The sequence below is a fragment of the Marinomonas sp. UCMA 3892 genome (assembly GCF_012726345.1).
In the GTDB taxonomy this organism is placed as follows: Bacteria; Pseudomonadota; Gammaproteobacteria; order Pseudomonadales; family Marinomonadaceae; genus Marinomonas.
This window is the reverse complement of the sequence record NZ_PTXN01000005.1, coordinates 288358-335084: the sequence shown is the minus strand read 5'-3', so window position 1 is coordinate 335084 and position 46727 is coordinate 288358. Positions and strand designations below refer to the sequence as shown.

Below are 46727 nucleotides of genomic sequence, written 5' to 3'. Positions count from 1 at the left end.
CCTCACACCAACACACGCCTTGGCTCACACCTCGAACGCATGCTTCCAATTCAAGACCGGATTGGATGCCAGGCTTCCCCAGTTACTGCACTGACGCCCTGTTAACAATGCCACCCTCAAACACAGCCTAGGTCTGACTGAGTATCGGGCTTTGCGCTATTTTGCACGCTTACCCACCTAAACTGCCGAAGCAGGTTCACTTGCGTTGTGTACTGTTAACTTCCTATCGCTTCCTTCAGACCCTGCCGTTGGCCAGCAACGCCCTTGCGATTCGGATTCTCTTCCCCCCAGTCGGGGTGAGACAGGTTTCTTACAACCTGACGGGTTTGCCAGCTTCGCTGGGCAAACAAAAAAACGGGCTAACACTCAATGTGTCAGCCCGTTTTTTTACAACCTCAAACCGCTTTAACTTAGCAGACTTTAGTTAGCCAGTTATGTTTGTCTTCAGCCTTGCCCCACTGAATATCATTCAATGCTTGGCGTAATTTCTGAGCAATCGGACCGGGTTCACCAGTACCTACTTTGTACTCTTTATCGTTATGGATAAAAGTACCAACAGACGTTAATACCGCCGCTGTACCAGACAACACGGCTTCCACTTCAGGCTTAGCGGCACGCTCTAGTAACTCAGCAACCGTCAAATCACGCTCACTTACCGTCATACCTAGATCTTTCGCAAGCGTTAAGATAGAAGAACGAGTCACACCGTGAAGGAAAGATGAATCCAAACCTTTGGTAATAATTTCATTGCCATCAATCAACAAGAAGTTAGCCGCGCCGGTTTCTTGTACATCGCCATTTGGACAGAACAAAATTTGGTCTGCTTGCACTTCCGCTTTCGCCTTCATCATAGGACCCAAAGCACTGGCGTAGTTACCACCACTTTTGATCATCCCCATGTGTGGCGCACAACGCATACCAGTTTCATCTAACAGAATACGCAACGCCTTAGCGCCACCAGTGAAATAATCACCCACTGGAGACAACAACACATACAACATAGACGTTGCTGTTGGTGCAGCTGCTTTACCCACTGCAGCTTCCGTACCGATGTGAGTTGGGCGAATGTACATAGACCCTGGCGGCTCAGGTACATCAGTAGCGAATTCAGCAACCGCATCAACAATCATTTTAGATACTTGTGCTTCATCAATGGCAGGCAAAGATAATAAACGGCTGCTTTGCGCCAAACGTTTAATATTTTGATCCATACGGAATACATGCACACTGCCATCGGCATGACGAAACGCCTTCAAACCTTCAAAACAAGTACTTGAGTAATGCAATACGTGGGCACCAGGATGCAACTGAATGCTGTCCGATGCGACAATACTTGCATCACTCCATTGATTATTTTCGAATGTTGCCAATGCCATTTTAGGCATAAACACGCTACCAAAAGCCGCCATTATTGTTTCCTATAAAGTTAAATGATTACAAACAACACCAGTGATCGACACTGATATTATGTGAACTCTAGACTTTGCCTCTCGCCCAATCCCACGATAGTAAAACGGAAACCAGCACGAAGAAAGCAAATCGTAAACCACGGATCAAACAGAATGTGTATTTCCAGTATATTTGCTAATTTGAACCAGAAAATAGACTGACAGAAGAGTGATGAGACGTGACAAAGATATTACCTTCTCGATAAGAAGCGCTCAATAACCCAAACTAAAAATCCCTAAGAAGCCGCCAAAATAACTTTATCGCCACCATTATTTTTTGCTTGATACATAGCATGATCAGCAGACTGCACCAAATCCAATGGCTCTTTACCGTTTTCAGGGTAACTAGCAATACCAATGCTGGCAGAAACAGACAATGTAGAGCCTTCAACAACAAAAACTTCAGATAAAGCAGCACGGATTTTTTCAGCGACCAAGGCCGCACTTTCCGCATTATTCACTTTATTTAAAATAATTAAAAACTCATCGCCGCCCAGACGTCCAACCGTGTCTGACTTACGAACACAACCACCTAGCCTTTTAGCTATTAGTTGTAACAATAAATCACCTACTGCATGGCCATAGCCATCGTTAATATCTTTAAAACCATCAATATCAATAAACAAAACCGATAAACCGACTTGCTCACGCTCCGCCAATGTTAGCGACGCCTGCAAACGATCTAACAACAAAGTACGATTCGGTAAATCCGTCAAATCATCGTGACCCGCAGCGTAAAGCAGCTGAGCCTCCATTTCCTTGCGCTCGGTAATATCATGAGCAACTGCGATTCGCACCTGGTGCTCTTCCGACCACCTAGCCGACCACAGCACATTTACCACCTTGCCATCTTTACGTACCCAACGGTTCTCGAAGCGCGGCAGAATCTGACCACTAACAACTGACTCAGCGATACCTAGCGTTTTCTCCCTATCATCCGGATAAACCATATTTACCATAGGCTTGCCAATCACTTCATGGGGCGCATAACCAAACATATCCTCAAAAGCCGCACTAACAAAAACGAAACTTCCATTGCGATCAACAACACAAACAGAATCGAGCATCAGCTCCATTACATCGGCAAGGCTAATGGCTAGCTCATTGTTTTTCATAAAACATTGCACCTAAAGATAAAAAAATCAGCGTCATTCATCGATTGTAGAAGACAACTAATCAAAGCGCTCTCATATAAGCACTAATTATCTACGGAGTTTGAATACAAAATCCATGGTTATTACATAACGTAACGAGATTAACCAAGATTAAGAGAATTGAAAAAAATAAACTGCGTAGCCCATCGTCGTGACATTCACCACAACCGTCAACCAAAACACTAGCAAAAAATGCCATTTCTTTGTCTTATGACGAAACACCTTCTGCCCCAACAGAGCGCCGAACCAACCGCCAAACAAAGACAGTAGATGCAGAGTAGATTCCCGAATTCTCTGCTTTCCATGCTTAGCCGCAGACTTATCAACCCCATAAAAACAAAACGTAATCAAACTTAAAATGCCATACACAGAAAACACATAAATCATTTCAACTCACTTTATCTAGCGAACTACCAACCCAAATTTAGGTTTATACAAACCTTCCAAAACAATGCGTAACTCTACACAAAACTTCATAGTTTTATCCCTTTAAATAACGTCATCAAAGAGTAAAAGAAAGGGAACAAAGCAATCACAGGTGAACTCTATGGCACATCCTAAGTCCGATTAAGTAACTCATAAATTAATAGGAGATCCTCAACCATGAATATCAACTCACTGTTAAACAGCATTATGGGCTCTACAGGCTCAGGAATTAACAAAGCCGTCTCAAAAGCAAAATCTGGCTCCATGCCAGGTGGATTAATAGGTGGTGCTGCCGCAGGCGGATTAGCGGCCATGCTATTAACAAACAAAAAAGCCCGTAAAATGGGTGGCAAAGCCATCAAATATGGCGGTCTAGCGGCCGTAGGCGGCATGGCTTACAAAGCATGGCGGGATCACCAAGCCAACCAAACAACAACGCAATCATCTCACCTTGATGCGAATCAGAGCTTCGATTCCTCTCCCATGCCTACCGCTCCTGCTGGTAGCATCTTCGACCTTGCAGAAGAGCAACCCAATCAACAAACTAACAACACTCACGTCGTGCTGATAAAAGCCATGATCAGCGCTGCCAAAGCAGACGGTCATATAGATGCAAGCGAACGCGCTCGCATCGAAGAAGAGATCAGTAACCTTGGTATCAGCACAGAAGAACAAAAACTTCTCATAGAACAACTAAGAGCAAATAGCGACCCTATTGCCATTGCGCGTCTATCAGACAATGAAGCCCTGTCAGCCGAAATCTACCTTGTCTCCATGCTCGCCATCGATATCGACACAGAGGAAGAACGACGCTACCTAGAGCGACTAGGCGATGCTCTACGTTTACCCAACGACCTGCGTCAAAAGATCGCACACGAAGTGAAACACGCACAAACTCAGTAACCCTACAGACCAAGCAACTCAAACAAACAAGAAATAAAAAAGGCGCTCTATCATTATTATAGAGCGCCTTCCAATTCATAACCTACTAGGCTACTAGGCTACTTATTAAGTTTGTCGCGAATGCTTTCCATACGCTTGCGATTCACCCCAAAGTCGGAATGCCCAACGCGAGAGGCAGAACGAATATCAACCATCACCTCCCCATCTTGTTCTTTGGCAAACAAAAACTCCACATCATCGACAAAACGAAACACCGCCGATGTAAACTCAGCATGGATGTAATTCTCTTCATTCACCACAACCTTAGTACGCTTCGAAGAATCCAGCACTGTCATCACCTTGTCATGGGCAGACGCAATAGACGCTTTCAACACAATAGGCTCAATGTAATGCTTATCATCGGCAGCAGCCTGACTGCTCACACAATTTGGCGAACTAGGGCACGCCGCTAACTTTCCATTAGAAACACCTAAATTCGGCATATGGCTTGAACACCCCTGCAATAAAATAAACACCAATAAGTATAAAAGTTTTCTAGTAAACATGCTCAATCCTAATAACTTTAGCCAGAGACTAACAGCTTGCAACAACCAACAGCTCATCTCGAATCATAGATAACAAAAAGGTTTCCCGTTCAATCGACATACCTTTTTTATCACTGTTTTTAATGGTATCCAAATTATGCTTAATGGCATCGTGGACATTAATCCACACTGGCTTCATACCATTTTTGACTTCGTAATCTTCCAGGCTGGTCTCGCCTAATTGCTCATCAATCTCACACGTATAGCAATAAGACTTCATCTGCATGATCTCAAAACCATCCCTATTCCAAGGCCGAAACTCTTCATACAGACCGAACGCCTGGACATTGCGAATATTCCGCGCCCCCGTCTCTTCTGTTAACTCACGGATCAAACCTTCCACCTGATTTTCCCCTTCATCAATGCCACCACCCGGCAAGGTGTAATCGTCATAACGCTGGGTATACAGCATCAAAATATCCTCGCCTTTCAAAATAATCCCACGGGCAGCAAGACGTAAAAAAGAAGATTGATCGACAGACTCGAGACTTGGATGGATAGAGGATTTTAGTAAACGCATAGATTGGGACACTTAGTGATTTTAGATGAGCTGGATAATAACGATTGGTGGGGAAGTGAGCAAATTGGGTGCCATTCAAACACTTTGGATCTTCAAGTATATTTGTTACTTCTCAATGACTTTTAGCTACAAGTTTATTCCGCCCTGCTGGGCGTGTAACTTTTGCCCTCTGTTTAATTCAGAAAAGTACAAAAGTAACCAAAAGGTCTCTTCTCGGGCTATCGCCCAAACGTCTCATTCACTTTGCTTAACATCACGTCTAGCAACACGACTTTTATCGTAAGGCATAGATTGGTTATGCTGCTTGAGAGAATCTTTCCGTTAATGACTCGGAAACTCCATAGAGTCGCGCAACTTCGTCGCGTCGAAGGGGATTCATCAATTTATCAGGTTCTATTCAAACGCTTTTAATTCCCTACCTTTATTCCGCCCTGCTGGGCGTGTAACTTTTGCCAATCGATGCAAAAATGCCAAGCGTTGAGAATCCATCTTAAATACTTTGCCAGCTTACTTTTCACACAAATCGCACGATTTAATTAGATTGATCATTTCATGCGACTATCTATAATATTACTGTAGTTCCAAATTTGGAGATTGAATATGCACACATTAACAGCAAATGATGCTAAGCGTAATTTTGGTGAACTTCTGCTAAGCGCCCAACGTGAGCCAGTTAAAATTAGCAAAAACAGCAAAGATGCCGTAGTGGTAATGTCTATCAGAGACTATGAAGAACTAGAAGCAATGAAAACTGACTACCTTAAACATTGTTTCGAGTCAGCTAAACAAGACTTGGCGCAAGGCAACGTGGTTGATGGTAAAGACTTCCTAAGCGCCTTGTAACCCATTATGCACAAGACAAAATACAAACTGAGTAAATTGGCTCAGACCCATTTACAAAAAATCAAAAGCTATAAACACACGTTACTAACTGGGTTTCAAATGCTAGCCGACAATCCAAACGTAGGCCGTCGTTGCGATGAAATTTATCCAAACAGTTTTTACTTTCCTGTTGGCAAACACACAGCTTACTTTACAAAAGAAGACGGTTTTATTTTGGTTGTGGCTGTACTCGCTCAATCACAACGCCCACAAAACCACTTGTAGTTAAGTCATTAAACCCTGCTTGGCAAGGGCTTAGCCCCTTCCCCTTTTGTCTTCCAAGGGTAAAGTTAGGGTGGATTTGTTCTCTCGTCGAGCTATCGCCCAAACGTATCACTTACATAGTTCTATTCGTTGCCTATCGATTAAAAAGCTGCTCTACCGTTTTCATTGGTAAGAACATACGAACACGCCCATTATGCTCGCACAGTAATTCAAAGCCGAACTTCGTATAGAAGACTTGAGCGGAATCTGTCAGACAGTCCACCACAATGGCGTACGCCCTCATGTGATGATTCACTACCCACAAATACTTCAGAGCACGAATTAGACTCACTTTTCCGAGTCCTGAACCATGAAACTCTTTGTGCACCGCTAATTGAGCTAAAAGAAAAACGGGGATAGGATACCTAGGAAGTTTATTAGCGAGTTTTGTTGGCAGTGTTTCTCGGCTGATAGAACTCGGGGCAACACTATAAAACGCACAAATAGCGTATTTTTGATTCAACAGTGGCTGAGCACTAGGTAAAACCATCGTTCGGCTAATACCCGCTTGCATATGCTTTGCTGCTTGAGTTTTGATAAATGTATTGAGCTCTTGCTCACCACAGTCAAATGAGTTGCGGTCATGCGTTGTTTTACTAAGTTCTACAAACTCTTTACCCCAACTCACCTGATAGCACTCTCATCTGTCAATTTGGCCGCATCCAACAACGCTTGATTAGGTGCTTTTGCTTTATCACACGCCACCATAAACTCATCAAAGACACTGTCTTTAACGACAAGGCTTTCATGCTCTTCAATAACATGAGTAGCATCTTCATCCATAAGCCTCACCACATATTCAGTGAGACTTTTTAGACCCAGTAATGCCGTCGCCTTTTCCGCTTTTGCCTTAATCTCTTCATCAAGACGGATATCTAAACGTGCCGTTGCCATAACCCCTCCTACGTACGGATGTATTCCGTAATTTTAGGGATTGTAGTGCAAATTTAAAACACACTCAACTTGTACGGATATTTGACGGAAAACAAGAGTTAATCCCTTCCCTTTTTAGGAGGTTAGGATGGGGTTAATTTCTTCTTCGGGCTATCGCCCAAACGTCTCATTCACTTTGCTTAACATCACGTCTAGCAACACGACTTTTATCGTAAGGTATAGATTAGTCTTGCTGTTCGAGAGAGCCTTTCCGTTAATGACTCAGAAACTCCATAGAGTCGCGCAACTTCGTCGCGTCGAAGGGGGTAACGCCCACATAAAAGGCGGCGCGATAGCGCCGTCCAGCGTAACGAAGTGAAGCGATTTTTGATGTGCTTGTTAGGCGCGATAGCCAATGCTTGCCAGAGCCTCAAATATTAGATCCGCTTCTTGTTGCATACCCATCTGCTGTAAGGCTTTTGCAAAATGGGGCCACGGTGGGAAAATTGCCATAAATGGATTTGAATCTGGGCCTGTGTACATACCACCGCCCGGGCCAGTATATAGACCACCACCAGGACCTGAGTATAAGCCCCCACCGGGACCTGTATAGCAACCACCACCAGGACCTGTATAAGCGCCGCCTCCTGGCCCCGTGTATAAACCACCACCCGGCCCTGTGTAGGCACCGCCACCAGGACCCGAATACATACCACCGCCCGGTCCAGTGTAAGCACCACCACCCGGCCCGGTATACATACCACCATCAGGTCCGGTATATGCGCCTCCACCTGGACCGGTATACATATTTCTAACCCACATTGTTGCTTCACTCATAAAAATTCCCTCTAGATTTGTGTACGCCTAACGTCGCCAACAGCGGCCGAGCGTAGCGAGGTCCAGCCAGCTTTGCTGGCGATGCTGCTTGGCTTTGTTGGCGGTTCATAGCTCCGGAAATTCCGTTACAAATTCAGATAAATAGGTAGCACCTTCATTAGCTGGAAATATATTTGTCACAGTTTCTCTTGCCGCTACGAGCTGCACGGGAAACCCCACTGTTTTGTCATTCAAGTTAATTCTTTTCAATGACTCTACAACCCACTTATCAAACATCAGTTTTTGATCGGAATTCTTTAATTCAATAATCACTTCTGTTGCGCACTCTTTTACTAACTGTGTATTGGTGCCGGCAAAATAAGGCTGACCTACATTTTGCACCCAAAACGGTTCGAAATTGTTACTACTGCTTAGAGAGCAAATGAACCCTTTGCCATCATCGTCTCTACCCGCCAGAATGCAAGTTAGAGGTATTTTATGCCCTGGAGCTTGAACAAAGGAAAGATTAAACTCGCGTAAAAATATTTCTTTGGCCTTCTGAATAATTACATCAAGAGAAGGCTTTCTCGCCTCAACAAATTCGATCAACTGATTACGAGCATTATGCCCAATTGTTCCTAGCCCCCCTGTAGCAATTACAACATCCTCTTTAAGATTTTCAATTTTTCTTACTGGGGTGCTTAACTGCTGTCCAGAATCAACATCCGTACGAGTTGAGTCCGCAGCTAAAAAAGCTCCATCAGGAAGACAAAAGCCAATAATTGCAGTCATATACCACCTCTTCCGATTCGCCTAACAATTAAGGGTTATACGGCAGCGTAGCTGCGGCTATAACCCACTGTTGAACGGCTGCGTTGTCTATATAGGGGATTTGCTTTTTTCATGGTGGGACTTCCCTGTTATATAACTCGCTCAATACCAACGTCTGTCTGGACTATGCCGCTTCAGATCGTCTTTGATCGCTGCTATGTTGATTCTTTATTTGCTCTTTTGTAGCGCGATTTGACCCGCGAAGCAAGCGATTCCCTCAGGCCTTATGACCTGATCCGCTTTATACACTGATCTCACCGTATGCTAACGCTAACTTCCATTGTCCCATGACTGCAGGATGCGAAGCCGTTTTGTCACTTTACTCTCAGATACATCGCCAAGATAAGTAACTGTACGTTCTCCACAAGCAGGGCATGAACATCCTGATTCAGCCGTCTTTTCACTGCCTCCATTAGCTTTCGGTTCGTACCTGCCTAACTGCTTATCTACCCGCTTCTTCACTTTGGCTCTTATTGCATTAGACAAACAGCCATAATGCCGGATGCGCATCAACCCCCTTGGTAATACATGGAGTAAAAAACGTCTTACCAGTTCTTGTGGCTTGAGTGTTAAAAGAGACTGCTTGCCGGAACGATAGTCTCGATATTGAAGACTGATTTTGTCGTTGTTCCACACTTGGAAACGATTATTAGATAAGGCAATACGATGGCTATAGCGCGCTAAATAAGTCACCAAGGTTGAGCGATATTCAAGCGCCGATTTGCAATAGACAACCCAAGGCTTTTGCATCAAAACATTCAGTAGCCGGCTCACTTCCATTTGCGATAACGCTGGTAGTAACCCTTCTCTAAAAGCTGCTCTTAGTTGACTAACCATGGCACCTCTAAAACGATTTGATAACAGTTTCACCGGAAGAAAATAGTTTTTCTTCAGACTATGCCAGCCTTGATCTCTATACACTCCAGAGGGAACCAAGGCATGAAGGTGAACATGGCGCACCAATGTTTGACCCCATGTATGCAAGACTGCCGTCATACCTGCCCGTCCATTGTGTTTTCGTTGGCTTAACTCATTCAACGCACGCCATGCAGTGTGAAATAAGGCGTCATAAATGACTCGATCGTGTTTGGCTATCCAAGCGTTTAGCTCATGAGGTAGCGTAAAAACTAAGTGAAAATATGGCACCGGCAAACATCGCTCCTCCTGCTTCAATAGCCATTGTTCGCTTGCTTTCTTTTGGCACTGGGGACAATGCCTATCTCGACAGCTATGATGCCAAAACCAATGATGACCACAGCCATGACATTGATACTTTCCTGTCCCCATTCGCTCGGTTCGACAGTCTGCTATATGATGTAGAACTTGCCATTGTCTCGCATTGGCATGTATCTGATGTTGTTCGTGACAATAATGAATCACGCTCGCTAGGCTTACCCCATTCATGATGGCCACCAGTCGGATAGCAATAAATCTTCACTATCCCGTCTCTTTAGATCCATCATCGCGACCCATTGCAGATAACGAAAAGTGGTTTGAATCTGCTTATGGCCTAATAAGGCTTGCAGCCTTGGTAAAGGCATTCCAGCTAACAGTTGATGACAAGCAAACGCATGACGCAAACTATGAAAACGAATGCATTTTTGGATCCCTGCTCGCTTAGCAGCTTCCTTAGTTTCTAATCGTAGGTATTTGCTATGCAGAGGACGGTGCTTATCCAATCCATAAACCACCACATCACAAGGTTCGTAACGTTGCCAATAGCGACCTAGCACCTGTTGCAAGCTTTGTGGAAACAGAACATAGCGATCTTGCTGCCCCTTCCCTTGCCTTACTTTGATGCAGTGATGGGTAAGGTCTAAATCATTGACTCGCAGCTCATTAACCTCACTTATTCTCATCCCTGTCGTATATGCCAACACCATGGCGACATACACTTTTGGATGCTGACAGCATCTGATCATCGCTTGCACTTCATCTGGATAGAGCAAGTCTGGGATTTTCTGAGATTTATTAGGATGAGGAAGTGATACCGATGGCATCGTTTTGTTCGCGACTTTTCGGTATAGAAAGTTCAGAGCATGTAACGCTTGACGGCAACTTGACCAGCTCCATCCTCGTTCTCTTATTAGATACAGCAAATATTGTTGGATATCGGTTTGGTTAAGCCGATCAGGAGGCATACGAAAATAGCGTGCAACTTCTGTTAATTGATATAAATAAGCTCTTTGCGTAGACACAGAAAAACCTTCTAGGGTCATCTGATCTATCACCTGTTTGCGTAAAGGTGTCATGACTTAATTCTCCATTGTTGATTGGAAGATTAAGTTTGGTTATAAATGAGGGAATTAGGGAAACTAAGAAAAGGCCCGCGAAGCGGCTTAGTTCAACATTTTGTTAATGCGCATGCGCGTTTACACAGATTGGAAACCTTCTCAATATTACTATAAGTCACTGACTCTAAAACCATAAATAGAGGTATCAACAAAAGTTAAAACAGGAAAAACGAGCATGCGTGTTTTTCCTTTTATCCACAGCGCGTTATTTCTACACTGTAGATTCTTATTCATTGATATTAGAGGACTTTCTTACTTACCTCCAGCACAAAACGCGCACAACCGGTTTATTTAAAATGGTTAAACGAGCAATAAAGCGTTCATCACAAAAATAGACTGTATATCCACCCATGAATTGTGTTTTAAATTCCATCCACAAATAAAATTGGTTTCAGACAATGAAAGCTTCACTTTCAACGGCGGATCACGGTCGTACCTCCCTCATCCGCCCTACAAAAACCAGCATCACACATGAAGCCAGTTCGACGCGACGAAGTTGCGCGACTTTATGGAGTTTCAGGGTCAGTTAAAAATACCTTTCCCTACACCAGCAAAACCAATCTATGCCTTACGGTAAAAATCGTCCTGCTAGACCAATCTTAAACAAAGTGAATGAGACGTTTGGGCGATAGCCCGATAGAGCGACCTTTTGGTAACTTATATATCGATAGACAAAAGTTACCCTCTCAGCTTTTTCCTGAATTAAAAAGCGGAATAAAGGTTGGGAATATAAGGCGTTTGAATGGAATCTAAATTCCGAAGAAGTCAGTTCGACGCGACGAAGTTGCGCGACCCTATGGAGTTTCAGGGTCAGTTAAAAATACCCCCTCCCTCCACCAGCAAAAACAATCTATGCCTTACGATAAAAGTCGTCTTGCTGAACCAATATTAAACAAAACGAATGAGACGTTTGGGCGATAGCCCGATAAAGAGACCTTTTGGTTACTTTTGTGGATCTGGACAAAAGTTACCCGCTCAGCAGAGCGGAACCAAGCTTGCAAACTAGGAAACATTGAGAAGTAACTATTTGAATTGATAAAAACAAAAAAGAGGCCAAAGCCTCTTTCCTATTGAACGTAAGAAAAACCAATTTGCAATTAAAAACTAATTCTCGCCGGAAATCCGGCTACCAACCGCTGAGGTCTGGTCTTTATACTTAGCATTATCACGCTTGTTATAAGGACGCTCCGCTGACCCCGACATGGTTTCAAAGTTGATGGCACCGATTGTCATGCCCGGGCTTAGGGCAATGGGCAGTTTGCCGCCGTTAAGGAATTCTAGAACTATGCCGCCGCTCCAACCTGGGTCGATGCGATGTGCGGTTACATGAACCATTAAACCAAGGCGCGCTAAGGAAGAGCGACCATCGAGCCAACCGACTAGGTTATCAGGTAAAGTGACTGATTCCTTGGTGACACCTAGTACCAACTCCCCTGGATGAATAAAGAAAGGCTTGCCGTCGTCGACCAGTATTTCTTCACTCATGACAGATTCGATAACCTTGCTAAGGTCAGCTTTTGAGCTGCTTAGGTCAAGGTAAGGCGCAGGGTGACCTTGAAAGACGCGAAACGAATTCCCCAACCGTAAATCAACAGATACGCCACTGATGACGCTGTTGTCGGGGCGAGGCTCGATAACGATAGAACCTTCGTCTAGGGCTTTTATAATATCTCGGTCACACAAACGCATTTCTTTTCCTCAATCGTCGCTCATGCCAATGATTGGCATAGCTGTTTGTTCATTTTGTTGGGATGCAAGGGTAGCACCAAGCTTGCGTGCAATCGACTGATAAATGCCTGCGGTATCACTTTCTGGTGCATTTACCACGATTGGTCGGCCAGCATCGCTTTGTTCGCGGATCGCTAGGCTTAATGGCAGTTTACCCAACACATTGACGTTATATTCTTTTGCTAGGCTCGCGCCGCCTTCATCCCCAAATATGGCTTCATGATGGCCGCAATTGGAGCAAATATGCGTCGACATGTTTTCTACTACACCCAATACAGGGATATTGACCTTGTTGAACATTTCTATACCACGACGAGCATCCAATAAAGCAATGTCTTGCGGTGTGGTCACAACAACAGAACCGGCAACAGGCACTTTTTGCGCAAGAGTAAGTTGAATATCACCAGTGCCTGGTGGCATGTCTATGAAGAGGTAATCAAGATTATCCCAATCGGTTTGCGTTAGAATCTGCATCAAGGCGCCTGTCACCATAGGCCCACGCCATGCAAGAGGAGTGTCTTTGGTGGTTAGAAACGCCATCGACATCACCTGCACACCAAACGCAGTTGGTGGCACGAAAAATTTGTCTTCGCGGACTTGTGGACGAGTACCTTCTTCAAACCCAAGCAACATACCTTGGCTAGGGCCGTAGATGTCCGCATCCAGAATACCAACACGAGCGCCCTCTTTTGCCATAGCTAGCGCTAGGTTAACGGTAGTAGTGGATTTCCCCACACCACCTTTACCAGACGCCACGGCGATGATATTTTTCACGCCTTTCATTCCTGGAATGCTGCCTTGTGTGGCTTGGCTTTTGACTTGAAAATCGATATCTAACACCAAATTACGGGCATCCGCCATTAGGTCTTTTATTTTGGCTTCTAGTTGAGCTTGTTGTTTTTGCGCAGGATAGCCGAGCGTTAAAGTGACATGAACTCGGCTATCATCCGCAACAACATTCCAAACAGCACCATAAGGTTGACCGCTGTTGTCGTCGATTAGAGTTTCTAAAGTCGCCTGTAATTGGGCATCAGTTAGCATAGGGGATCCTTGTAAGACGGAAAATAAAGACACCGTCGCTCGTGACATCGGTCAACGATCTCTTAAAGAATGTTTAGTTTAAAACCTTGTGCCAAGTTTGGGGGCAAATTACAGAAAAGCAAGACTTAGAAAGAAGACTAGCGCTTGCACATGCGGGATTGGGACTTATAATGTCGCTTTTCTTAGACTATCTATCCTTTAGACGCTTTATTTATTCGTCATCTGCGCCTAATTATTGATAGAATACTAGACCTTTTTTAATCCAGCAGGCTTATCAAAAATGGCACAAACGCAACGCAAAATTTTAGTCACCAGCGCCCTTCCTTATGCAAATGGTTCCATCCATTTAGGGCACATGCTGGAACACATCCAAACCGATATCTGGGTGCGTTTTCAAAAAATGCGCGGCCATGTTTGTACAGCAGTATGTGCTGATGATGCTCACGGCACGGCGATTATGATTAAAGCTGCGCAAAATGGCATCACCTCAGAAGAGTTGATCGAAGGTGTTCGCCAAGAACACATGGCAGACTTTAATGACTTCTTAATTGGTTACGATAATTACTATTCCACGCATTCTGAAGAAAACCGTGAGTTTTCTAACAGCATCTACAAAGCATTGCGTGATAATGGCAAGATCGCTGTGCGTTCTATCGTGCAAGCGTACGACCCTGAGAAAGAAATGTTCCTTGCAGATCGTTTCATCAAGGGTACTTGCCCTAAGTGTAAAGCAGAAGATCAATACGGTGATAACTGTGAAGTCTGTTCTGCGACTTACACGCCAATGGAAATGATCAATCCGCGTTCTGTTTATTCTGGCGCGACACCAATTGAGAAAGATTCTGAACATTACTTCTTCAAACTGCCTGATTTTCAAGACTTCCTAGCGAAGTGGACGCGCAGTGGTACGTTACAAGATCAAGTCGCGAACAAGCTATCTGAGTGGTTGGATTCTGGCCTGAAAGAATGGGACATCAGCCGTGATGCTCCTTACTTTGGTTTTGAAATCCCAGATGCGCCGGGCAAATATTTCTACGTTTGGCTAGACGCACCTATCGGTTACATGGCGAGCTTCAAAAACCTTTGTGATCGTACCGAAGGTTTGGAATTTGATGACTACTGGGCGAAAGATTCTGATGCGGAGCTTTACCACTTTATCGGTAAAGACATCATCAACTTCCACGCTTTGTTCTGGCCTGCGATGTTGGATTGCGCTGGTTACCGAACACCAACCGCGGTCAATGCACACGGCTATGTTACGGTTGATGGCGAAAAAATGTCTAAATCACGCGGCACTTTTATTAAAGCGCGTACTTATCTGAAGCATTTGGACCCACAATACTTGCGTTACTACTATGCAGCCAAGCTTAACTCCCGTGTTGACGATATCGACCTTAGCCTAAGTGATTTCTTACAACGCGTGAACTCAGACATTGTGGGTAAAGTAGTCAACATTGCCAGCCGTACGGCTAGCTTCATCAACAAGAAATTCGATGGCCAGTTGGCAAGTGAAGTAAGCGAAGCCGAGATGATTCAATCTTTCATCGACGCAGGCGACTTGATTGCAGAACACTTTGAAGGTCGTGAATACGGTAAAGCGATTCGTGAAATCATGCGCCTTGCGGACGTGGCAAACGAATACATTGCCGTTCAAGCACCTTGGGTATTGGCAAAAGACGAAGCGACCCTACCTCAAGTTCAAGCCGTGTGTACCGTTGCATTGAACCTGTTCAGCATTTTGGCGACCTACTTGAAACCGGTTATGCCGAACCTAGTGACCGACGCCGAGGCCTTCCTTGGCAAAGAACTAACATGGGATAACCGCAGCGAATTGCTGTTTGGCAAAACCGTAAACAAATTCAAGCCGCTAATGGGCCGTATTGAACAAACACAGATTGACGCCATCATTGAAGAAGGCAAACAAGAAGCCGCTGCGAAAGAAGCCGCCGCTCCGAAACAAGTTGAAACTGAATTGAGCAAAGAGCCTCTTGAAGCGGAAATCAATTTTGACGACTTCGCCAAAGTGGACTTACGTATTGCTTTGATCGTCAAAGCCGAGCACGTAGAAAAAGCCAATAAGCTACTAAAACTGACCTTGGACATAGGCGGCGAAACTCGCACTGTATTCTCTGGTATTAAGTCTGCTTATAAGCCAGAAGACTTAGAAGGCAAACACACTGTCATGGTAGCGAACCTTGCACCTCGCAAAATGAAGTTTGGCATGTCAGAAGGTATGGTTTTAGCCGCAGGCCCTGGTGGTGAAGAAATTTACCTACTAGAACCTCATGCTGGCGCTAAACCTGGCCAACGTGTGATGTAATCGCGCATTAGGGCTTAATTCCTTTTTAAGCTCTAAAAAAGCTCAGTAAAAAACCAATGCTCACCTTAGTTAATAAGAAACATTCTTAATAAGGTGGGCATTGGCATTAATAAAGAAACATAAACCAAACTTATATAAGCATAACTTATTATCTATATACTAAATCGGACTAGAAATACAAAAGCTTTAGTCTTGTTAGTTATAAGCAGATTGGTATAGTTACGCTCGCAGATGCTTTTCTCTAAAAGCATCTAAAATCACACAATATTCACCACATGTTTTGGATTTGAGATGACTGAATATCTCCTGATTCTGGTCAGTACCATTCTGGTTAATAACTTTGTATTGGTACAGTTTCTGGGCCTATGCCCTTTCATGGGCGTGTCTGGGAAACTAGAAACCTCTATTGGTATGGCAATGGCCACGACCTTTGTTTTGACATTGTCGAGCCTATGTAGCTATCTCACTTATACCTACATACTTCAGCCATTTGGTCTTGAGTACCTACAAACCATTTCCTTTATCTTGGTGATCGCCGTTGTTGTGCAATTCACTGAAATGGTGGTTCATAAAACCAGCCCACTATTGTATCGCGTATTAGGTATTTTCTTGCCTTTGATCACCACCAACTGTGCGGTATTGGGTGTAGCATTGCAAAATATCAGCAAACAAAACGGCTTTGTAGAATCCATTCTTTATGGTTTTGGCGCCGCGGTTGGTTTCTCCTTCGTACTGATTCTATTCTCTGCTATGCGTGAACGTATTAACGTGGCGGACGTGCCGACTGTGTTTAAAGGTTCTGCTATCGGTATGATTACCGCAGGCCTTATGGCTCTTGCTTTCATGGGCTTCACCGCCCTTGTGCAGATTTAGGAGCCAAAAATGTTTACTGTTTTACTCGCTATTGGAATTCTGGTTCTTTTATCTCTTATCTTTGGTGCGATTTTGGGTTACGCCAATGTGCGATTCCATGTGGAAGGCGATCCTATCGTTGACCAAATCGACGCCCTGCTACCGCAAACTCAGTGTGGCCAATGCGGTCACCCAGGTTGCCGCCCTTATGCCGAAGCCATCGCCAACGGTGAAGCCATTAACCATTGCCCACCAGGCGGTCAAGCAACTATTCAAGCATTAGCCGATTTATTAGACGTGGAAGCCGTTCCATTAGACGGCGATCACGGAACAGAAAGTGCAAAACGTGTTGCTGTGATTCGTGAAGATGAGTGCATCGGCTGTACCAAGTGTATTCAGGCATGCCCTGTCGATGCGATCTTGGGTGCAGCAAAACAAATGCACACGGTAATTGCAGATGAATGCACAGGTTGTGACCTTTGTGTTGAGCCTTGCCCAGTAGATTGTATTGATATGGTAGAAGTCGGCGTGACAGCAAAAACTTGGTCTTGGGACAAACCGCAAGGTATCGCGGCAACCTCGCTTAATATTATTGCCACTGACCGCCAAGCAGAGGTGGCTCACTAATGCAAACAGCAAACATTTTTTCTTTTCACGGCGGCATTCATCCACCAGAAAACAAAGCCCAATCACTGCAATTGCCGTTGGGTCGACCAAGTTTACCCAGCGAGCTAATTTTGCCACTTGGTCAACACATAGGTCAGAGCTCTCGCCCATTAGTAAAAGTGGGCGACAAGGTGTTAAAAGGCGAAACCATCGCTATCAACAATGGTTTTTTGAGTAGTTTTTTGCACGCTCCTACTTCTGGCACTATTGCAGCTATCGAAGAACGCCTAATCGCCCATCCATCTGGCTTAAGCGATCTTTGCATTATCCTCACGCCAGACGGTAATGAAACATGGACAACACTTGAACCACTAAACAACTGGCAAAACATCTGCAAAACTGACGTGCTGGCTTATTTGTCTGAAATGGGCATCATCGGTATGGGCGGCGCAGGCTTCCCAACTCAAGTAAAGTTACAAGGCGCGCACAAGAACCCGTTGACTCACTTCATTATTAACGCGGCAGAATGTGAACCTTACATCACTGCGGATGACATGTTGATTCGAGAAAAGACCCTCGAACTCGTGTTAGGCATCGAAATGCTGCAACACCTTGTTGAAGCAGACAATGTGATTATTGGTATTGAAGACAATAAGCCAACCGCTATTGCAGCATTAAAAACGGTACTTACTCAGCGCAACAGCAAGATACAAATTGCCGTGGTGCCAACTAAATACCCTTCCGGTGGTGAAAAACAGTTAATCCAGCTATTAACTGGCAAAGAGGTTCCAAGCGGACAGTACCCAGCGGATATCGGTGTTTTATGTCAAAACGTCGGCACTTGTGTCGCTGTTCATGATGCGATCACGCAGGGCAAACCTTTGATTTCACGCTTTACCACCTTGACGGGTGACGCGCTTAAAAGCCCACAAAACGTCGAAGTGTTACTGGGCACTCCTGTTGAACATTTGTTGGAATACGCGGATTCTGAGCCTAAAAAACTCAGTCGCTTAATTATGGGCGGGCCAATGATGGGCTACACCCTAGATTCAGCTGCTGTGCCTATCGTCAAAACCAGTAACTGTATATTGGCGGCGAGTAAAAAAGAGCTCCCTCCACCAGCACCAGAACAAGCTTGTATTCGTTGCGGCATGTGTGAACAAGCCTGCCCTGCAAGCCTATTGCCTCAACAATTATTGTGGTTCAGTAAAAGCCAAGAGTTTGAAAAAGCCGAACACCATAACTTATTTGATTGTATCGAATGTGGTGCTTGCTCTTATGTCTGCCCAAGCAGCATTCCATTAGTGCAATATTACCGCCACACCAAGAGCAGTATTCGTGAGGCCCGTGAAGCCAATGTGAAATCCGACTTGGCGAAGCAACGTTTTGAAGCTCGTAAAGCCCGTCAAGAAGCGGAAGCAGCAGAAAAAGAAGCGAAGCGTCTTGCTCGTCAAAAAGCAGCGCCAAGCAAAGCTACCGAAACGAAAAAAGCGGCACCTGCAAAAGCGGCTCCGACTGCTGCACCTACAACTAATGACGAATCGAAAAAGCTCAAAGTCGATGTCGCTATTGCTAAATCTAAGCTGAAGAAACTGCAAAAGCAGTTGCTTGAAGCGCAAGAAAACGAACACGTGGAAGAGATCAACAGCTTGCAACTGCAAGTCACTGATCAAGAAAAAGCTTTAGCATCGCTGGAAGATCAACTGAGCAAACTACCGACGGATGCTCCTATAAGTGTCGCTGACACAGCCGCTAAAGCAAATGCAGCGCCAGCCAATGACGAGTTAAAGAAAGCCAAGGTCGATGTCGCCTTAATTGGTGTGAAACTTAAGAAGCTGCACAAGCAACTAACAGAAACACCCGATGATGAGGAATTAAAAGACAAGATCGCGACTTTTGAAGCCGATCTAAAAGCGGCCCAAGAAACGGTAAGCAAGCTAGGTGCAACAGCGGCGTCAAATGCCAATACCGCGACGCCAGAACCAAAAGCAGCCGCCAGTGATGAATTGAAAAAACTAAAGATCGACGCAGCCATTGCCAAAGCCGCAGTGAAGAAAGTTGAAAAGGCTTTGAAGAAGGCGGAAGAGATAGATGCGCCTGAAATCGAAGCAATTCGCCAGCAATTACAAGAAGCGCAGCAGCGTGCAGATGATCTGGAAAAAGCCTTAGCTAATCCAGAAACCGTTATGCAAAAAGCAGAGTCAACGTCAGCTAAAGCAGAACCTGCGACCAACCTTGATGCCGACGCGATCAAAAAACGTAAGATAGATCTTGCCATTGCCAAAGCTGGCGTTAAAAAAGCCGAAAAAAATATTCAGCTTCTAAAAGAGCAAGGCAAAGACGAAGCTGAAATCAATGCGTCTGAATGGCCAAGCAAACTAAAAGAAGCACAGGATAAACTCGCCGCACTTGAGAAAGAACAGGCAGCAGAAACAACTACACCTCCTGTTACAACAGAAGCCAGTGCGCCAGGGGCTAACATCGATGCGGATGCCGCTAAAAAACGCAAGATCGACCTAGCTATTGCTAAGGCCGGCATCAAGAAAGCCGAGAAAAACATTCAGCTTTTAAAAGACCAAGGCAAAGACGAAAGCGAGATAGAAGCATCGGAGTGGCCTAAAAAGCTCATTGAAGCACAGCAAAAGCTAGCCGCGCTTGAAGCAGAAGAAACCACACCAGCTACTTCCGTTTCTACGCCTGTAGAGAAAACAGTAGATGCGGTGGCTGACAGCGAAGCCAAAGCCGAACCAGAAATGGATCTGGCTAATCAGATCAAAAAAGAAAAAATCGCCATTGCTTTGGCAAAAGCACAAATTAACAAACTGAATAAGCGTTTGGAAAGCTCTCCAGAAGAAGCGGACAGCATAAACCAAGAGATTGCTTCCACAGAACAACGTCTGCAGAGCGCCGAAATATTGTTAGAAAAACTTATTTATTCGCAAACCAACATGCAAGAGAATCGTTAAATGGCATTATTGAGGATCACCTCCCCCCACACACAACGTGCAGGACGTCGCACCTCTTGGGTAATGCAGATGGTTATTTTAGCGACCATTCCTGGCATTGTGGTACAAACTTGGCTATTTGGCTGGGGCACGTTAATTAATTTAATGATTGCCTGCATCACCGCACTATTGAGTGAAGCGGCCATTTTGGCGATGCGTCGTCGCCCTGTTAGCTTTTTCCTAAAAGATTACAGTGCGTTATTAACCGCCGTGTTATTAGGTGTGGCTCTGCCGCCGATTGTGCCTTGGTGGGTAACAGTAACAGCGGTTGCTTTTGCCATCATCTTTGCCAAGCAACTGTACGGCGGCTTGGGTAATAATCCATTCAACCCGGCTATGGTTGGTTATGCGATTGTACTGGTGTCTTTTCCCGTACCAATGAGCCAGTGGCTTGGTGTACAAAGCATGGTAGCGTCAGGGGATACTCTGTCTATGATGCAAAGCTTACAAGCTATATTCCATCACTTACCCGTGATCGATAGTTACACTATGGCAACGCCGTTGGATGGTTTCAAACACAAAGACCTACTAGATTCGCAAGCCGCCTTTACCAGCATTGCTGCACTTCAAGGGCCAAGTTTAAACAGCTGGATTTGGGTAAATGCAGCTTATCTTGTAGGTGGTCTTGGGCTTATCTGGCTACGTATTATCACTTGGCACACGCCAGCAGCGCTATTAGGTGCTTTAATGGTAATGGCGGGTGTATTTCACCTATTTGATCCGAGCAACACAGCAACGCCATTTTTCCACCTCACTACTGGCGCTGCGATGTTTGGGGCTTTCTTTATCGCCACAGACCCTGTGTCGTCTTGCACCAGTAATCGCGGTAAACTGATTTATGGAGCAGGCATTGGTATCTTGATTTACATTATTCGCTCTTGGGGTGGTTATCCTGATGGGGTGGCATTTGGCGTCTTGTTAATGAACTTCGCTGCGCCTTTAATCGACTACTACACACAGCCAAGAACTTACGGCCACAAAAAAGCCAAAACCGGTTTAAAAGTTGGGGAGGATAACTAATGGAATTGCTCGCCTCTATTCGCCGTAACAGTCTTGGTTTGGCTATTTTTGCAGTGTTAACTGCTGGCCTTATTGCGATCACGCACCAGCTAACGGATCACACGATCAAGAACAATATCTTGGATGCGCAGATTTCGGCCTTTAACGAAATATTGCCCGCCAATTTGTACGACAACGACTTAACCAAAGACACCGCCATTCTGCCACCCGATCCCCTATTAGGCAGCGAAGAAGGTATTAAGATTCATATCGCCCGTAAGAACGGCGAAGTCTCTGGCATTATCTTCGAAACCATTGCCCCACGTGGTTATAACGGTAATTTAGACATGCTGGTTGCCATTGATAAAAATGGCGTTGTGACAGGCAGTCGCGTCATTAGTCACAAAGAAACACCAGGACTTGGCGACAAGGTTGATTTGAAAAAGTCTAAGTGGATTCTGAGCTTTGCCAATAAGTCACTGGAAAACCCAACCTTAAAAGGCTGGGCAGTGAAAAAAGACGGTGGCGATTTTGACCAATTTACAGGGGCAACCATTACTCCTCGTGCCGTGGTTCGTGCCGTAAAAAATACGCTAATTTATTTTGATCAACACAAAGATACGCTGTTAGCGTATTAGGATAGCCCAATGAAAATGAGCGCAGAAACAGCTGCAACAGACGCTACTCAAGAAGAGAGCAAGCCAAGCGCCAATTACGCAGAAATCATTTATAACGGTATCTGGAAAAACAACCCTGCTCTGGTTCAGTTGCTTGGCTTGTGCCCTATGCTGGCGGTAACCAGCACAGTCGTCAACGCATTGGGTCTTGGGTTGGCTACCATGGTGGTTTTAATCGGCTCTAACATTGCCGTTTCCATCATTCGTAACTACGTGGCCGATGCCGTTCGTCTGCCTGCTTTTGTCATGATCATCGCGTCGTTTACCACCTGTATTGAATTAATCATGCAGGCTTACACTTACGAGCTTTATCAAATTCTAGGGATTTTCATTCCCCTAATCGTAACCAATTGTGCGATCCTTGGCCGTGCTGACGCTTTTGCCAGCCGCAACCCTGTGCTGCCTTCTGCGCTAGATGGTTTTATGATGGGCTTGGGCTTCATGTTTATCCTTGTCACCTTGGGCGCTATGCGTGAGCTAATTGGTCAAGGTACCCTGTTTTCAGATATGCAGTTGTTGTTCGGTGATATGGCAACACATTGGAAAATCGTTGTTTTTAACGACTACCCAAATGTATTGTTTGCCGTATTACCGCCCGGTGCTTTTATTGGGCTAGGCTTGTTAATCGCGGGTAAAAACTACCTAGACGAGCGCGAGAAGAAACGCATCGCCGCGCAAAAAGCTAAAGATGGCCCAAGCGCCTCAAAACGTGTGCGTGTGACGGGCCAAGTTAGCTAACGTATAGCAGCAACAAGTCGTATTAGTAAAAGTGAAGAAAGGCTATTTATTTTGAACAAAGAGAAACGCTACGAGATTTTTTCTCGCTTACGAGCTGAAAACCCCAATCCCGTAACCGAGCTGGAATACAGCTCGCCTTTTGAGCTTTTAATTGCGGTGTTGTTTTCTGCTCAAGCCACAGATGTGAGTGTAAACAAAGCAACACGCAAACTTTTCCCTGTCGCCAATACACCAGAAACCATGCTGGCGCTTGGCGTCGATGGCTTAAAAAGCTATATCAAAACCATCGGCTTATTTAACGCTAAAGCCGAAAACGCCATCAAGACCTGCCAAATTCTTATCGAGAAGCACAACAGCGTCGTACCTGAAACTCGCGAAGAACTGGAAGCCCTACCAGGGGTTGGCCGCAAAACCGCCAATGTGGTTTTAAACACAGCCTTTCGCCAAGTGGCCATGGCGGTGGATACGCATATCTTTCGCTTTGCTAATCGGACAAAAGTAGCGCCAGGCAAAAACGTCTTAGAAGTCGAGATGAAGCTGCTTAAGTTTGTGCCAAAGGAATTTCTTTTGGATGCTCACCATTGGATGATACTTCACGGTCGTTATATCTGCGTCGCTCGAAAACCCAAGTGTGATGCCTGCATCATTGAAGATTTATGTGAGTTTAAAGACAAGACCTCCACTTAATCCCCGCTGTCTTTTTAGTTAACTAAAGACTAACCTAAATTTAAATAACATAGCATTTATTAAACCTTTCTAGCTCGGCATTCTTAGTCTATTGATATTTCACTTTATAGAGGAAGAATGCTATGAGTCACCATTTAACCCAAGCCCAGCTTGATGCCCATTGGATGGCCTACACAGGCAATCGCCAATTTAAAAAAGATCCTCGTATTATCACCTCTGCCGCAGGAAATTATTACACCGACAGCGATGGCAGAAAGATTTTTGACGGACTTTCTGGCTTATGGACTTGCGGCTTAGGTCATAGTGTTCCCGCTATTAATGAAGCGGTTGCCGAACAAGTCAAAACCCTCGACTACTCCCCTGCTTTCCAATTCGGCCATGAGAAATCCTTCTTGTTAGCAGAGCAAATCACAGAATTCATGCCTGCGGGATTAAACCGTATTTTCTTTACGGGCTCCGGTTCAGAATCAGTCGATACAGCATTGAAAGTCGCTCGCGCATATTGGCGTAAAAAAGGCATGGGCACAAAAACCAAGTTTATCGGTCGCGCTAAAGGTTATCATGGGGCAGGAATTTCCGGTTTCAGCGTTGGCGGCATCCCTGCAAACCGCACGCTTTATGGACAAGGCTTAGAGTCTTATCACCTTCCTCACACACAAGTTCCGGGCAGTGAATTTTCCAAAGGTATGGCTGAACAAGGCAAAGAACGCGCTGATGACCTGCTTAACCTAATCATGATGCATGATGCTTCGAATATTGCCGCAGTGATTGTTGAACCTATGTCGGGCTCAGCTGGTGTCATCGTACCACCAAAAGGCTATTTGCAACGGTTACGGGAGATTTGTGATCAGCATAATATCCTACTGATCTTCGACGAAGTTATTACCGCGTTTGGTCGTATGGGCGCAAAAACCGGTGCTGAAGCCTTTGGCGTGACGCCTGACGTGATTACCATGGCAAAACAGGTTACTAACGGAGTTATTCCAATGGGTGCAGTAGCCTTTAAACAAGAGATCTACGACACTTTCATGGATAATGGTGGTCCAGACTACATGCTGGAAATCCCTCATGGTTACACCTATTCCGCGCATCCTATTGCCTGCGCTGCAGGATTAGCGTCTCTGAACGAAATTAAGAAACAAGGTTTAATCGAGCGTGTTAACAGCATGAGTTCGGTATGGGAAAACAGCGTACATCAACTTAAAGACGCCAGTTCGATGATTACGGATATTCGTAATTACGGTTTTGCGGCAGGTATTACCATTGCCCCAATAGATGGCGAACCAGCTAAACGCCCATTCCAAATCGCCATGGCAATGTGGGAAAAAGGCTATTACGTTCGTTACGGAGCCGACACTATTCAATTAGCTCCGCCATTTACAACAGAACAGTCTGAAATAGACAGCCTGATCAATGCATTAGGCGAAACAATTAAGCAACAGAGCTAAAAGCCAATTATTGCCTTCGCAACACATCTCTCCAATCAAGATGTTGCTAATAAGTACCCAGCAACATCTTGATTCATATCAATTTTTTCTAGCTATCACTTCTCTGTGCTCTTGCACTATAATGACTACCCTAGAAGAGTCATCAATGACCTTGGATCTTCACCCAGTAAAGGATAAACCAATGTCTATTTCACATTCGCCTTATGTTCGCTGCTTTTGGACCGGTTCACTATATTTAACCAACGGCGTCGTTATGCCGATTCATTGCACACACATATCTACACAAATGATAGAAGTGGAAGCGCCCGATGGTTTGCAAGGATCAAAATTGGTGAAGCTAGAACTAAAGGCGATTCATGAAGGTAAAACGGCCACAATAAAAGCATTATGCGACCCACAACTGGATGTTTTTAACGAGCATAATAAGCATTATATAAAATTTACCTATCACACTATTTCAAACAAAGACGTAAGTTTTATCAAAGAGTTCGTCGACGCTCATTCCTAGCTCATAATAAAGATAAGCTAGGAAAGTAGGTCGTTCTTCTCTTTATTCTGATGAATTCAGATTTACGATTATTTATTCAGCATCACTTTCGTCTTTTTTAGCGCTATCTTCTGCTTTTTTAACGCGAATTTTAGAACCATCAACATCCATACCGTTTAGTGTTTTGATTGCTACTTTCGCTTCGCCTACTTTTGGCATTTCAACAAACGCAAAGCCTTTCGATTCACCTGTATCTTTGTCCATCACAAGAGTGCAAGACTGCAAAGTACCGTGAACGGCAAACAAACTTCTCAATTCATCTTCTGTGGTGTTACGGGCAAGGTTTCTTACTAATAATTTCATATTTTTCTCTTTATAAATAAAAAAGGCATGGAAGTTACTTACCATGCCTTCAAGTTTGATTGTGCCATTCTAACGATTTAAGACAGGGTTGTCTCAAACAAGGCTAATAATTTTTTACTGTCTACTTCCATACAAACTTGCGTCATCGGTACATCATTCCAATGTGGCTCAGGGAAAGTCATGCCCTGTGGTGCAAAAATAGTTTGCCCTATGCCGATACCTTCACACGCAACACGCACAGCACCCAGCTCTACGCCAAAAATGCTCGGATCCATAACATAAGCAATGGTTGATGCATCATGGAAATAACAACCATCCATATCAAAGCGACTGCTATAGAAATTAATATAATGCTGAGCACAATCGTACAAGAAACCACCTTCCGTCGGATTAGCTTTCTTAATGCGCTCTAATACTGAATTGTCCAATAACACCTGATGAGTGACATCTAGGCCAATCATGGTCACTTGCCAAGCAGCGGTAAAAACAAGATCTGCAGCATGTGGATCATTCATAATATTAGCTTCAGCAACAGGAGACACGTTACCGTACTCAATCGCTGTGCCACCCATCAGCACAACTTCATCAACCAAGTTCGCCACTTCTGGATCAAGCTCTAAAGCTTTTGCCAAGTTACCTAATGGCCCAAGAGCAATAATGGTTACTTCGCCCGGAAATTCACGCACAGTATCAACAATAAACTGCGCCGCGCTTTTCTCGATTGCCTTACCTTTTGGTGCCGGCCAATCAATGTTACCGAAACCATCTGCACCATGGACAAAATCTGGATGTGGGCGTGGTGCAATCTTGCTTGGTACAGCTACACCTTTGGCAACCGGTACGTTTACTTTCGCGATCTCTGTCAAAGTGATGGCGTTTTGTGTTGCCAAATCCACAGACACATTACCAAATGTCGTTGTTAAACCTAATACTTCAAGCTGTGATGCTTGAAAGGCGAAGAAAATCGCCATTGCATCGTCTATACCTGGATCCGTATCTATAATAATTTTACGAGCCATGTTTCAATTCCTCTTTTAACTATTCGTTGTTGGCTAGGTATTTTGCCTAACGGTTCCTGGCAAGAAAGGCCGTCACTTCATCTTGTGTTGGTATAGATGACGCAGCACCTAAACGAGTAACGCAAATAGCAGATGCAGCACATGCACGAGTGATCGCCTGCGTCATGTCTTCGCCATTCATTAGAGAAGACAAGCAAAAGCCAATAAACGTATCTCCAGCCGCTGTGGTATCAACGGCTTCTACAGAAAAGGCTTTTACCTTCACGCTTTCATCACCACTAAAATAACAAACCCCAGCTTTCCCAAGGGTCATCAACACTTCTAAATCAGGGTAGGCTTTTGGAAAAGCCTCAATGGTGCTATCGATATCTTTTGTACCGATTAAATCCATGGCTTCCACTTCGTTAACAATCAACAAATCAACAAAGCCAAGAACCTCCTTGGTAAGTTCGGCATCCATTGGAGCTGGATTAAATGCAACCTTAAGCTTATTCTCTTGCGCTTTACGCATAATGTATTCGATAAGGTTGGTTTCATTTTGCAACAACACCCAATCACCAGCGTTTGCCTGTGATAGCACTTGATCAACTTGTTCTTCCGTCAACGCATGGTTTGCGCCTTGGTACAAAATAATCGAATTTTCTGCTTCTTTAGTTAGCTGAATAATCGCATGGCCTGTTGGCACATCAATCCGCTTTATCAACCCCGTATCCACTCCAAGGGATTCTAGCTGATCAATAACAGCTTGATCACTATGATGAATCGCCCCGACATGCTTTACATCAGCGCCCGCTTTAGCCAGTGCAACCGATTGGTTTGCTCCTTTGCCACCTAATAAACACTGATAGCTATTAGAAGCCATAGTCTCACCAGGGCGAACAAAATGATCTAGCTGATAAAGGTGGTCGAGGTTAATCGAACCAAAGTTATAAATTGTCATAATTCTCTTCCTTCAGATCAGCGTGCATCGTATCGGCACATTTTATTCTACTGCTCATTCTGCAAAGCGACATACTATGTCAATTAACCAGCGAACACTGACCAAGTGTACAAAAATAAAAAACGCTCCAATTCTGCAAGAATGGAGCGTTTTTTGAAAGCTTATTTTTTTAAATCAACAAGTGGTTACTTGTCGTTATCTAGAAAACCACGACCTTTCTGAGCAGCAATACGCATACGAAGCGCGTTTAGCTTGATAAAGCCTGCTGCATCTTTTTGATCGTATGCACCAGCATCATCTTCAAAAGTCGCAATTTTGCTGTCAAACAGACTGTTATCAGACTGACGACCAACAACCGTTACGTTGCCTTTGTACAATTTAAGACGAACAGTACCGTTTACGTATTTTTGAGATGTGTCGATCAAAGCTTGCATCATACGACGCTCTTCTGACCACCAGAAACCATTGTAGATCAACTTAGCGTAGCGTGGCATCATCTCATCTTTCAAATGCGCAGCTTCACGGTCTAGGGTAATAGATTCGATCGCACGGTGCGCTTTCATCATGATAGTGCCACCAGGTGTTTCATAACAACCACGGGCTTTCATACCAACAAAACGGTTTTCTACGATATCAACACGACCAATACCATTCGCGCCACCAACTTTGTTTAATGTCTCCAAGATAGTTGCTGGAGACATAGCTTCACCATTGATAGAAACTGGGTCGCCTTTTTCGTAACCAATTTCGATGTAAGTTGGTTCGTTTGGAGCATTTTCTGGAGAGACAGACCAACGCCACATGTCGTCTTCTGGCTCAGTCCATGGATCTTCCAACTGATCACCCTCAAAAGAAATATGCAGTAAGTTAGCATCCATAGAGTAAGGAGATTTTTTCTTTTTAGTAGAAAAATCTACTGGGATTTTATGCTCTTCACAGTATGCCATTAGTGTTTCACGAGACGTTAGGTCCCATTCACGCCAAGGAGCAATTACTTTAACGCCAGGTTTCAATGCGTAAGCGCCAAGCTCAAAACGTACTTGGTCGTTACCTTTACCTGTTGCGCCGTGAGAAATCGCATCGGCACCTGTTTCATTGGCAATCTCGATCAAACGTTTAGCAATCAATGGGCGCGCAATAGACGTACCCAATAGGTATTCGCCTTCGTAAATAGTGTTGGCACGGAACATTGGGAAAACGAAGTCGCGAACAAACTCTTCTCGCAAATCTTCAATGTAGATTTCCTTAATACCCAACGCTTGAGCTTTAGCACGAGCTGGTTCAACTTCCTCACCCTGACCCAAATCAGCGGTAAAGGTAACCACTTCACAGTTATACTCTTCTTGAAGCCACTTCGCGATTACGGAAGTATCCAGGCCGCCAGAATAGGCAAGCACTACCTTCTTCACGTCAGACATTATCTCTATTCTCCTCAACGAGCTCGCGCTCCCTCACCAGTGCTTTCAAACCAGAACATGGCGGCGCAAAAAATTTAAAAAAGGGGCTGTAAGTGTAAGATCTCGATTCTTGCTTAGCAAGTAAAAAGCCCCGTTTTGCTCAGATAATTCAGCAAAACGAGGCTCTTTTAGTAAATTAGATAAATCTGTAATACTTTATAAATTAACTCGACTCAGATGACTTCTCTAAGCGAATCGTGACTCGTCGGTTACGTTCTCGGCCTTGAGCGGTATTATTTGTGGTGGAAGGATAACGTTCACCATGATAACGAGAAATTATTTTTCCCGCCGGCACACCCTTCTCTAGTAGATAAGAGGTGACTTTTTCTGCCCTAACTTTTGACAACTCACGGTTATCTCGGCGAGAGCCTATAACATCCGTGTGACCATCAATGTAAATGTATTCAACACTTGGATCAGAAGAAACATACAAGGCGACAAGATCCAAACGAGCCTTAATTCGATCCGTAAGATTCACGCCATTAGTCGGAAACAATGCCGCTGTTCTGGCAATCTGGTCATAATTTACTGGCAACAGACTAGACAAACAGCGTCTAAACTCATTGTAAGCAGGCGCAAAGTTAATGTTCGACAAACCCACTTCTATCGTTTCACGATTATTTTCCCAAGCGGTTCCAGCCACTACAGGATGACGGCCACGATCCAAACTTGTTAGCATTCGTTCAGCAACTCGTCCACCTACTTCAACCGTTAAACCGTAACCGGGGTAAGGCAAAACCTCTAAAGTTTCTGGCTTTAAACCTGGCGACCAATCAGGTGCTTGAGAAATAATATAAACCTGACCTGGGCCAAGTTTTTCGTTCTGTGGCTGCAAAATGAATTTCATAGGTTCGCCAGCTTCTTTTATAAAGTGGCCTTCACCGTAATTCGGCACGGGGTGCGTTAAGCTGCACGAAAAAATATCGCCCGAAAGTAGCCACTCAGAATCCGAAATACCAGATTGGTAATGAGTTATGGCATTAGCCTGTGTAAATGGCATGCCAATAGCCAATAAAAATGTAGTGCGAATTAGAAGTTGTTGGGGAATTCCCATTTAGACATCTCGTTCAAGCATTATCAAATGTGTTATGATCCGATCCTATTGTATACCGTTACTGTTGATCAAGCGGCAGAATTAAGGACCTTCTTTTGTCAAACCATGAAATCAAAGATCGATTCCGCGGCTTCCTACCTGTTGTTATCGACGTAGAAACCGCAGGCTTTAATCAAAAAACAGATGCTTTATTAGAAATGGCAGCCAGCATCCTACGAATGGATGAAAATGGCGACTTATATATCCACGAAACATTGGATTTTTTGATCAAGCCATTTGAGGGCGCAAACCTTGAAAAAGCGGCGCTGGACTTTACTGGCATTGATCCTTTTGCTCCTGGCAGACAAGATATGCCAGAAACAGAAGCTCTCAATCAAATGTTTAGTAAAGTTCGAAAAGAACTAAAGTCTGTCGGCTGTAAACGTGCCATCCTAGTTGGTCATAATGCAGCTTTTGACCACGGCTTTTTGAATGCCGCGATTGAACGAGCCGACATTAAACGTAACCCATTCCACCCATTCTCTAGCTTCGATACTGCAAGTCTAGCTGGTTTGGTGTTTGGGCAAACCGTATTGGCAAAAGCGTGTGAAGCGGCTTCTATTCCGTTTAGTAACTCTGAAGCACACTCTGCGAAATACGATACTGAAAAAACTGCAGAACTATTTTGCGAAATGGTAAATCGTTTAAAAAGACTTGGTGGCTGGCCACTTGTTGAAAACGAAGCCGAAGATAGCATGGCGGCTATTTTTAACTCTGGAAAATAGCCTAATTGGAAAAGCGCGTTTTGATATATAAAACGCGCTTTTTATCCACCATTTAGAGAGAGCATCCGTATGCAAGGAAAGCGAATCTTATATTTGATACTGGGTTGGTTTTCTCTGATCACGGGAATCATTGGGATTTTTCTTCCCTTGCTTCCCACCACTCCTCTCGTGTTACTTGCTGCTTGGTGTTTTTCCCGCTCGTCGGAACGGTTCCATACTTGGCTAATTGAGCATAAAGTTTTTGGCCCCATTCTGCGCGATTGGCAATCCTCAGATGGCATTCCTCGTAAAGCAAGAAACCGCGCCATCATTTTTATGTGGGCAGGTATGGCGATTTCGATCTTTATTGTTTCTCGCTTATGGGCAACCATAGGATTAATCTCCATAGGGCTATGTGTAAGCATCTATTTATTACGCATGCCTATTCGTTCTGAAAGCCCACTAATCACAGAACGCACAACAGACACAGAAGCACCAAAAGCATTAAAAAGCACAGAAGACAAAGACAGAACCAGCTAATCCATATTCACTTATTTACTATTTAGAAAGCAGAAAGGCACTTTATGATGACACGCCGACATTTTCGACACTTTGTCTTTTATCCATTTGCGGCTCTGACTGGTCTCACTGGCGCAATGTGGCTAGCGGCTCCATTTGTAGCAGAACACTATTTAATCGCTTATTTTCAGGAGCAAGACGAGAATGTTACCGTTGGCAAGCTATCTATTGACTTTTTCCCCCCTAAAGTTGATTTGAAAAATATCGTCATCAATGACAAAAACCAAGACACTCTCAGTCTTAAACGCGCTATTGTTGAAGTCGAAATATGGCCACTTTTAACTAAAACAGTTCATATTTCAGAAGCCAAAATTGACGGTTTAAACTTAGTCGTTGCCCAGCACGAGAAAGACTGGATTGTCGCAGGTATTAATACTTCTCAATTCATCACACCTGAAGATCAACAAGAACCAGAAGCAACAGAAGAAACCACAGAAAAACCAAGTTCTCCTTGGACAATAAAACTGCCTTCATTTTCAGTCACTGACAGCCAAGTTAACCTATCTCGTCAACCAGACTTAAACGTCCCTGCCGAATCAGATAAGTTCGTCTTAACCAATCTATCTATAAAAGATCTATCCGGCCAAGAACTTACATGGCAAGGTGATATTGCGCTATCGGCTTTCGTCAATGAAACGACTCTGTCTATAAATAGCCAATTTGATTATTCACCAGAACAAGCCAGTGCGAACGTCGATGTTAAAAACACGCGCTTGCTGATAGAGAGCTTTCGCCACTTTTTACCTTCACCTTACAACGAAGGCAAAGGCCAATTAGATCTCGTTGGAAGCTTTCAATTTTCACAACAGCAAGTGAATGGCGCACCTGTTTTTGATGTTAAAAATCTAACTTTAAATGCTCAAGTTGATGACCTCAATTTACCATTAGGCGAACAGGACAAAGCTTCCACCAAATCTACGTCATTATCCATATCAAAAGCCAATGCCCACTTTGTTTCCGCTGACCAATTGGCCGCGACAGGAACTATTAACCTGCAGTCGACACAGTCATTCTTTGCGCAGGCGGACATATCCGCACAGTTTGATAAGCTAACTCTAAACACACCGTTCGATGTTAAACGTGATAAACAGGGACTAGCAGCAAATGGAAAACTAGATTTGCAATTAGAGCAGCCGCTCTTTACTCAGGCAGCGCAAAAAGCACAGCTTGATACGCTTACACTAAACACCCCATTCGATATAAAGCAGAATGAACTTGGATTAGCAGCCAGCGGAAACCTTGATTTACAATTAGGAAAAGCCAGCTTTGCCCAAGCTGAGCAAAGTGTACAATTTGATAATCTGACGTTGAACACACCTTTCGACATCAAGCAGGATAAACAGTCAGGACTGTCCGCAAGCGTTGCCTCTACGATACTGGACATGAATGCGCTTTCCCTCTCATCAGAAAGCCTAGCAGTACAAAACAAACAACTGCACATTGCACTAAACGATGTCGCTTTTACTATGGATAACGATGAAGCTCTTACCGCCTCTTTATTTGCGGAAATACAAAGTCATGGTCTATCCGTCCAACAAGCCGGAAATACAGCCGACTACGACACGTTCAATTTATCAAATACACTTTCTCTACAAAAAAATGGCGACGTACTTTCAGCTCAAAATAGCCAATTGTCTATTGATATTAAAGGTTTGAAAGGGACACAAAGTGACGAGAAACAATTTTCATTAGGTGCTGCCAAACTGACTGCAGACCAATTAGATGTAGAGCAAGCTAATCAACAGTCTCCAACTATAAAAGGTACTAACCTCAACTTCACCAGTGAATCACTGGACAGCATGTTGACGAATAAAAAGCGCATTGCCTCTTGGAAGAATGCCGACATTAGTGGCCTTTCATTTACTCAGCAAGATAAAGACTTTGACGCCGCATTAGCACAATTAAGCGTCATGGATTTAACGGTTTCTGAATTGATTGCAGATGCTGGTAACAAACAAACACTTCCACCGTTAAGCCATATTGGCAGTATCAAAGTAGAAAAAGTAGAAGCCACTCAAGATGGCGCTAAAATCAAACAAATCACTACGGATTCAGCCAAAGTAAGCTTAATATTAGATGCTCAAAAGCGTATACAAAACCTCGTTTTTGTCGATGTTGAACAGCAAAACACGCCAGAGCCTGTACTAAAGAATCCAAATGTTCCAAGAGAAAAAGACGCTAAAAATGCCGTGAGCAATACTCAGGATTCGGAACAAAACCCTGCATTTAAAGCACCTTATTACGTTATTTTGGATGCTTACGATACAACTGGAGCATCCAGTATTTATGTGCAAGACAAGAGTGTTTCACCAACACTACAGCGTTCTTTAGACATCGACACATTATCATTGCGCAACCTAAACACACAGAAAAAAGACCAAGCCACAGTATTGGCGTTAAAAGCGCGCAATGGTAAATATGCCACTTTACAAAGTGATATAACCATTTGGCCTCTAGCTGATAAACTCACCTTAAAAAGTGACTTGATTATTCGTGAAGCCGAATTGCCCCCCTATTCTTCTTATATTGCTAATGTTTTAGGCTACCAAATAGACTCTGGTCAACTGGATCTAGACTTAAAACTCAACGCAGATAGCGGAGTGTTGAATGGCAACTCCCATATTGTATTAAGAGAATTTGATCTTGGTGGACGCAAAGAAAGCAGCTCTGTTATTAAGGCTGGCGCTGTTCCACTCAATATCGCCGTGAGTGTTTTAAAAGACAGCGACAACAATATTGATTTAGATATTCCTCTATCAGGCGATATTGAAAAACCTGAATTCGGCTGGCAGGACTTCTTGCTATTACCTGTGCGTAAAGCGCTATTTAGCGCATCAAGCACCTACTTGATGCAAACTTTTGTGCCATACGCGAATGTTATTAGTATTGCCCAATTCGCTGGAGATCAACTACTCAAGATCCGCGTTGAGCCTTTAATTTTTGAAGCTGAAGATGACGAGTTAAACGATTCGCAAGATGCCTTCTTAAAGCAACTAGTTGCGTTAATGAAAGACAAAAAAGACAGCCAACTTAAAGCCTGTGGTGTGGCCAGTTATCTTGATCTAGGGCTTGAAAAGCCACCAGTATCTATCGATAACGACACAAAGGAAACCGCAAGCAATCTAGCACAAAAACGTGCCGATCATTTGAAAGACTATTTGGTGAAAGAAGGTATTTCGTCTTCAAGAATTTTTCTTTGCTCACCCGAAGTGGATCTATCTAAAAGCAGCAAACCAAGGATAGAACTTAATTTTTAAGTCTCCTATTTTTAAAAGCTCTTTAATACGAATTAAATTTACCAAATTAGCCGCGATAAAACCTCTATCGCGGCTTTTTAATGTCAAAAAGACGCAAAGAAACCCACTATATAGTGCAACGTCATCTAGACTTACCTCTCTCCATTGAAAACTGAAATAAACAGGCCATAACTGTATAAACAGCGTTTGAAATCCCTATGTAGCAAAGTAATTGGTTAACTTCTCTAATAAGAGTGGACAAAGCCTGACCAGCATCAAGAGAAGACGAACCTAACTAGGTTAGTCTTAAACGAAAGCTAGCAAGTATAGGAGGCAATTATGCCGATTGAAGACCATAATTTACTAAATGAGTTTCCTGAATTTAAAGATGATATTCACCAACTTAAAATAGATGATGCACACTTTAAAAGACTCTATGACGAATATAACCACTTAACGAAAGAAGTGGAAAAAATGGAACAGGAACTAACTCCAACTCCAACAATGGAAGAAGAAAAGTTAAAGAAACAGCGCCTTCAACTAAAAGATACTATACAAGGCTACATCAAAGCGTCAAAACTCGCTGCTGAAAAAGCCTAGTCTTCAAGCAGAGCGGCTTTTGTATGCAAAGCCGCTCTGTCTTCCCTCTGTTTTTTTAACAATTCACCTTCTACCTTATATCTCTCGCCAATATAGTGTTTACGTTAAAATCGATTAACTCTGCATTTTGAATCTTTTGTAAATCAACTCCTATTTGAAAATGAATATCATAAACACTATTATACGCAACTCATTCAATTCAACTTGGTTTTCCTATGACGTTAAGAACCACCTTAATGATGATGCAAGCCTGTGGTGCGCTTGTTTTTTCTATTGTGATTTTTGCCGAAAATGCTGCAAACAACATCACACAAGACAGTTATCTCAATGATGGAGAGAGCAAAGTTAAGGATGGGTCCAACATAGAGCTTCAAACACTTCAGGTACAAGGCCGCGCTCTGTCTTATTACAAAGAAGATGAAGCCGCCCTTGCTACTCGTACTTCAACTCCAATAGACGAAACACCACAGTCTGTTCAAGTGGTTACTGAGGCTTTGATTGAAGACCAAGCGGCACGACAAATTACCGATCTGTATCGATCCATTTCAGGTATGTCGCAAAATAACGTTTCTACTGTGACCTTAAGAGGCTTTAGCCAAGACGAAGTACTCTATGACGGTCTGAAAGGCGATCCATTCGGTGATTTCTCTATTCCTCAGCTGTTTACCATCGAACAGATACAAGTCCTTAAAGGTCCATCTGGTGCAATCTATGGCGCTGGCGAACCTGGTGGCGTCATTAACTATGTGACGAAAAAGCCGGCGTATGAACAGAAAAACACTCTAAAAGTCAGCGCTGGCAATAAAGACTTTTTAAGTGGCAGCATCGAATCCTCTGGCCCAGCCAATGAAGACGCATCACAACGCTATCGTGTTGGCATTTACTCCGACGGTCAAGATTCCTACCGTAACAATGTCGAAGAAGAAAACCGAATTATCGATCTTGGTTACGCTTGGGACATCGATGAAAACAATACCCTCACCGTTCAATACACAGACATTCATCAATACATCTCCGGTGCCCGCTTACGCGGTATTCCAACCGATGATGATGGTAACTTCTTGGCTGACACGTCTTGGAATAATAACGAAAAATCCGATTTCCAAGAGCTAGACGCGCAAGTCTTTCAAACGCGTTTAGACCACAGCATAAACTCATGGCTAGACAGCAATTTCTCTGTCCGCTACTTCGAAAACACAGAGACCCAGAAATATCATGAAATAAACAAACTGCTAGATAGCAATAGTGATGGCACTGCAGACACAACACAAAGACAATACCGTGATCAAGTCCGTACTCGCAAAGGCATTACATTTGCCGGCAATTTAATCGCCGAGCTAGGTGATCACACAGTGTTAGTCGGAAGTGATTATTTTCATCAGAAAAATAGCTTTCTCTACAGTTATGCAAATAAAGCGAATGGCGTTTCCAATCTTAGCCTAACTGACCCTATCTACGGCCAAGATGATGTTAATAGCTACATCATGGACTTAAAAACTGATGAAACCACCACGACAGATCAAATTGGCTTATATATTCAAGATCAATGGAAAGTAACTGAGCAACTAGACTTACTCGCTGGTGCTCGTATTGATCACTTTGAAGAACAATACCAAGACCACACTTCCAACAATTCTAAGCAAGAATACAACGACACAGGTTACTCCAGCCGAATCGGTGCCACCTATCGAATCAATAACAACTGGAAGCCTTATACTTCTTTCTCGACAGGTTTCGTACCACAAGAAGCTGAAAAACAAGCCCACTCAAAAAACGGAGAGTTTTTTGATCCTGAAGAAAGCCAACAGCTAGAAGCAGGTGTCCGCAGCTACTTCTTTAATAACAAACTTAATATCAACCTAGCGGTTTACCATATCGACCGTAAAAACATCCTTCAAAAGGACACGGATGATACAAGTAAGTATATTTCTATCGGTAAAATCCGAAGTCAAGGTTTTGAAGTTGATGCTCTGGCTGATATCACACCTCGCTGGGTAGCCAATGTCAGTTACGCCTACAACGATGTGAAAGTAACTGATGCTGCAGAAGGCGTATATTTTGCCAACACCCCTTATCATCAACTCGGCCTTTGGAGTCGCTACGACTTCCCGAGCATAAATTCTTCTATTGCCTTTGGCGCAGATTACGTTAGCCAACAAAAGAACCGCAATAATCAAACAGTCAAACCCTACACGGTTTACGATATGTCATGGCAGACAAAATGGCAGGATTGGAAATTCCAGCTGAATGTCAAAAACCTATTCGACAAAGAATACGCGGTGAGCGGCTTTACCGATAAAATTGGTTCATTTGTTGGTGAACGTCGTCGAGTTTACCTCTCAGCCGCGTACGACTTCTAACTTAGTAAAGAGTAATAACAGAGTCAGATTCCTTTAGCTTATTAAAGGGATCTGACATCTTTACCTTTCTCTGTCATTGATGAAATTTGACCTAGATCAAACCGAGCTTATTTAAGTCACCAATCCCGCCATCATCACTTGAGTTCAATTAACACACAGGTAAACTCCGCCCGTTTTGATCGGTCGGTGCACCTTATGTCTCAAGAAAAAATGTCTCAGCAAAAAAGCTTCATGCCAGAGTTACTCTCTCCAGCAGGTTCGTTAAAAAATCTGCGTTATGCCTTCGCCTACGGAGCAGATGCCGTTTACGCTGGTCAGCCACGTTACTCCCTAAGAGTGCGAAACAACGAATTTGACTTAGAAAAGCTGGGCATTGGCATCAATGAAGCGCATGAGCTGGGTAAAAAGCTGTATGTGGTTAGCAATATTGCGCCTCACAATGCAAAGCTAAAAACCTACATAAACGATTTGGCGCCTGTGATTGACCTGAAACCGGATGCGCTCATTATGTCCGATCCTGGGCTTATTATGATGGTGCGTGAAGCCTTTCCCGATCAACAAATTCACCTGTCCGTTCAAGCCAACGCAGTTAATTGGGCCACGGTGAAATTCTGGCAACAACAAGGTATTTCTCGTGTCATTTTATCTCGTGAGCTGTCACTTGATGAGATCGAAGAAATCCGTCTAAAAGTACCAGACATGGAGCTAGAAGTCTTTGTTCATGGCGCATTATGCATGGCCTACTCTGGCCGCTGCTTGCTATCGGGCTACATGAACAAACGCGACCCAAACCAAGGTGCTTGCACCAATGCATGCCGTTGGCAATACAACGCCCACGAAGCAACAGAAGACGAGACAGGTCAAATCATTGCCAGCAGCACAGCACAAACCTCTGCCGTGCAAATTCAGGAGCCAAGCGATCAGCTATTCTTACTACAAGAACACGGCCGCCCAGATGAATACATGCCAGCCTTCGAAGACGAGCATGGCACTTACATCATGAACTCAAAAGATTTACGCGCCATTCAACACGTTGAGCGACTCGTAAAAATGGGCGTACATTCTCTAAAAGTGGAAGGTCGTACAAAGTCTTTTTATTACTGCGCCAGAACAGCACAAATCTATCGCAAAGCCATTGATGACGCCATCGCCGGTCGCCCTTTTGATGCCAGCCTCATGAGCAGTTTAGATAACCTAGCAAACCGTGGTTACACAGATGGCTTCTTACAACGCCATCGTCATGTGGACCTGCAAAACTATGAAACAGGCAACTCCATCAGTGACAAACAACAGTTTGTCGGCGAAGTCATTGCCACCAACGAAGACTCACTCACTATTGAAGTAAAAAACCGCTTTAGTGTTGGGGATTCTTTGGAGTTAATGACGCCAAAAGGCAATGTCACTTTTCCATTAGGCGAACTGAACGACAAACAAGGCCGCCCTATCGACGTAGCAAAAGGCAGTGGCCATGTGGTTTCTATCCCATGTCCGCCAGGCATCGATGCTTCTATGGGTATCCTAATGAGAAACCTATCGGAAGGACAAACCACGCGCCAACCTCATAGCAACGCAACAACGGCATAGAGACGATATGGCACTATTAATCAACGACCGCTGCATCAACTGTGACATGTGTGAGCCAGAGTGTCCTAACGACGCCATCACCATGGGCGCCAAGATATATGTCATTGATCCAGATAAATGCACAGAGTGTGTTGGTCATTACGACCAACCCACCTGCGTGGCCGTCTGCCCGATAGACTGCGTTAAACCCGATCCAAACAGACGTGAAACAGAAGAAGCGTTATACGAAAAGTTTGTTGAAATGCATTTTGATACCAGCGTTTAACGACCTGCCAATATCCAAAACATCTTAAACAGCTGGCAAATTTTTGTCTAACCACTGTTTAAATTGTGCTTTCGGTAACGCACCGGATAAGCGAGCCACTTCTTTGCCATGATGAAATATCATCAGAGTCGGAATGGATCGAATATTAAAGCCCCCTGCGGTCATTTGATTTTGTTCAGTGTCCAACTTCAAAAAACAGGCCTTTGTCGACATCTCGCTGGCGACTTGTGCAAAAATTGGTGCGAACTGCTGACATGGCCCACACCAAGACGCCCAAAAATCCACCACGACAGGAAGATCATTATCATTGATGAAACGTCTGAAATTTTGGTCGCTACCATTAATTGGAAAACTAGAAAGCACTGGACTCTTACACTTACCACAAAGAGGTTTGTTGCCCAACTTATCTTTGGGAACACGGTTTTTTGTCGCGCAACTTTGACAAACGATTTGAATGGGTGAATTGGTCATTTTAAGCCTCGTGATAGATCTAATGCCTATTATTAAAACCCGATTTGAATCAAAATACCTAATTATTACCAAGTTCAAAAAATAGAAAGCGAATCATTTGATCCGCTTTCTGTCGCCTTAGTAAGACTGATTCAACTCACGCTATTAGACTAACTTTCTTCGTCCGCATGAGACACTGCATCAAAGCTTTCAACTTGTTCGAAGTTTTCCATCCAAAAATAGGAACTAACCAAACTAAATTGACGCGTTAAACCCGCGTCTGCTATCTGCTTCAACTGCCATACCAGACCCGGAGCTTCGGGAAACTTCGCCCCTCTAATTTGGTCTTCGTACAGACGATTGATTAACGCATCATCGCCTTGTCCGCTAGCCAATAACCGTACAATTGAAGAATGTAATGACTCATCAAAAATCGCCATGTCTTCAACTCGTTCAGCGGTAACCGTAACGACAAGTTCAACGCCTGTTGGCTTTGCAAATATCCCATTAAAAGCTTCGCGCAATAAGGCATACGCACTAAAGAAACGCTCATGAAATAAGCAATCTGGATACTCTTCCCACGAACGATCATCAATCATATCGTGGCTAATTTGATCTATTTTCCCTTTAGATAACTCAGGGAATAAATGAGTCAGCACTGCCTTTGCGGCATCCGCAGGCTCAAGATCATTTAGTGACATCATGCACATTTCTCTGAGCTCTGCCGCGTCCATTTTATCCACATCATCATCAAAATCCATAATGCTCATTAGGGCACGATAATCCTCATGGGACCACGCATTTTGAATGTTGCTGATTTTATGGAAAGAATCAATTTGAACGGTAAACTTAGCTTGCATCTCGCACTCCTTTGAACGCCAATATCCCAGGAAATAACGCTGGTAGGCCTTAACTAACCAATGTCGATCTTAATAAATGTACAGATCGAGTAACCAATGTACCTTGAGTGGAGTCAACAAGCTATCCATAGGAGGAAATGTTTTAGAGGGGTTTTGTGGTAAATGAAAAAACTCAGCTTTTTATCTACCACAAATTGACTTGTCTATTTATTGTCTTAACAATCTATTCTTTTCATATAGGTAAAATTAGCGTCACCATTCCAAATGCCACGACCCCAAATAAAATAGGCAAGCCCATAGATCGTGTGCGCGTCCACACTCCAAAGGTAACCAGTATCCCAACACCAGTCGCTAGCCATGACAAAGCATCAGAGTGAGTAGGCACTAAAGAAGTACCAAACATTGCAGCGATCATGGTGGGTCCCAGTATCGTTAACCAAGTCGGCATTGAGCCTATGCCGTCCTCTGTTTGTCTTTTAGCCAAGCTTCGCTTCATCCAAATATACGGTAAAAGACGAATTAAATACGTGCCAATGGCAATACTGACAAGTGCCAGCCACATAGACATATCCATACTTACTCTCCTCCTAAAATACGTTGATTTTTTAGCGCGTAGAACAGCACTGCACCGCTCATAGCCGCTAATGGAATGGCGACATTCGGGTAACCTAACATTTTCAAAATTACCGCGACGACAGCAGACAAAAAAATGGTCATCGACCATAGACAATTATTGCAGCGTGGAATGATTAAAACGAAAAATAGAGCCGGTAGTGCAAATGGCAAAATATCGCTGATTAATGGCCAACGTTGCGTCAATTCGTCACCGGCAATGGCGCCCAGTGCGGTACCAGCAACCCAACTCAGCCAAGCTAACACCGCCGCCCCCGTGTACCAACCTATCCGCGCCTGATCTGGAAGCTGTGGTAAACGGGCGTGAGCAAGCGCAAAGATTTGATCCGTTAAACCATGCATGAGTGGAAGCCACTTTTTATCATGATTTAGGTAGGGAGATAGGTTTGGTCCATACACAACGTGCCGTGCATTAATTAACAACGTCATGATAACCACCAACCATAACGGCGCGCCAGAAGCGGCCATAGCCACAAAGAGAAACTGTGATGCGCCTGCATAAATAAAGGCAGAGATAAGAATAGTTTCTAACACGCTAAAACCAGACTGAACGGAAATCAAACCAAACGATATAGCCACCGGAATGTAACCGCCAAGTAGTGGAATAGCATCTTTTATACCTTGCTTCCAAGGTGTTCCTGTAAGGGTTTGGGTTGCAGTACTCATATTGAAACGTCCTGTTTAGAATAGGTAATGACCATCATTAACGTCGCCCATGAATCGTCAGTTTGATAACTGTGTGGAACGTCTGCTGCGAAAGTATGCGCCTTGCCAATTTCCAAATGGCGTAAGTCATTATTTTCACCCGCCAGCAACTTTCCGCTGATCAAGGTAATGGTTTCTGTCGTGCCAGCAATATGCGGCTCTGATTGCTTAATAGTGTTCGGCGCGCAAGACATCCAATACACATCAAGGCGCGGATTGTCCTCGCCCTGATCGATCAGCCTGACCTGCACACCGTTTTCGCCCAATGTAGACTCCACAGTAGCAACCAAATCTCCAAACGGAACATTCAGCTGTACAGCCAAACGCCAAATCGTTTCTAAAGTCGGATTGCCCTCACCTTGCTCAATTCGAGACAAGTTAGACTTCGCCAGCCCAGCATCTAGCGCAAGCTGAGACAAAGACAACCCCTTTGCCATGCGCATTTTTTGTATGTTGCGACCCAACGAGCCAAGAATAGGTTTATTCATCATGCACCTCAAAATGTTCTTTATATAGAACGTTCTATATAAAGAACAATAAAAAGTCAATGACATTGTAGGAATATGGAGAAGATTAGGGAAAGACAGGTTCATCGAATCACACTTTGATAAACTCATCTGCCCCTAGATTATTTGCGATTGTTTTTTGTAGATCGGCCTTTAGACCGTCAAAACGTGATTTGTCATAATGCGTTCTTTGTCGACCAATAACGGTCTACTCGACATCTAACTGAGGCAATGATAATGCCCGCTGAACATCAAGAAACGTCTGCTTAGTGTAGTACCCCTATTTATCATCTAAATCTACATTACTGTACAACCGGTTCATCCCGCATTCTTTCCCATGTTTGTACCATAAGCTTCTTGGCAGGACCCCAACGGTAGCCGCCAAGCGCCCCACTTTGCTGTATCACTCGGTGACAGGGAATCAGTAACGCTACAGGATTTGCCCCAATAGCGTTACCAACGGCTCTTGCAGATCGGGGGGCACCAAGTGCTGTGGCTACCTGAGCATAGCTGGCCACAGCGCCCGGTGGTATTTTCAACAGCGCCCGCCATACAGCGATCTGAAAATTTGTCCCCTTCACGTGGATCGACAGCGGACCATGTTTGGCGGCTGTATCACTGCCAAAAAACGCATCAACAACATGGCGCGTAGATGGAAGACTCTCCCTAATTGAACTGAGCGGCCAAGCGTTATGCAAATTATCTAGCATCTCGTCCATGTTGTTGCTGTCCATGAACTCTGCTCGGCAAACACCCCGCTGGGTTACCGCGACAAACATAGGCCCCAGTGGGGTGGTATGTACGCCGTACTCAATTTGAACCTGCTTACCTCGACTTTTATACTCACCAGGTGTGACAGCCTCTAGCTGTACAAAATGGTCATGTAACCTTGAGCTACCACTTAATCCAAGTTCATGTGATACTTCGAGCAAGGAATGAGAATTCTCTAGCAACACCTTGCCTCGCTCCAATGTCAGGACCTGTAAAAAGCGCTTCGGCGTAGTTCCCGCCCACTGACAAAACAGCCTTTGAAAGTGATACGGACTCAAATGCACATGGGCGGCTATCTCTTCAAGGCTGGGCTGATCCGCTGCCCTATCAACCAAATAAGCCATAGCGCTTGCAATTCGATCATAATCCGACATGGTGCGACCTCTCTCAGACACGATTTATGGAAACACCGCCATCTACCAACATCGCTGAACCCGTTGTAAAACTCGAGGCATCGGATGCTAAATACAATGCGGACTGAGCAATTTCATCTGGTGTCGCCATACGCTTAAGAGCATGCAGGTTGCGTACAAACGCCAATGCTTCTGGCGTATTGGCAAACTCACGTCCCGCTGCCGTATCGGTGCCACCAGGCAGAAGAGCATTAACTCGGATGTTCTGAGGCCCATGCTCTGTTGCCAGCACTTGAGTCAACCCAATAAGACCAGCTTTACTGGCTGCATAGGCCGCCATGCCTGGCATACCTGCGGTGTAACCAACAAAGGTAGAGGTAAAAATTAATGAACCTCCTTTTCGGGCTTCCATAGCAGGCAATTGGTACTTTGCCGCCAAAAATGCACTGGTTAAGTTCGTCGCAATGACCTGATTCCAATCCGTTTGCGACATCTCCGAGACAGGGCCCATAGCACCCAAGATAGCTGCATTGTTGAAAGCGATATCTAATCCACCAAAGTGACTTACCGCCTTATCTACCAGAGCTTTGGCAAAAGCTTCATCACCAACGTCACCCGCTAATGCCAGCGCCCGCCCTCCTTCCGCATTGATTGAGTCCGCAAGATCATCAAGCTCTGTTTGTCGCCGTGCAGCCACCACGACGGCAGCACCTTCTTTCGCAAAAAGCTTCGCAGTTGCGTAGCCAATACCAGTGCTGGCACCGGTAACAATAGCAACTTTATTGGCCAGTATGTTCATCGATTATTTCTCCTATTTCTGCTGACAATTAAAGGGCACGTGCCCAAACAGATGTCATATTAGGAAATGAAATGATGACTGCCGACCCGAATCTTGCTGTACTTCAATTGTGCTATATCTTGATGATCAAAATCCATAGGAAAAAAATAACGAACTTCATCGCCCAACTCTTCGATGTATGCGTTATAACTTTGGATATACGTTGAAAATAGTAAGACTAATTCCATTTTGTCTCCGGTTAGGTGTGGTATGTTGGTTTTTTAAAAGGGTGTTTGAAACGGGTTAACAGTTCTATTTCCAAAACTGTCACCACTTCTTATGGCTAATAAAATTGAGTGGTTTTGCATGATCGTAGCACGCACCACACCATGAATCAGGTCGTTCATTTCCATATCCTGCTTCCGCAGAGCAAAAACCTCTTGCCATACCATCGACAAGACTCAGAGCGATATGCTGGCAAATATAGTTCGCTCACAACATTCTATGTAATTTTCGGATTCAACCATTGATCTAACGCCCGCAATACCAGACACTTTGGTGCGCAGCGAAAAATTATTCCGAGTGCTTGCGTTTGTTAGGTATTGCAGGCGATTCGCCACCACAGTTTTCTAGATTTAATGCGCTTGTCAAAACGTGTCAATCCAAGAAGATAATACATCAACATCCTGTGCTATCTATTGAAGATCAGGGCACGGGGCAGGAAATTCATCAGATTGAGAATATTCAAAAACTGAGCATCTAGACATCAAATCATCAACAAGATCAAAATCACTCTGCTCTATCTTCGATAATCGCGACTAAATCTACATATTGCATGACATTCTCTATATCTATAAAAATTAACGCCAAAGAGAGCTACAGCTTTGTCGTTAATTGTATTCTCGCTATATTCTTTCGAAACGCGCAGGCCCATCATAAACAAGCAGTTCAACTTCCAATATCTCTGCCTGATCATCTCCGCCCGAAAACCTGACGCCAGAACGAGAACCTTTCGGGGCATTTTCATTATCAACATCAAACACCATCATAGCACCATCCCATGCTTCCAAATGGAATACTTGCTGTTCTGGACCGGCTAACAAGACTAACCCACCAGACACATCTTCGCGCACTTCAACCGTTCCAAAATAAGGATGGCTATAAAGACCAATGCAATAACTAGCTGGAGGCATAGCAGCGGCAGCTTTCGGGAAAGGCTTTCCAGCCGTTTGTCCTAGTGGCTTATAAAATGCAGCAAACAAAGGTTCATAGCCAGAAAACCAGTCGCGTCTAATCGCGCCAGTCTGCACAATATCGGTAAAACTTGAACCGATCGACTCAACAGCCCCAACTGGAGACGCGTTAGATAATACAACAATGCCAACATCAAGAGACGGAATCATAGTAAAATGGGTTGCCGAGCCTAATATAAAAGCCCCCGAATGACTAAGGATAACCCGGCCACTCGGATCTGTTCCGACAATGAAACCGTAGCCATAAAAGCTCGCGCGCTCATCCGGACTATTTGGCCTTTTCGAGAAACTTTGCGGACTAATAGCCGGTTGTAAAGCTTCTGGTCGGATAAGGTCACCACCATTAGCAAGTACCATCTTCATCCACTTCGCCATATCGTTAACCGATGAACTAACACCACCAGCAGGCGACTGAGCATCGGGCTGACGGTTATACAATGGAGCAAAACCATCGTCGGTTATAACGTGGGGAATGGCTCGGTTTTCACGCGCGACAAAGTCTTTATAGCGTGAGCTAGTATGCGTCATACCAAGAGGCTTAAAAACGGCCTCTTCAGTCAGATCACTCCATGGCATACCTGACGCTTCAGCAACTGCTTCCGCTGCCGCCGTTAGACCAAAATTCGTGTAAGCGT

47 protein-coding genes and 1 pseudogene (1 of these 48 running past the window's edge) are annotated in these 46727 nt (G+C 44.1%); 20 read left to right on the top strand and 28 right to left on the bottom strand.

What is annotated here, in order from left to right; genetic code table 11:
• Positions 1 to 410 precede the first annotated feature (410 nt).
• The 3 genes from B6N13_RS09370 to B6N13_RS09360 all read right to left on the bottom strand — a co-directional run bounded on the left by B6N13_RS09370 (position 411) and on the right by B6N13_RS09360 (position 2989).
• The gene (locus tag B6N13_RS09370; protein ID WP_012069269.1) at positions 411 to 1409 is read right to left on the bottom strand and encodes a branched-chain amino acid aminotransferase; all 999 of its coding nucleotides are present in this window, start codon (positions 1407 to 1409) and stop codon (positions 411 to 413) included.
• Between the two features lie 275 nt (positions 1410 to 1684).
• Positions 1685 to 2563: a diguanylate cyclase gene (locus tag B6N13_RS09365; RefSeq protein WP_012069268.1), complete on the bottom strand. Its 879-nt coding sequence runs from the start codon at positions 2561 to 2563 to the stop codon at positions 1685 to 1687.
• Between the two features lie 150 nt (positions 2564 to 2713).
• A complete protein-coding gene (locus B6N13_RS09360) occupies positions 2714 to 2989 on the bottom strand; it encodes a DUF1294 domain-containing protein (protein ID WP_012069267.1) in 276 nt (91 codons plus the stop codon).
• 216 nt (positions 2990 to 3205) lie between these two features.
• Here B6N13_RS09360 and B6N13_RS09355 point away from each other — a divergent pair, with 216 nt between their 5' ends.
• Positions 3206 to 3931 carry a tellurite resistance TerB family protein gene (locus B6N13_RS09355; protein WP_169459181.1) on the top strand — a complete coding sequence of 242 codons (726 nt, stop codon included), beginning with the start codon at positions 3206 to 3208 and terminating at the stop codon, positions 3929 to 3931.
• A gap of 98 nt (positions 3932 to 4029) precedes the next feature.
• Here B6N13_RS09355 and B6N13_RS09350 read toward each other — a convergent pair whose 3' ends face one another.
• The gene (locus B6N13_RS09350; protein ID WP_169459180.1) at positions 4030 to 4476 is read right to left on the bottom strand and encodes a DUF1499 domain-containing protein; all 447 of its coding nucleotides are present in this window, start codon (positions 4474 to 4476) and stop codon (positions 4030 to 4032) included.
• Positions 4477 to 4504: 28 nt separating this feature from the next.
• Entirely contained in the window at positions 4505 to 5035 is a 531-nt protein-coding gene (locus B6N13_RS09345; RefSeq protein WP_169459179.1) for an NUDIX hydrolase, read from the bottom strand.
• A gap of 600 nt (positions 5036 to 5635) precedes the next feature.
• On the opposite strand from B6N13_RS09345, the gene B6N13_RS09340 reads away from it, so the two are divergent.
• Both B6N13_RS09340 and B6N13_RS09335 read left to right on the top strand, forming a co-directional pair.
• Entirely contained in the window at positions 5636 to 5878 is a 243-nt protein-coding gene (locus tag B6N13_RS09340; RefSeq protein ID WP_169459178.1) for a type II toxin-antitoxin system Phd/YefM family antitoxin, read from the top strand.
• Positions 5879 to 5884: 6 nt separating this feature from the next.
• The gene (locus B6N13_RS09335) at positions 5885 to 6142 is read left to right on the top strand and encodes a type II toxin-antitoxin system RelE/ParE family toxin (RefSeq protein ID WP_169459177.1); all 258 of its coding nucleotides are present in this window, start codon (positions 5885 to 5887) and stop codon (positions 6140 to 6142) included.
• A gap of 133 nt (positions 6143 to 6275) precedes the next feature.
• Here B6N13_RS09335 and B6N13_RS09330 read toward each other — a convergent pair whose 3' ends face one another.
• The 9 genes and pseudogenes from B6N13_RS09330 to apbC all read right to left on the bottom strand — a co-directional run bounded on the left by B6N13_RS09330 (position 6276) and on the right by apbC (position 13764).
• Positions 6276 to 6809, bottom strand: coding sequence for a GNAT family N-acetyltransferase (locus B6N13_RS09330; RefSeq protein ID WP_169459176.1), 534 nt, complete (start codon positions 6807 to 6809; stop codon positions 6276 to 6278).
• Complete coding sequence (locus B6N13_RS09325; RefSeq protein ID WP_169459175.1) at positions 6806 to 7075, bottom strand: DUF1778 domain-containing protein; 270 nt, start codon at positions 7073 to 7075, stop codon at positions 6806 to 6808. The genes B6N13_RS09330 and B6N13_RS09325 overlap by 4 nt, the downstream gene beginning before the upstream one ends.
• A 378-nt stretch (positions 7076 to 7453) precedes the next feature.
• On the bottom strand, positions 7454 to 7891 hold the full coding sequence (locus tag B6N13_RS09320; RefSeq protein WP_169459174.1) for a hypothetical protein: 438 nt from the start codon (positions 7889 to 7891) through the stop codon (positions 7454 to 7456).
• Between the two features lie 105 nt (positions 7892 to 7996).
• Entirely contained in the window at positions 7997 to 8662 is a 666-nt protein-coding gene (locus tag B6N13_RS09315; protein WP_169459173.1) for a hypothetical protein, read from the bottom strand.
• Between the two features lie 309 nt (positions 8663 to 8971).
• A complete protein-coding gene (locus B6N13_RS09310; RefSeq protein ID WP_348981535.1) occupies positions 8972 to 9847 on the bottom strand; it encodes a transposase in 876 nt (291 codons plus the stop codon).
• Positions 9848 to 9877: 30 nt separating this feature from the next.
• Positions 9878 to 10105, bottom strand: a pseudogene (locus tag B6N13_RS23675) (transposase zinc-binding domain-containing protein); the annotation flags it as partial.
• On the bottom strand, positions 10102 to 10953 hold the full coding sequence (locus B6N13_RS09305; protein ID WP_169459171.1) for a tyrosine-type recombinase/integrase: 852 nt from the start codon (positions 10951 to 10953) through the stop codon (positions 10102 to 10104). The gene B6N13_RS09305 and the pseudogene B6N13_RS23675, both read right to left, overlap by 4 nt.
• A gap of 1146 nt (positions 10954 to 12099) precedes the next feature.
• Entirely contained in the window at positions 12100 to 12684 is a 585-nt protein-coding gene (gene dcd / locus B6N13_RS09300) for a dCTP deaminase (protein ID WP_169459170.1), read from the bottom strand.
• 9 nt (positions 12685 to 12693) lie between these two features.
• Positions 12694 to 13764 (bottom strand): iron-sulfur cluster carrier protein ApbC, encoded by a 1071-nt coding sequence (gene apbC / locus B6N13_RS09295; protein WP_169459169.1) that lies wholly within the window; start codon positions 13762 to 13764, stop codon positions 12694 to 12696.
• A 280-nt stretch (positions 13765 to 14044) separates the two neighbouring features.
• Between apbC and metG the strand changes: the two genes are divergently transcribed.
• The 10 genes from metG (at position 14045) to B6N13_RS09245 (ending at position 25604) form a co-directional block, all read left to right on the top strand.
• Entirely contained in the window at positions 14045 to 16084 is a 2040-nt protein-coding gene (metG, locus tag B6N13_RS09290; protein WP_169459168.1) for a methionine--tRNA ligase, read from the top strand.
• A gap of 291 nt (positions 16085 to 16375) precedes the next feature.
• Entirely contained in the window at positions 16376 to 16957 is a 582-nt protein-coding gene (gene rsxA, locus B6N13_RS09285) for an electron transport complex subunit RsxA (protein ID WP_012069258.1), read from the top strand.
• Between the two features lie 9 nt (positions 16958 to 16966).
• Entirely contained in the window at positions 16967 to 17563 is a 597-nt protein-coding gene (gene rsxB / locus B6N13_RS09280) for an electron transport complex subunit RsxB (RefSeq protein ID WP_012069257.1), read from the top strand.
• Positions 17563 to 20508: an electron transport complex subunit RsxC gene (rsxC, locus tag B6N13_RS09275; protein ID WP_169459167.1), complete on the top strand. Its 2946-nt coding sequence runs from the start codon at positions 17563 to 17565 to the stop codon at positions 20506 to 20508. The genes rsxB and rsxC overlap by 1 nt, the downstream gene beginning before the upstream one ends.
• Entirely contained in the window at positions 20509 to 21567 is a 1059-nt protein-coding gene (gene rsxD / locus B6N13_RS09270; protein WP_169459166.1) for an electron transport complex subunit RsxD, read from the top strand.
• Positions 21567 to 22184 carry an electron transport complex subunit RsxG gene (gene rsxG, locus B6N13_RS09265; protein WP_169459165.1) on the top strand — a complete coding sequence of 206 codons (618 nt, stop codon included), beginning with the start codon at positions 21567 to 21569 and terminating at the stop codon, positions 22182 to 22184. The genes rsxD and rsxG overlap by 1 nt, the downstream gene beginning before the upstream one ends.
• Before the next feature lie 15 nt (positions 22185 to 22199).
• Entirely contained in the window at positions 22200 to 22961 is a 762-nt protein-coding gene (locus B6N13_RS09260; protein WP_083766371.1) for an electron transport complex subunit E, read from the top strand.
• Positions 22962 to 23012: 51 nt separating this feature from the next.
• Positions 23013 to 23648 carry an endonuclease III gene (gene nth, locus B6N13_RS09255; RefSeq protein ID WP_169459164.1) on the top strand — a complete coding sequence of 212 codons (636 nt, stop codon included), beginning with the start codon at positions 23013 to 23015 and terminating at the stop codon, positions 23646 to 23648.
• A 122-nt stretch (positions 23649 to 23770) separates the two neighbouring features.
• A complete protein-coding gene (locus B6N13_RS09250) occupies positions 23771 to 25096 on the top strand; it encodes an aspartate aminotransferase family protein (protein WP_169459163.1) in 1326 nt (441 codons plus the stop codon).
• 181 nt (positions 25097 to 25277) lie between these two features.
• Positions 25278 to 25604 carry a hypothetical protein gene (locus B6N13_RS09245; RefSeq protein WP_048814255.1) on the top strand — a complete coding sequence of 109 codons (327 nt, stop codon included), beginning with the start codon at positions 25278 to 25280 and terminating at the stop codon, positions 25602 to 25604.
• Between the two features lie 72 nt (positions 25605 to 25676).
• Here B6N13_RS09245 and B6N13_RS09240 read toward each other — a convergent pair whose 3' ends face one another.
• The 5 genes from B6N13_RS09240 to B6N13_RS09220 form a co-directional block, all read right to left on the bottom strand.
• Entirely contained in the window at positions 25677 to 25946 is a 270-nt protein-coding gene (locus tag B6N13_RS09240; protein WP_169459162.1) for an RNA-binding protein, read from the bottom strand.
• Positions 25947 to 26023: 77 nt separating this feature from the next.
• Positions 26024 to 26965: a nucleoside hydrolase gene (locus tag B6N13_RS09235; protein ID WP_012069248.1), complete on the bottom strand. Its 942-nt coding sequence runs from the start codon at positions 26963 to 26965 to the stop codon at positions 26024 to 26026.
• Between the two features lie 46 nt (positions 26966 to 27011).
• Positions 27012 to 27905, bottom strand: a complete 894-nt coding sequence (locus tag B6N13_RS09230) for a ribokinase (protein WP_012069247.1) — start codon at positions 27903 to 27905, stop codon at positions 27012 to 27014.
• Positions 27906 to 28090: 185 nt separating this feature from the next.
• The gene (locus B6N13_RS09225; protein ID WP_012069246.1) at positions 28091 to 29323 is read right to left on the bottom strand and encodes an argininosuccinate synthase; all 1233 of its coding nucleotides are present in this window, start codon (positions 29321 to 29323) and stop codon (positions 28091 to 28093) included.
• Positions 29324 to 29525: 202 nt separating this feature from the next.
• Positions 29526 to 30416, bottom strand: coding sequence for an OmpA family protein (locus B6N13_RS09220; protein WP_012069245.1), 891 nt, complete (start codon positions 30414 to 30416; stop codon positions 29526 to 29528).
• A 95-nt stretch (positions 30417 to 30511) separates the two neighbouring features.
• Here B6N13_RS09220 and rnt point away from each other — a divergent pair, with 95 nt between their 5' ends.
• The 7 genes from rnt to B6N13_RS09185 all read left to right on the top strand — a co-directional run bounded on the left by rnt (position 30512) and on the right by B6N13_RS09185 (position 39783).
• Positions 30512 to 31180 carry a ribonuclease T gene (rnt, locus tag B6N13_RS09215; protein ID WP_012069244.1) on the top strand — a complete coding sequence of 223 codons (669 nt, stop codon included), beginning with the start codon at positions 30512 to 30514 and terminating at the stop codon, positions 31178 to 31180.
• A gap of 69 nt (positions 31181 to 31249) precedes the next feature.
• A complete protein-coding gene (locus B6N13_RS09210) occupies positions 31250 to 31699 on the top strand; it encodes a YbaN family protein (RefSeq protein ID WP_169459161.1) in 450 nt (149 codons plus the stop codon).
• Positions 31700 to 31743: 44 nt separating this feature from the next.
• On the top strand, positions 31744 to 34995 hold the full coding sequence (locus tag B6N13_RS09205; protein WP_012069242.1) for a DUF748 domain-containing protein: 3252 nt from the start codon (positions 31744 to 31746) through the stop codon (positions 34993 to 34995).
• Between the two features lie 318 nt (positions 34996 to 35313).
• Entirely contained in the window at positions 35314 to 35574 is a 261-nt protein-coding gene (locus B6N13_RS09200) for a DUF465 domain-containing protein (protein ID WP_012069241.1), read from the top strand.
• 215 nt (positions 35575 to 35789) lie between these two features.
• Positions 35790 to 37934 (top strand): TonB-dependent receptor, encoded by a 2145-nt coding sequence (locus B6N13_RS09195; protein WP_169459160.1) that lies wholly within the window; start codon positions 35790 to 35792, stop codon positions 37932 to 37934.
• Between the two features lie 195 nt (positions 37935 to 38129).
• On the top strand, positions 38130 to 39518 hold the full coding sequence (gene yegQ / locus B6N13_RS09190) for a tRNA 5-hydroxyuridine modification protein YegQ (protein ID WP_248280278.1): 1389 nt from the start codon (positions 38130 to 38132) through the stop codon (positions 39516 to 39518).
• Positions 39519 to 39525: 7 nt separating this feature from the next.
• Positions 39526 to 39783, top strand: a complete 258-nt coding sequence (locus B6N13_RS09185; protein ID WP_012069238.1) for a YfhL family 4Fe-4S dicluster ferredoxin — start codon at positions 39526 to 39528, stop codon at positions 39781 to 39783.
• A gap of 24 nt (positions 39784 to 39807) precedes the next feature.
• Here B6N13_RS09185 and trxC read toward each other — a convergent pair whose 3' ends face one another.
• The 9 genes from trxC to B6N13_RS09140 form a co-directional block, all read right to left on the bottom strand.
• Positions 39808 to 40254 carry a thioredoxin TrxC gene (gene trxC, locus B6N13_RS09180; RefSeq protein WP_169459159.1) on the bottom strand — a complete coding sequence of 149 codons (447 nt, stop codon included), beginning with the start codon at positions 40252 to 40254 and terminating at the stop codon, positions 39808 to 39810.
• A gap of 149 nt (positions 40255 to 40403) precedes the next feature.
• Positions 40404 to 41093, bottom strand: a complete 690-nt coding sequence (locus tag B6N13_RS09175; protein ID WP_169459158.1) for a hypothetical protein — start codon at positions 41091 to 41093, stop codon at positions 40404 to 40406.
• A 232-nt stretch (positions 41094 to 41325) separates the two neighbouring features.
• Positions 41326 to 41667 carry an AzlD domain-containing protein gene (locus tag B6N13_RS09170; protein WP_100187466.1) on the bottom strand — a complete coding sequence of 114 codons (342 nt, stop codon included), beginning with the start codon at positions 41665 to 41667 and terminating at the stop codon, positions 41326 to 41328.
• A 2-nt stretch (positions 41668 to 41669) separates the two neighbouring features.
• Positions 41670 to 42392 carry an AzlC family ABC transporter permease gene (locus B6N13_RS09165; protein ID WP_012069234.1) on the bottom strand — a complete coding sequence of 241 codons (723 nt, stop codon included), beginning with the start codon at positions 42390 to 42392 and terminating at the stop codon, positions 41670 to 41672.
• Positions 42389 to 42919, bottom strand: a complete 531-nt coding sequence (locus B6N13_RS09160) for a helix-turn-helix transcriptional regulator (RefSeq protein WP_012069233.1) — start codon at positions 42917 to 42919, stop codon at positions 42389 to 42391. The genes B6N13_RS09165 and B6N13_RS09160 overlap by 4 nt, the downstream gene beginning before the upstream one ends.
• A gap of 320 nt (positions 42920 to 43239) precedes the next feature.
• On the bottom strand, positions 43240 to 44082 hold the full coding sequence (locus B6N13_RS09155) for a methylated-DNA--[protein]-cysteine S-methyltransferase (protein WP_169459186.1): 843 nt from the start codon (positions 44080 to 44082) through the stop codon (positions 43240 to 43242).
• Between the two features lie 13 nt (positions 44083 to 44095).
• Positions 44096 to 44860: an SDR family oxidoreductase gene (locus B6N13_RS09150; protein ID WP_169459157.1), complete on the bottom strand. Its 765-nt coding sequence runs from the start codon at positions 44858 to 44860 to the stop codon at positions 44096 to 44098.
• A 59-nt stretch (positions 44861 to 44919) separates the two neighbouring features.
• Entirely contained in the window at positions 44920 to 45087 is a 168-nt protein-coding gene (locus tag B6N13_RS09145; protein WP_169459156.1) for a hypothetical protein, read from the bottom strand.
• A gap of 657 nt (positions 45088 to 45744) precedes the next feature.
• A protein-coding gene (locus B6N13_RS09140; RefSeq protein WP_169459155.1) for a serine hydrolase domain-containing protein crosses the window boundary here: on the bottom strand, positions 45745 to 46727 show its 3' portion. 592 nt of this gene lie beyond the right edge of the window; only the last 983 of its 1575 coding nucleotides appear in the window; its start codon lies off the right edge, out of view — the gene reads right to left on this strand; the stop codon is at positions 45745 to 45747.

What these genes read in the sequence shown, in the direction of transcription:
- B6N13_RS09350 (WP_169459180.1), bottom strand. Translation starts at nt 4,476, where the DNA reads ATGTTTACTAGAAAACTTTTATACTTATTGGTGTTTATTTTATTGCAG.
- B6N13_RS09210 (WP_169459161.1), top strand. Translation starts at nt 31,250, where the DNA reads ATGCAAGGAAAGCGAATCTTATATTTGATACTGGGTTGGTTTTCTCTG.
- B6N13_RS09170 (WP_100187466.1), bottom strand. Translation starts at nt 41,667, where the DNA reads ATGGATATGTCTATGTGGCTGGCACTTGTCAGTATTGCCATTGGCACG.
- trxC (WP_169459159.1), bottom strand. Translation starts at nt 40,254, where the DNA reads ATGACCAATTCACCCATTCAAATCGTTTGTCAAAGTTGCGCGACAAAA.
- B6N13_RS09200 (WP_012069241.1), top strand. Translation starts at nt 35,314, where the DNA reads ATGCCGATTGAAGACCATAATTTACTAAATGAGTTTCCTGAATTTAAA.
- B6N13_RS09220 (WP_012069245.1), bottom strand. Translation starts at nt 30,416, where the DNA reads ATGGGAATTCCCCAACAACTTCTAATTCGCACTACATTTTTATTGGCT.
- rsxB (WP_012069257.1), top strand. Translation starts at nt 16,967, where the DNA reads ATGTTTACTGTTTTACTCGCTATTGGAATTCTGGTTCTTTTATCTCTT.
- B6N13_RS09315 (WP_169459173.1), bottom strand. Translation starts at nt 8,662, where the DNA reads ATGACTGCAATTATTGGCTTTTGTCTTCCTGATGGAGCTTTTTTAGCT.
- B6N13_RS09165 (WP_012069234.1), bottom strand. Translation starts at nt 42,392, where the DNA reads ATGAGTACTGCAACCCAAACCCTTACAGGAACACCTTGGAAGCAAGGT.
- B6N13_RS09145 (WP_169459156.1), bottom strand. Translation starts at nt 45,087, where the DNA reads ATGGAATTAGTCTTACTATTTTCAACGTATATCCAAAGTTATAACGCA.
- B6N13_RS09365 (WP_012069268.1), bottom strand. Translation starts at nt 2,563, where the DNA reads ATGAAAAACAATGAGCTAGCCATTAGCCTTGCCGATGTAATGGAGCTG.
- rsxD (WP_169459166.1), top strand. Translation starts at nt 20,509, where the DNA reads ATGGCATTATTGAGGATCACCTCCCCCCACACACAACGTGCAGGACGT.
- B6N13_RS09195 (WP_169459160.1), top strand. Translation starts at nt 35,790, where the DNA reads ATGACGTTAAGAACCACCTTAATGATGATGCAAGCCTGTGGTGCGCTT.
- rsxA (WP_012069258.1), top strand. Translation starts at nt 16,376, where the DNA reads ATGACTGAATATCTCCTGATTCTGGTCAGTACCATTCTGGTTAATAAC.
- B6N13_RS09260 (WP_083766371.1), top strand. Translation starts at nt 22,200, where the DNA reads ATGAGCGCAGAAACAGCTGCAACAGACGCTACTCAAGAAGAGAGCAAG.
- B6N13_RS09185 (WP_012069238.1), top strand. Translation starts at nt 39,526, where the DNA reads ATGGCACTATTAATCAACGACCGCTGCATCAACTGTGACATGTGTGAG.
- metG (WP_169459168.1), top strand. Translation starts at nt 14,045, where the DNA reads ATGGCACAAACGCAACGCAAAATTTTAGTCACCAGCGCCCTTCCTTAT.
- B6N13_RS09175 (WP_169459158.1), bottom strand. Translation starts at nt 41,093, where the DNA reads ATGCAAGCTAAGTTTACCGTTCAAATTGATTCTTTCCATAAAATCAGC.
- B6N13_RS09150 (WP_169459157.1), bottom strand. Translation starts at nt 44,860, where the DNA reads ATGAACATACTGGCCAATAAAGTTGCTATTGTTACCGGTGCCAGCACT.
- B6N13_RS09370 (WP_012069269.1), bottom strand. Translation starts at nt 1,409, where the DNA reads ATGGCGGCTTTTGGTAGCGTGTTTATGCCTAAAATGGCATTGGCAACA.
- B6N13_RS09305 (WP_169459171.1), bottom strand. Translation starts at nt 10,953, where the DNA reads ATGACACCTTTACGCAAACAGGTGATAGATCAGATGACCCTAGAAGGT.
- B6N13_RS09355 (WP_169459181.1), top strand. Translation starts at nt 3,206, where the DNA reads ATGAATATCAACTCACTGTTAAACAGCATTATGGGCTCTACAGGCTCA.
- B6N13_RS09335 (WP_169459177.1), top strand. Translation starts at nt 5,885, where the DNA reads ATGCACAAGACAAAATACAAACTGAGTAAATTGGCTCAGACCCATTTA.
- B6N13_RS09245 (WP_048814255.1), top strand. Translation starts at nt 25,278, where the DNA reads ATGTCTATTTCACATTCGCCTTATGTTCGCTGCTTTTGGACCGGTTCA.
- B6N13_RS09155 (WP_169459186.1), bottom strand. Translation starts at nt 44,082, where the DNA reads ATGTCGGATTATGATCGAATTGCAAGCGCTATGGCTTATTTGGTTGAT.
- rsxC (WP_169459167.1), top strand. Translation starts at nt 17,563, where the DNA reads ATGCAAACAGCAAACATTTTTTCTTTTCACGGCGGCATTCATCCACCA.
- B6N13_RS09360 (WP_012069267.1), bottom strand. Translation starts at nt 2,989, where the DNA reads ATGATTTATGTGTTTTCTGTGTATGGCATTTTAAGTTTGATTACGTTT.
- B6N13_RS09345 (WP_169459179.1), bottom strand. Translation starts at nt 5,035, where the DNA reads ATGCGTTTACTAAAATCCTCTATCCATCCAAGTCTCGAGTCTGTCGAT.
- B6N13_RS09240 (WP_169459162.1), bottom strand. Translation starts at nt 25,946, where the DNA reads ATGAAATTATTAGTAAGAAACCTTGCCCGTAACACCACAGAAGATGAA.
- B6N13_RS09320 (WP_169459174.1), bottom strand. Translation starts at nt 7,891, where the DNA reads ATGAGTGAAGCAACAATGTGGGTTAGAAATATGTATACCGGTCCAGGT.
- B6N13_RS09235 (WP_012069248.1), bottom strand. Translation starts at nt 26,965, where the DNA reads ATGGCTCGTAAAATTATTATAGATACGGATCCAGGTATAGACGATGCA.
- B6N13_RS09340 (WP_169459178.1), top strand. Translation starts at nt 5,636, where the DNA reads ATGCACACATTAACAGCAAATGATGCTAAGCGTAATTTTGGTGAACTT.
- B6N13_RS09325 (WP_169459175.1), bottom strand. Translation starts at nt 7,075, where the DNA reads ATGGCAACGGCACGTTTAGATATCCGTCTTGATGAAGAGATTAAGGCA.
- B6N13_RS09160 (WP_012069233.1), bottom strand. Translation starts at nt 42,919, where the DNA reads ATGAATAAACCTATTCTTGGCTCGTTGGGTCGCAACATACAAAAAATG.
- dcd (WP_169459170.1), bottom strand. Translation starts at nt 12,684, where the DNA reads ATGCGTTTGTGTGACCGAGATATTATAAAAGCCCTAGACGAAGGTTCT.
- B6N13_RS09225 (WP_012069246.1), bottom strand. Translation starts at nt 29,323, where the DNA reads ATGTCTGACGTGAAGAAGGTAGTGCTTGCCTATTCTGGCGGCCTGGAT.
- B6N13_RS09230 (WP_012069247.1), bottom strand. Translation starts at nt 27,905, where the DNA reads ATGACAATTTATAACTTTGGTTCGATTAACCTCGACCACCTTTATCAG.
- B6N13_RS09250 (WP_169459163.1), top strand. Translation starts at nt 23,771, where the DNA reads ATGAGTCACCATTTAACCCAAGCCCAGCTTGATGCCCATTGGATGGCC.
- apbC (WP_169459169.1), bottom strand. Translation starts at nt 13,764, where the DNA reads ATGCTAACTGATGCCCAATTACAGGCGACTTTAGAAACTCTAATCGAC.
- rsxG (WP_169459165.1), top strand. Translation starts at nt 21,567, where the DNA reads ATGGAATTGCTCGCCTCTATTCGCCGTAACAGTCTTGGTTTGGCTATT.
- yegQ (WP_248280278.1), top strand. Translation starts at nt 38,130, where the DNA reads ATGTCTCAAGAAAAAATGTCTCAGCAAAAAAGCTTCATGCCAGAGTTA.
- B6N13_RS09205 (WP_012069242.1), top strand. Translation starts at nt 31,744, where the DNA reads ATGATGACACGCCGACATTTTCGACACTTTGTCTTTTATCCATTTGCG.